Source organism: Yeosuana marina (assembly GCF_011762485.1).
Lineage (GTDB): Bacteria > Bacteroidota > Bacteroidia > Flavobacteriales > Flavobacteriaceae > Yeosuana > Yeosuana marina.
Map to the genome: position 1 here is coordinate 230,686 of NZ_JAAKGI010000005.1, position 57,671 is coordinate 288,356.

The 57,671-nt window shown below is 31.3% G+C and carries 41 protein-coding genes (2 of these 41 only partly in view); 16 read left to right on the plus strand and 25 right to left on the minus strand.

Annotated elements, in window-relative coordinates:
• The 3 genes from G5V56_RS08265 to G5V56_RS08275 form a co-directional block, all read right to left on the minus strand.
• A protein-coding gene (locus tag G5V56_RS08265) for a DUF3078 domain-containing protein (protein WP_240911253.1) crosses the window boundary here: on the minus strand, positions 1-444 show its 5' end (the start). Its footprint begins 453 nt before the window's first position; 444 of the gene's 897 nt are visible here — the first part of the coding sequence; it begins with the start codon at positions 442-444; its stop codon lies beyond the left edge, outside the window.
• A gap of 144 nt (positions 445-588) precedes the next feature.
• Positions 589-1,767 carry an AIR synthase related protein gene (locus G5V56_RS08270; protein WP_166963749.1) on the minus strand — a complete coding sequence of 393 codons (1,179 nt, stop codon included), beginning with the start codon at positions 1,765-1,767 and terminating at the stop codon, positions 589-591.
• A 122-nt stretch (positions 1,768-1,889) separates the two neighbouring features.
• Positions 1,890-4,076: a glutamine synthetase III family protein gene (locus tag G5V56_RS08275; protein WP_166963751.1), complete on the minus strand. Its 2,187-nt coding sequence runs from the start codon at positions 4,074-4,076 to the stop codon at positions 1,890-1,892.
• Between the two features lie 268 nt (positions 4,077-4,344).
• Here G5V56_RS08275 and G5V56_RS08280 point away from each other — a divergent pair, with 268 nt between their 5' ends.
• Positions 4,345-5,367, plus strand: coding sequence for a glutamine synthetase beta-grasp domain-containing protein (locus tag G5V56_RS08280; protein ID WP_166963753.1), 1,023 nt, complete (start codon positions 4,345-4,347; stop codon positions 5,365-5,367).
• A gap of 75 nt (positions 5,368-5,442) precedes the next feature.
• On the opposite strand, the gene G5V56_RS08285 is transcribed toward G5V56_RS08280, so the two are convergent.
• Positions 5,443-6,387, minus strand: coding sequence for a calcium/sodium antiporter (locus G5V56_RS08285; RefSeq protein WP_166963755.1), 945 nt, complete (start codon positions 6,385-6,387; stop codon positions 5,443-5,445).
• 160 nt (positions 6,388-6,547) lie between these two features.
• Here G5V56_RS08285 and G5V56_RS08290 point away from each other — a divergent pair, with 160 nt between their 5' ends.
• The 4 genes from G5V56_RS08290 to G5V56_RS08305 all read left to right on the plus strand — a co-directional run bounded on the left by G5V56_RS08290 (position 6,548) and on the right by G5V56_RS08305 (position 10,631).
• Positions 6,548-7,399, plus strand: coding sequence for a hypothetical protein (locus G5V56_RS08290; protein ID WP_166963757.1), 852 nt, complete (start codon positions 6,548-6,550; stop codon positions 7,397-7,399).
• Between the two features lie 324 nt (positions 7,400-7,723).
• On the plus strand, positions 7,724-8,083 hold the full coding sequence (locus tag G5V56_RS08295) for a BlaI/MecI/CopY family transcriptional regulator (RefSeq protein ID WP_166963759.1): 360 nt from the start codon (positions 7,724-7,726) through the stop codon (positions 8,081-8,083).
• A gap of 2 nt (positions 8,084-8,085) precedes the next feature.
• Positions 8,086-10,014 (plus strand): M56 family metallopeptidase, encoded by a 1,929-nt coding sequence (locus tag G5V56_RS08300; protein ID WP_166963761.1) that lies wholly within the window; start codon positions 8,086-8,088, stop codon positions 10,012-10,014.
• A gap of 464 nt (positions 10,015-10,478) precedes the next feature.
• Positions 10,479-10,631 carry an SsrA-binding protein gene (locus tag G5V56_RS08305; RefSeq protein WP_166963763.1) on the plus strand — a complete coding sequence of 51 codons (153 nt, stop codon included), beginning with the start codon at positions 10,479-10,481 and terminating at the stop codon, positions 10,629-10,631.
• Here the strand turns inward: G5V56_RS08305 and G5V56_RS08310 are convergent.
• The 4 genes from G5V56_RS08310 to G5V56_RS08325 all read right to left on the minus strand — a co-directional run bounded on the left by G5V56_RS08310 (position 10,628) and on the right by G5V56_RS08325 (position 19,211).
• Positions 10,628-12,640 (minus strand): T9SS type A sorting domain-containing protein, encoded by a 2,013-nt coding sequence (locus G5V56_RS08310; protein WP_240911254.1) that lies wholly within the window; start codon positions 12,638-12,640, stop codon positions 10,628-10,630. The genes G5V56_RS08305 and G5V56_RS08310 overlap by 4 nt on opposite strands.
• A 148-nt stretch (positions 12,641-12,788) precedes the next feature.
• A complete protein-coding gene (locus tag G5V56_RS08315; protein ID WP_166963765.1) occupies positions 12,789-14,738 on the minus strand; it encodes a PAS domain-containing hybrid sensor histidine kinase/response regulator in 1,950 nt (649 codons plus the stop codon).
• 33 nt (positions 14,739-14,771) lie between these two features.
• Positions 14,772-17,120: an ATP-binding protein gene (locus tag G5V56_RS08320; protein WP_166963767.1), complete on the minus strand. Its 2,349-nt coding sequence runs from the start codon at positions 17,118-17,120 to the stop codon at positions 14,772-14,774.
• Positions 17,121-17,522: 402 nt separating this feature from the next.
• A complete protein-coding gene (locus G5V56_RS08325) occupies positions 17,523-19,211 on the minus strand; it encodes a histidinol-phosphatase HisJ family protein (RefSeq protein WP_166963769.1) in 1,689 nt (562 codons plus the stop codon).
• Positions 19,212-19,584: 373 nt separating this feature from the next.
• Between G5V56_RS08325 and G5V56_RS08330 the strand changes: the two genes are divergently transcribed.
• Positions 19,585-22,290 carry a bifunctional YncE family protein/alkaline phosphatase family protein gene (locus G5V56_RS08330; RefSeq protein ID WP_166963771.1) on the plus strand — a complete coding sequence of 902 codons (2,706 nt, stop codon included), beginning with the start codon at positions 19,585-19,587 and terminating at the stop codon, positions 22,288-22,290.
• A gap of 46 nt (positions 22,291-22,336) precedes the next feature.
• Here G5V56_RS08330 and G5V56_RS08335 read toward each other — a convergent pair whose 3' ends face one another.
• Genes G5V56_RS08335 through G5V56_RS08350 form a run of 4 tightly spaced genes read right to left on the minus strand, consistent with a single transcriptional unit; the run spans position 22,337 to position 24,394 of the window.
• Complete coding sequence (locus G5V56_RS08335; RefSeq protein ID WP_166963773.1) at positions 22,337-22,633, minus strand: GIY-YIG nuclease family protein; 297 nt, start codon at positions 22,631-22,633, stop codon at positions 22,337-22,339.
• A gap of 40 nt (positions 22,634-22,673) precedes the next feature.
• On the minus strand, positions 22,674-23,090 hold the full coding sequence (locus G5V56_RS08340; protein WP_166963775.1) for an ester cyclase: 417 nt from the start codon (positions 23,088-23,090) through the stop codon (positions 22,674-22,676).
• Positions 23,087-24,010 (minus strand): DUF6624 domain-containing protein, encoded by a 924-nt coding sequence (locus G5V56_RS08345; RefSeq protein ID WP_166963777.1) that lies wholly within the window; start codon positions 24,008-24,010, stop codon positions 23,087-23,089. Before G5V56_RS08345 ends, G5V56_RS08340 begins: the two co-directional genes overlap by 4 nt.
• 3 nt (positions 24,011-24,013) lie before the next feature.
• Entirely contained in the window at positions 24,014-24,394 is a 381-nt protein-coding gene (locus tag G5V56_RS08350) for a MotA/TolQ/ExbB proton channel family protein (RefSeq protein ID WP_166963779.1), read from the minus strand.
• Between the two features lie 430 nt (positions 24,395-24,824).
• Here G5V56_RS08350 and G5V56_RS08355 point away from each other — a divergent pair, with 430 nt between their 5' ends.
• Positions 24,825-25,334: a GNAT family N-acetyltransferase gene (locus G5V56_RS08355; protein WP_166963781.1), complete on the plus strand. Its 510-nt coding sequence runs from the start codon at positions 24,825-24,827 to the stop codon at positions 25,332-25,334.
• Between the two features lie 7 nt (positions 25,335-25,341).
• Positions 25,342-26,781, plus strand: coding sequence for an amidohydrolase family protein (locus tag G5V56_RS08360; RefSeq protein ID WP_166963783.1), 1,440 nt, complete (start codon positions 25,342-25,344; stop codon positions 26,779-26,781).
• Positions 26,782-26,835: 54 nt separating this feature from the next.
• Here the strand turns inward: G5V56_RS08360 and G5V56_RS08365 are convergent, their stop codons facing one another.
• Complete coding sequence (locus G5V56_RS08365; protein ID WP_166963785.1) at positions 26,836-27,729, minus strand: mechanosensitive ion channel family protein; 894 nt, start codon at positions 27,727-27,729, stop codon at positions 26,836-26,838.
• A gap of 371 nt (positions 27,730-28,100) precedes the next feature.
• Here G5V56_RS08365 and G5V56_RS08370 point away from each other — a divergent pair, with 371 nt between their 5' ends.
• The 8 genes from G5V56_RS08370 (at position 28,101) to G5V56_RS08405 (ending at position 36,625) form a co-directional block, all read left to right on the plus strand.
• Positions 28,101-28,670, plus strand: coding sequence for a helix-turn-helix domain-containing protein (locus G5V56_RS08370; protein WP_166963787.1), 570 nt, complete (start codon positions 28,101-28,103; stop codon positions 28,668-28,670).
• A 235-nt stretch (positions 28,671-28,905) separates the two neighbouring features.
• On the plus strand, positions 28,906-29,649 hold the full coding sequence (locus G5V56_RS08375; protein WP_166963789.1) for a DUF2202 domain-containing protein: 744 nt from the start codon (positions 28,906-28,908) through the stop codon (positions 29,647-29,649).
• 110 nt (positions 29,650-29,759) lie between these two features.
• A complete protein-coding gene (locus G5V56_RS08380) occupies positions 29,760-30,005 on the plus strand; it encodes a PqqD family protein (protein WP_166963790.1) in 246 nt (81 codons plus the stop codon).
• Positions 29,998-31,044, plus strand: coding sequence for an ATP-grasp domain-containing protein (locus G5V56_RS08385; RefSeq protein WP_166963792.1), 1,047 nt, complete (start codon positions 29,998-30,000; stop codon positions 31,042-31,044). The genes G5V56_RS08380 and G5V56_RS08385 overlap by 8 nt, the downstream gene beginning before the upstream one ends.
• Before the next feature lie 16 nt (positions 31,045-31,060).
• Positions 31,061-32,410, plus strand: a complete 1,350-nt coding sequence (locus G5V56_RS08390) for a type III PLP-dependent enzyme domain-containing protein (protein ID WP_166963794.1) — start codon at positions 31,061-31,063, stop codon at positions 32,408-32,410.
• Positions 32,411-32,463: 53 nt separating this feature from the next.
• Positions 32,464-34,650, plus strand: coding sequence for an urea transporter (locus G5V56_RS08395; RefSeq protein WP_166963796.1), 2,187 nt, complete (start codon positions 32,464-32,466; stop codon positions 34,648-34,650).
• Entirely contained in the window at positions 34,631-35,965 is a 1,335-nt protein-coding gene (locus G5V56_RS08400) for a tetratricopeptide repeat protein (protein ID WP_166963798.1), read from the plus strand. The genes G5V56_RS08395 and G5V56_RS08400 overlap by 20 nt, the downstream gene beginning before the upstream one ends.
• A gap of 48 nt (positions 35,966-36,013) precedes the next feature.
• On the plus strand, positions 36,014-36,625 hold the full coding sequence (locus G5V56_RS08405) for a tetratricopeptide repeat protein (RefSeq protein WP_166963800.1): 612 nt from the start codon (positions 36,014-36,016) through the stop codon (positions 36,623-36,625).
• 663 nt (positions 36,626-37,288) lie between these two features.
• On the opposite strand, the gene G5V56_RS08410 is transcribed toward G5V56_RS08405, so the two are convergent.
• The 12 genes from G5V56_RS08410 to G5V56_RS08465 all read right to left on the minus strand — a co-directional run.
• Positions 37,289-38,953 carry a glycoside hydrolase family protein gene (locus G5V56_RS08410; protein WP_240911255.1) on the minus strand — a complete coding sequence of 555 codons (1,665 nt, stop codon included), beginning with the start codon at positions 38,951-38,953 and terminating at the stop codon, positions 37,289-37,291.
• 120 nt (positions 38,954-39,073) lie between these two features.
• Positions 39,074-39,865 (minus strand): gluconate 5-dehydrogenase, encoded by a 792-nt coding sequence (locus tag G5V56_RS08415; RefSeq protein ID WP_166963802.1) that lies wholly within the window; start codon positions 39,863-39,865, stop codon positions 39,074-39,076.
• Positions 39,866-39,879: 14 nt separating this feature from the next.
• The gene (gene kduI, locus G5V56_RS08420) at positions 39,880-40,710 is read right to left on the minus strand and encodes a 5-dehydro-4-deoxy-D-glucuronate isomerase (protein WP_166963804.1); all 831 of its coding nucleotides are present in this window, start codon (positions 40,708-40,710) and stop codon (positions 39,880-39,882) included.
• Between the two features lie 45 nt (positions 40,711-40,755).
• Positions 40,756-41,901, minus strand: coding sequence for a DUF4861 family protein (locus G5V56_RS08425; protein WP_240911256.1), 1,146 nt, complete (start codon positions 41,899-41,901; stop codon positions 40,756-40,758).
• A 173-nt stretch (positions 41,902-42,074) separates the two neighbouring features.
• Positions 42,075-44,510, minus strand: a complete 2,436-nt coding sequence (locus G5V56_RS08430) for a glycoside hydrolase family 2 protein (protein ID WP_166963806.1) — start codon at positions 44,508-44,510, stop codon at positions 42,075-42,077.
• Positions 44,511-44,520: 10 nt separating this feature from the next.
• The gene (locus tag G5V56_RS08435) at positions 44,521-45,702 is read right to left on the minus strand and encodes a glycoside hydrolase family 88 protein (RefSeq protein ID WP_166963810.1); all 1,182 of its coding nucleotides are present in this window, start codon (positions 45,700-45,702) and stop codon (positions 44,521-44,523) included.
• Positions 45,703-45,714: 12 nt separating this feature from the next.
• Positions 45,715-47,250, minus strand: coding sequence for a RagB/SusD family nutrient uptake outer membrane protein (locus tag G5V56_RS08440; RefSeq protein WP_166963811.1), 1,536 nt, complete (start codon positions 47,248-47,250; stop codon positions 45,715-45,717).
• Positions 47,251-47,329: 79 nt separating this feature from the next.
• Positions 47,330-50,344, minus strand: coding sequence for a SusC/RagA family TonB-linked outer membrane protein (locus G5V56_RS08445; protein ID WP_166963813.1), 3,015 nt, complete (start codon positions 50,342-50,344; stop codon positions 47,330-47,332).
• 218 nt (positions 50,345-50,562) lie between these two features.
• Complete coding sequence (locus G5V56_RS08450; protein ID WP_166963816.1) at positions 50,563-54,624, minus strand: hybrid sensor histidine kinase/response regulator transcription factor; 4,062 nt, start codon at positions 54,622-54,624, stop codon at positions 50,563-50,565.
• Between the two features lie 477 nt (positions 54,625-55,101).
• On the minus strand, positions 55,102-56,328 hold the full coding sequence (locus G5V56_RS08455; RefSeq protein WP_166963820.1) for a 6-phosphofructokinase: 1,227 nt from the start codon (positions 56,326-56,328) through the stop codon (positions 55,102-55,104).
• 42 nt (positions 56,329-56,370) lie between these two features.
• A complete protein-coding gene (locus tag G5V56_RS08460) occupies positions 56,371-57,375 on the minus strand; it encodes a sugar kinase (protein WP_166963823.1) in 1,005 nt (334 codons plus the stop codon).
• A 96-nt stretch (positions 57,376-57,471) separates the two neighbouring features.
• On the minus strand, positions 57,472-57,671 hold the 3' portion of the coding sequence (locus G5V56_RS08465; protein WP_166963826.1) for an SDR family NAD(P)-dependent oxidoreductase. The gene runs 565 nt beyond the window's last position; 200 of the gene's 765 nt are visible here — the last part of the coding sequence; its start codon lies beyond the right edge, outside the window — the gene reads right to left on this strand; the stop codon is at positions 57,472-57,474.

Consider the following 57,671-nt stretch of genomic DNA (forward strand, 5'->3'; position numbering starts at 1 on the left):
TCTATTTTTAGCGTATTCCATACCACCACCAAAAAACAAATAACCAGGAGCCATTAATTTTGAAATAGGATCATCTGTATTCGGATACTTATATCCATTAGTAAATTGCGTCTTAAAATTAAGTCTTGCTGAATAATACCAATTCGACAAACTATCTGGTTTATACCCCAGATTTGAATTAAATTCTATAACATCTTCTGTCTTTCTTAATTCTCTCGCTTGTTGTTTGTTAATACCGTATCTCGAGGTTAATCTGTTTTTCCAGGAAAAATATTTGTCTTTATAATTTATATTGGATTCTGAATTAAACAAGGCAGATACTGAATTACTACCACCAGAATTCCAATTTGAAAAAGTCACTTCACTTAAATTAACACCAATTTTGTTATTTTTATCCCACTCTGGTCGTAACTCTTTAACTTTATCATTCTTGTTGGTTTTCATAAACAATGATGAAGGTTGCGCACTTACAATTTGAATAAATAATATGCAAAAAAAGAGAACTAAAGGCTTTTTCATGAGTTGGCTATACTGATTTAAAAGTTAAAAGATTTATCAAAAATCATTCCATTTTAAAAAATTAAAATTTTAATACGTAAACTCTCCAAACTCACTTTTTATTGTAAGTTTTTTTTTATTTGATGCTGCTACTCTACCAATTATTTGGGCATCTACATTAAAAGATTTAGATATTTTTATAATGTCTTCGGCTATCTCAGAAGACACATACAACTCCATTCTATGTCCGCAATTAAAGACCTGATACATTTCTTTCCAATCTGTTTTTGATTGCTCCTGTATCAACTTAAACAAAGGCGGTACAGGAAACATATTGTCTTTTATAATATGAAGATTCTTTATAAAATGAAGGATTTTAGTTTGGGCCCCTCCAGAACAATGTACCATGCCGTGAATTGACTCACTAGTAAACTTTGATAAGATTTCTTTGATAATTGGTGCATAGGTTCTTGTTGGCGATAACACTAATTGTCCTGCATCAATTGGTGAGTCTTTTACGCTATCTGTTAATTTAACGTTGCCTGAGTATACCAAATCTGATGGCACAGCAGCATCAAAGCTTTCTGGATATTTTTTCGCTAAATACTTGTCAAACACATCATGCCTCGCTGATGTTAAGCCATTACTACCCATACCACCATTATATCCTTTCTCATAGCTTGCTTGACCTGAAGAAGACAAACCTACGATGACATCTCCTGCCTTAATATTAGCATTGTCAATAACATCACTACGTTTCATTCGAGCGGTCACGGTAGAATCTACAATAATGGTTCTTACTAAATCCCCCACATCGGCAGTTTCTCCGCCAGTTGAATGAATGGTTACACCAAATGATTTCAATTCTTGAATAAGTTCTTCGGCTCCATTTATTATTGCTGAAATAACATCACCAGGAATCACGTTTTTATTTCTTCCAATGGTTGAAGATAGCATGATATTATCTACCGCACCAACACATAACAAATCATCAATATTCATAATTAATGCGTCTTGAGCGATGCCTTTCCAAACAGAAATATTGCCTGTCTCTTTCCAATACATATACGCCAGCGATGATTTTGTACCGGCGCCATCAGCATGCATAATCAAGCAATAAGCATCATCACCTGTTAAATAGTCTGGGACAATTTTACAAAATGCTTGAGGAAACAATCCTTTATCAACATTTTTTATCGCATTATGAACATCTTCTTTGGATGCAGAAACTCCTCGTAGCGCATAGCGTTTACTTATCTCTTGACTCATTAATCTAAATTATTATTAAAATGCAAAAATAAACATTGTTTACTTTTTAGATGAACTTTTTATTACCGAATATTAACAAAAAAGACCTGATTAACAGGTCTTTTTCTTAATAAAATGAATTATTATCGCGTAAATAATAATTCTCTGTATTTTGTTAATGGCCAAATTTCATCATCAACAAGTAATTCAAGTTTATCACAATGATAACGTATATCATCAAATAAAGGTCTTACTTTAAAACAATACGCATGCGCTTTCTTTTCAATATCCTCTATAGCATTTGCCTTTCTGCGCTCATCAGTCATTTTTGTGACATTTGCATTAATACCCTCAATATGGTTTGATATTTCTTCTATTAAATTAATTTGTTCTTGTGACACACTCTTGTATTGTTCTTCAAAAATATCTTTAAGGCCTTTCACATTTTTAATTAAAACATTTTGGTACTTAACGGCTGTAGGCACTACATGATTTCTAGATATATCTGCTAAAACACGACCTTCAATTTGAATATGCATAATATATTCCTCAATTTCAATTTCATATCGCGCTTCAGTTTCAACCTTACTCATCACATTCATCTCTTCAAAAAGAGCAATGGCTTTTTTAGAAATTCTAGCTTTTAAAGCTTCTGGAGTTGTTTTGTTATTGCTTAAACCTCTCTTTTTCGCTTCAACGGTCCAAGCGTCTCCATAACCATTGCCTTCAAACAAAATGTTTCTAGATGCTTTAATATATTCTCTTAAAATATTGAATATAGCTTCGTCTTTCTTTAAATCTTTTTTATCAATTAAAGCATCTACTTCTACTTTAAAGTCTTTTAATTGTTTGGCTACAATGGTATTTAAAACAGTCATAGGGTTTCCACAGTTTGCCATAGAACCCACAGCTCTAAACTCAAATTTATTACCTGTAAAAGCGAAGGGTGACGTTCTATTTCTATCTGTATTATCCAACAGCACATCAGGTATTTTACCAACAACGTTTAATTTTAAATCTGTTTTCTCTTCAGGAGATAATTTACCATTGGTAACACCCTCTAACTCTTCCAATACTTTGGTTAGTTGTTCACCAATAAACACAGAAATTATAGCCGGTGGTGCTTCATTTGCACCAAGTCTGTGATCATTACTAGCAGAAGCAATGGCTGCTCTTAACAAATCTTCATTATCATGAACTGCTTTTATAGTATTAATGAAAAAGGTAAGGAACTGCAAATTACTCATAGGTGTTTTTCCTGGCCCTAACAGATTAACACCTGTATCTGTTGACAGCGACCAGTTATTATGCTTACCAGAACCATTGACTCCCGCAAATGGCTTTTCGTGCAACAATACTTTGAAATTATGACGAGATGCTACACGCCCCATAATATCCATTAACAATGAGTTATGATCAACTGCTAAATTTGCTTCCTCATAGATAGGAGCTAATTCAAACTGATTGGGAGCTACCTCATTATGACGCGTCTTAACAGGAATACCTACTAACATACATTCCGTTTCTAATTCACGCATAAAATTTAAGGCTCTTGTTGGTATAGATCCAAAATAGTGATCGTCTAGCTGCTGCCCTTTGGCTGAGGAATGTCCTAATAACGTTCTACCTGTCAACGTAATATCAGGACGAGAAGATGCTAAAGACTTATCTACTAAAAAATATTCTTGTTCCCACCCTAAAGATGATGATACTTTTTTTACATTTTTATCAAAATATTTACAAACCGCTGTCGCTGCATTATCAACTGCATGAAGCGCTCTTAACAACGGAGTTTTATAATCTAAAGCTTCTCCAGTATAAGCAACGAAAATAGTTGGGATACATAAGGTAGTTCCGTAAATAAATGCTGGTGATGTTGGATCCCAAGCTGTATATCCTCTGGCTTCGAACGTATTTCTGATACCGCCGTTAGGAAAACTTGAGGCATCGGGTTCTTGTTGTACTAATTGATCGCCACCAAATTTCTCAACAGACATACCCCCTCCTATAGTTTCAAAAAAAGCATCATGTTTTTCCGCCGTAATCCCTGTTAAAGGTTGAAACCAATGCGTATAATGAGTAACACCCTTTGACAAGGCCCAATCCTTCATTGAGGAAGCCACTTGATCTGCTATATTACGGTCTATTTTGGTACCGTGCTCTATAGCACTCATTACACCTTTGTAGGCATCTTTGGATAAATGCTGACGCATAGCATTCTCATTAAATACATTTTTTCCGAACAAATCAGAACGTCTTTCCTTCTCCTCTACAGGGATCGGTTTGTGAGACATTGATTCTTTAATAGCGTAAAATCTTAATGTTGACATCTTAATATGGATTATTTAAAGTTCAGTTTAAAATACAAAAATAAACATCACAAATGAATAAAGAGGAAAAAACAAAATATACTTATTAAGAATATTACAATTTTAGCATAAAAAAATATACTTTTTTTAATAGATACCGTAAAAAAATGGGGTATAAATAAAAATAACGATGTGTTTTATGAAAACACCCCTATAAATTTAAAGTATATTGATAAAAAATTATATTTGTGACATATATAAATATTAATGTCTTTTTAAAATATTCACTATGGCAAAAATTAAATTAGAATACATTTGGTTGGATGGTTATTTCCCAACTCAAAACATGAGAAGTAAGACAAAGGTTGAAGAGCATGAAAACTTTAAAGGAACTTTAGAAGAAATAGGAAACTGGTCTTTTGACGGATCGTCTACAAAACAAGCAGAAGGAGGTTCATCTGACTGTATACTAAAGCCTGTAGCCATTTACCCAGACCCTGAGCGCGTTAATGGTTACTTGGTTATGACTGAAGTTATGAGTGCTGATGGAACCCCTCATCCAACAAATGCGAGAGCAACCATTAGTGATGATGATGATGATGATTTCTGGTTTGGTTTTGAGCAAGAATATTTTATAATGGATGTAGCAACTGAATTGCCATTAGGATTTCCTAGAGGTGGATATCCTAAACCACAAGGTATGTACTATTGCTCTGTTGGAGGTTTAAATACTCACGGTAGAGATCTTGTTGAAGAGCATGCCGATTTATGTATTGCAGCTGGATTAAACTTTGAAGGGATTAATCAAGAAGTAGCTTGTGGACAATGGGAATTTCAATTGTTTGCCCAAGGTGCTAAAAAAGCAGGTGATGAAATTTGGGTTGCACGTTATTTATTGGACAGATTAACCGAAAAATATGGTTACTATATAGAATACCACCCAAAACCCCTAGGTGATACCGATTGGAATGGTTCTGGTATGCACGCCAACTTCTCAAATACTATTTTAAGAACTTGTGGAGACAAAAAAGTTTACGAAGCAATTTGCGAAGCATTCCGTCCAGTGGTTAAAGAACATATTGCTGTTTATGGCGAGTTTAATGAGCAACGCTTAACTGGTAAACACGAAACAGCTTCAATAAACGATTTCAGTTATGGTGTATCAGATAGAGGCGCTTCAATACGTATTCCTATTGCAACGGTAGAAAGAGGCTATAAAGGATGGTTAGAAGATAGAAGACCCGCTTCAAACGGAGATCCTTATAAAATTGCTGCTCGAATTATTAAAACAGTTAAGTCTGCCAAAATTTAATATTAAATAAATTGTTCATAATAAAAAGGAGCTGCCAAATTGGTGGCTCTTTTTTTATGTCAATACATTTTAATTTTATTTTGAGGTAAATATTAAGAACATAAAGATTCCGTATCCTAGAATCAATAAGAATCCTTTAATTCTTGTAATTTGAAACTTCTTTTTAATAAAAACCATAGGCAATAGAATAAAAGCAAATCCTAGCATCCAAAAAATATCATTAGAAAGAATTTGCGACTCAGTAACAGGAATTGGTTTAACGAGGGCTGTTAAACCCAAAACAGATCCTATATTAAAGATATTTGACCCTATTAAATTACCAAGTGAAATAGCTTTTTCTTGTTTCATTGCTGCAATTATAGACGCAGCCAATTCTGGGATACTGGTTCCTATTGCAATAACAGAAACACCAATAACACCTTCGCTAACACCGATATATTCAGCAAACTGTTTTGCGCCGTCAACTAGCCATTCACTTCCAAAATATAGTGAAACCGCACCAATAAGCAACCAAATAGTAATCTTAAAATTTGAAACTACGGCCAATGCTTCATCAACTTCTTCAGCAATAGTCGAGTTTTTTGATTTTTTAATCAGAATAACTAAAAATAGTATAATTCCTAAAAACAAAACAAGCCCTTCTAACGTACTGAGTAAATTGTCATTCCATAAAAAATAATAAAGCACTAAAGAAAATAGCATCATCACTGGCCAATTCATTTTGTAGAAAGACTTATCAACTACAATCGACCCAACCATAGCTATAATACCAAGAACCAAACCAATATTAGCAATGTTAGAGCCTACCACATTGTTTATGGCAATAGCTGGTGACCCTGTTAAAGCTGCCTGAAGGCTCACCAATAATTCTGGAGCTGACGTCGCAAAGGAAACGACCGTCATTCCTATGACCATTTTTGATATATTGAATTTAAATGATAAGGCTACCGATGAACGTACTAAATATTCGCCTCCTATAACTAACAAAAAAAAGCCAAGTACCAACCAAACTATACCCATAATCATATTTTTTACGAAGATAATACTTCAATAAATTTATTATTAAAATATTTCACATTTATTAACAAAACAATCCATTTTCATTTTAAAGTTTAGTTAAACTTTTTTGGTAAATCTTATTATGTAATAATTTTAAGTGAATATTTAAAAACACGTAATCATGAAATCTAAAAATGTTTTAAAAATCGGATTAGGTTTAATAATAGTCATTGCTATATGTACTGTTTCTTTTAAAAGCTTTGCACACAAAACCCCTAAGGTTTCTTTAATTCACAAGGTGGACAGCAAATCAAATGTTATTGTAACTATTGACAAATCGACAACATCAAAAGATTTTGATGATATAAAGAGTATGCTGAGTGAAAATGGAATTACAGCAACATTTAGCAATATTGAACGCAATGATTTAGGAGAATTAACCGGATTAAACATCGCCCTAGAAGATGGTAATAATAATAAAGCAGCAAGTAAAATATCGAGCAACATCCCTATTGCGCAAATAACGTTTGGAAGAAAAGATGGCTTACTATTTATATCTCAAAGCAATTCTGAAAATGGAACTCTAGGCTTTTTTAACCAACCAAATATGATGCCATTTGGAAGTGAAAATGACTCCATAGTTGGACAAAACTTTAGCGGATTTGGAAACTTTAATTTTGATGATTTTTTTAATGATGATGGTAATTCATTTTTCTTTAAAGGCCAAAATATGACGATAGACCAATTGAGAGAGCAAATGAAAAAACAATTTGAATCTAGTGGAATGAACTTAAATGGTATGTCTTCATTTTTCGAGTCGGAAAGTGATTCTCCCAATAAATTTAATTTTAAAGATGACCCTAACATCCATAAATTAATCATTATTGATGGCAAGGAGTCTGACTTTAAAACGCTTAGTAAATTGTCAGATGAAAACAAACTGGAAGCTATTGACGATTTAAAACCTAAAACAGCTATTAGCTTGTACGGTAATAAAGCAAAAGACGGTGCTATTATTGCAACGACAAAATAATTTAAACCTTTAATAACTGATAAAAAAGACGCTTAAAACGCGTCTTTTTCTTTACAAATTACTCGCTCCTTTTAAATAATTAAATACTACTCTACCTATAATAACTTAAAAAATAATTAAATAACTAATTTAATAGTTGTATAACTATAAAAATAGTTATATGTTTGTGATGCGTTAGGGATTGAACTATATGTTTGAGCTCGCCGACGAAGGAGGAAGCGAGTAGTGAAATATTTTTATTCATGAGTTCATTAATATAAAATAGTAACTAACAAATAAAGCCAACCCTTGTGGTAACGCCCAACTATATATTACAAAATACACATGGAAAAGTTAACAAATAAAGAAGAAGAAATTATGCATATTTTATGGAAGCTTGAAAAGGCTTTTGTTAAAGATGTATTAGCCGAAATAAAAGACGACAAACCTCATTACAATACCTTATCCACCATTATTAGAAATTTGGAAGACAAAGGCTATGTGAGTTATAATGCCTATGGAAAAACACACCAGTACTACCCTATTGTGAGCAAGGAGGAATACAGAAAAGGCTTTATGAGTACAGCAATAGACCATTATTTTAATAATTCGTACAAAAATATGGTATCGTTTTTTGCTAAGGAAGAAAAAATAAGTGTGGACGAGCTTAAGGAGATTATTGCCTTAATTGAAAAAAATAAATAATGATGGAATATTTACTGAAAGCAAGTGCTATTATTGTAATTTTTTATACCTGCTATAAAGTTTTTTTACATCGCGATACTTTTTTTGAACAGAATAGATGGTTTTTGATGGCTGGATTGGTTGTGTCGGTGCTTCTTCCGTTGATTGTAATTCCGATTTACATAGAAGCCCAACCTATAAATTTTGACAATCTGGTTTTTGTTGAAAATGCATCAACTACAAATGCTACGGAAACTTCATTTAATATTTCCCTTCTTTTAAATAGTGTTTATTTTATAGGCGTAGTTGTTTTTGTTATTAGGTTTATACTTCAAATAACGTCATTATTGCCGTTAATAATGAATGGTTCAAAGCAAAAGATGGGACGTTATCATTTTATAACAACAACTCAAGAGGTATCTCCTTTTTCGTTTTTCAATCTTATTGTTTTCAATCCAAAATCATTTAGCGATGTTGAATTAGAACAGATACTTACGCATGAAAAAGTACACGTACATCAATATCACACGCTCGATATAATCATATCTGAATTAGCTTGTATCGTATTTTGGTTTAATCCCTTTATTTGGTTGTATAATAAAGATTTAAAACAAAACTTAGAATTTATTGCAGACAAGAACGCAATCAATGATTCCAACTGCAAAAAAAGCTATCAATACACCTTATTAAAAACAATTATACCAACTCATCAATTGGCTTTAACCAATAATTTTTATACATCATTAATCAAAAAACGAATCGTTATGTTACACAAATCAAAATCAAAAAAAATCAATTTATTAAAGTACACGTTAGTTATTCCAATTTTAGCACTATTCTTAATGAGCTTTAATACGGAGGAAGTCATGATTGAAAAGACATTAACTCCAACAAATTCAAATTCTCACAAAAAGCTTCCAGTTATTAATAAGTTACCTAGTTCTTTTAAACCTAATACAGAAAGCCAGCCTATTAAAAAGTCGGTGTCAAACAACTTCGCATCAAAAACATCTGAAATATCATCTTCTAGTATAGAAGTTATCATTACTAAGGACTATACCGATAGTGATTTTGAAAATCTAAAAACAAAATTTAATAATGAAGGCTACACACTAAAAGTAAAAGGTATTAAACGCAATAAACAAAATGAAATAACATCTATTAAGATTGATGTAAGCTCAAAATCTTCAAATGCAAATTATAATATTGATACAGATGAAGCTATCAGTCCTATAAAAATTAGTATAGATGATAAGGGTGGAAATATATCTATAGGAAATAGTCATATAAAAAACGAAAAAAACACGGTTTTTGTTACTGGATATGGTAATAATAAAAAAAGAACACTCTCTGATACAGAAAATAATGTATATGTCATTTCATCAGATGATGAAAATGATGACAATGTACAAGTAAATGAGTTCATTATAAAAAATGGTGATTCCATGCACGTTAAAAAATTTCATAAGAAAATAAAATTAAATGATGATCATTCTAATTTATCGTGGACAACTGATAGTAGTGAGAATAAAAAAATAATCATCACAGGCAAAAGCACAGGTATAAAAATAGCATCAAAAGATGGCAAGGAACCTTTGTTTATAGTTGACGGGAAAGTAATCTCTAAAAAAGAAATGAATGATATCCACCCAAATAGTATTGAAAAAGTTGAAGTTCTCAAAGGAGATGGAGCGATTAAAAATTATGGAGAGGATGCAGCTAATGGTGTTATTTTAATCAAAAAAAAAGACACCGAAATTTCTAATCTTTTAAAATTAGAGAAAACATCTTTATATATCCTAGACGGAAAAGAAATAACCACAGACGAGATGAATGATATTAATCCAGATAAAATTGACGGCATCAATGTCCTAAAAGGAGAAAGCGCTACAAAAAAATACGGTGATAAAGGAAAGAATGGTGTGGTTATAATTACCCTAAAAAAGGAATAACTAAAAAATATATTTTATAAAAAAAGACATTCTTTACAGAGTGTCTTTTTTTTATGGACAAAGATGAAATCATAAAAAATTAATGATTTTTAAATGAAATGCCCCTACGTTTTTAAAAACTCGGACAAAATAGCCCTACAATTATTTCATATTTTCACTAAAAAAGATATTTTAAGTTAAAATTTAAAACTTATTTGAAGAATAAATGTAAAATATTGAAATAAAAATCATTTTTTTGATTACAAAAACATATTCAATTTCATAGATTTCCTTATAATCTCTTGGAAGTAATATTAGTAATTAAGTATCTTCATAAGGTAGTACTTTATTTAAACTAATTATTAACCAATAAACCCTTAAAATTATGATTACACTTGCTCTTATGCTAATTGAAATTATCTTTTCAATTAATTAAACCTAAAATGTAAAACTTAGTCTAGAATAAGTTTTACTATTTTTACAACATGCAAAAGCAAGTATTTAAATTTTTAGCAAAGGTTAATAAAATCATTCTTCCAAGTTTTACAAAAAAGGAATTAGATTTAGCAAAAGCGACTAAACTTCAATTACTGATTATTGGATGGCGGTATTATATTACTAAAAACGCTCTGGATTAGTTTATTATTTTAAACGTTTTGTTGCGTTGACCAGATTCAATTTTTACAACATACATTCCTTGTTGATACATAAACGGAATTGTAATTTTTTGTTGTTTTATATCGTTTTTATTTACTTCTGTTATTTTTTGTCCTACCGTATTAAATATTGATACATCGCTCAATTCTAAATTGCTATTATTATTGATAACTATTTTGTTATTTAAATAATGTACTCTTAAATTGTTGTCGGCAAAAACATCTTCAGTATCCAAAGTTGATTTTGAGGTGATATCGCTAAATACAATACTAAATCTATCTAAATACTCTCCTGGAGGTAAGTTTGGACTAAAATTAGATTCCGTTAAGTTATAACTAATATTTAAAACGTTATCTTTTATATAAATAACATCCTCAAAATTTTCTACAGCGTCAATCATGATCGTGTGAGTCCCTTCTTGTGATATTTTTATTCCAATAGGAAATTCATAAGATGAGTTATAGGCTCCAACACCTTGAATAACATACTTTCTTGTTAAATCATGCTCTATAATATAAAATAGTTCATCTTCTCTAGGGTCAAACATTACAGCATCATATCCCAAATTAAAATCTAAACTTGCTGGACAATTGGGCAAAAATCCCAAAACAATCTGCCTATGAAACATCTCTGGGTCTTCATATCCAATTCTAATAAATCGCTTGGGTTCTTCTTCTAACGCCGTCTTACTTTTAGTACCAGATGTTTTATAAAAAATTGAATTACCAGTATCTTCTTTTTCAAAAATACGTTGTGAGTTATTAAAAGTAATGGTTCCTCCATTAAGAGCTTCAACAAAAAAACCTTGTCCAACAGGTATATACTGTGTAGGCGCCAATACTGAATCAGCATTACCAAGCCCTGCTATTGAACTAATAACGACTGACGGAGCTACACCCGCTGTTTTGTTCCAAATGGCATATCCTCCAAGATAATTTGCTAAATAATGAGAGTTTGAACCACCGTCTACCCAAAATTCAATTTGATCAATAATAGTTGGATTATCATCAATAAATTTTCCTGCATCTAAGGCGGAAGGATATGGATTTCCTAATAAAACACTTTCTCCAGAATTTATTGAAAACGTATACTCTCCATCATTAGGCACACCTTTAAACACATAGTTTTGATTAGGGTTTGTAGTTGCTGTGCCTTTCATAGTAAAACCAATACCAGGATTTATTGATGAAGTTTCATCTATTTTATCCCAACCTGAATATCCAGAAGTATTTGGAGAATAGGTATACAACCAACGATCGCTAATTTCTAAAGGAGTAATTACCATACCATCAACATCAACACCAGCAGGAATACCGTTATATGGAGATCCCGTATTAAAACCTACCTGTTCTGGCTCAAATGAATTTATATCTGCATCTGTACCATCAAACAAACCTCCTGACAAAGTAAAGGCTTCTAAATTGTTTGTTACTGGAGATGACCAATAATTATAACCATAGGTATTCGACATACCTTGCTGGTCTCTTAATAGACTACCACCACTTGACGTATTGAGATTAGTACCTGTTGTATGCGTTTGAATTAATTGAGCTTCTCCAACTAAGCGTAAATCGCCACTTACTAAATTAACTCCGTTTTCTACAATAAGTCCAAAGCCATCGGCTACAGAAACTCCTTTTTTAGAAGAACTTGTTACATTAACTTCTAAATTAAAAAAATTAGCACTTCCTGCTGTTCCGGAAATGGTTAGAGTGTCATTTACTGCACTGGTAAAAAATGTGGTACCAGAAGTTGGTATTGATGTGGTTCCATCATTTATAAAATTACTGTTTAAATACAAATCACCCTCATTGTCATGAATTCCAGCATTTAAATATTCATTACCAAAATAAACGACGGTAGATTGTTCTATTTTTAAAGTTCCATTATTTACAATTTGAAATGGTAAATTACCAAATGGTATTTGAGACATAGAAATGGTTGGAACGATAAGACTTAAGCACCAAAGTATAAAATATTTTTGTTTCATGACTTAGAAGGTTTAGGGGCGTTAACCTATTAAAGATATGATACACAAATGTTTAAAAATATGACAAATGTTAGTTTAGACAATAAAAATAGGTTTTCAACCTAAATTTATGCACTTAATCGACTAAATATATTAAGTATAAATGAAATTAATCTAGAAATTTATAAATCAAAGTCAGGAGATCTTCCATTACAATTGGCTTTGTAATATAGTCGTCACAGCCTGCTTGTAGGGCTTTTTCTTTATCTCCAAAAATAGCATAAGCAGACTGTGCGATAATGGGTAGTTTTGGATTAACCGACTTGATTTGTTTTGAAGCTTCATACCCGTTCATAACAGGCATATTTATATCCATTAAAACTAAATCAATATCAGAATTATTATTACAATATTCAACCGCAATCTTACCGTTTTCAGCTCTTTTGTAATTGATGTTTTTTAGTTCTAAAACAGATTTTATAAACTCATAACTAGAATCGTCATCTTCAACAATTAAAATCGTTTTTAATTGTGTGTTTTTATTATCATTCTCAAGTTTGCTGTTTAGTTCAATCAAACTATTTTCTTGTTCGAATGGAATCGTAAAAAAGAATGAACTTCCATTTCCTTCTAAAGATTCAACCCAAATACTACCTCCTAAAAGAATTATTAATTTTTTTGCTGTTGAAAGACCTACACCCATACCTTCATGTTTTCTTCCAAAGGATCCATCTGCTTGTCTAAAAACTTCAAAAATAAGTTCCTGATGATCCTTATGAATACCTATACCTGTGTCTTCAATAAAAAACTTAACCATGGTTTTATCATCAACTTGGTAGATATTATAACCATAGTTTATATAGCCTTCTTCTGTGAATTTTAAAGCATTTTTTAACAAGTTCTTTAAAATCCTTTTAAGCTTTATGGCATCGGTGCTGATACTTATATTTTTATATTCTTTAGGAACTATTAAATTAAGTTCTAAATGATTCTTATCAAGTTTGTCTTGCTCAGTTTTCATTAATCTATCAACTTCTAGTAAAACTGATTGTAAATTAACTTGACGCTTAACAACCTCTATTTGTCCAGACTCTATTAACGAAATATCAAAAAGATCCTCAACAATATCAAGTAAATGCTCACCACTGGAATTGATAATTTTATTAAACTCAAGAACATCCTCTTTTGGAGTGCTTTCATCAATTAAACTAGACAAACCAATAATAGAGTTTAAAGGGGTTCTTAACTCGTGAGACATGGTTGCCAAAAACTCAGATTTTAAACAATCTGATTCTTTTGATTTTGCTAAAGCTTCTTTTAAATGATCTAAAACCTTAAGTCGTTCCGTAATATCTCTGTGCACTCCTAAAAACCATATAATTTCGCCTTCTTCATTGATAATAGGATCTGCTGAGCCTTCAATATTAATTATGGTTCCATCTTTTTTTATGTTAGTATACTGGGAGCTTGCAATGTTTTCTTTATTTAATAGTTTTTTCCAAAAAAGGTTAAAATCTCTTTTATTTTTAGGACTCTTAATAATTCTGGGGGTTTTTAACCCAATAACCTCATGAGGTTCGTACCCATACATCTTTGTAAATTGCGGGTTTATATACGTAAAGACGCCATCAGTATCTGTCATAAACACCACCTCCTTTGTAGTATTTAAAGCATGACTTAATTTTTGTAAACTAAAATCTGTTTGTTTACGTTCTGTAATATCTCTAAAAATACCTGTTATAAAAAACTGATTATTTGACTCCCAACTAGATGCAGACATTTCAACTAAAAATTCTGTACCATCTTTTCTTATGGCCGAAAGTTCTGTAATTTGACCAATTTTATTTCTAAGCCAAATCTTCACTAATCGTTTAATATCTATTTCAACTTTGGTATTTATGTACTTATTAGGGAAAATTTGCAGTATAGATTTATTGACTATTTCATTGGAATGATAGCCAAATATTCTTTGAGCAGCTTCATTCCAAGATCTAATAGAACCATCTTCCTCAATTGTTATTATAGCATCTACTGCTGTTTTAACGATGGATTCATTTAACCTTTCAGATTTTACAACTTTTTCTTTGAGGAATTCTACCTCTGCCAAAAGCTGTTCCATTGTTTTGTTTTCATTTTCCATCATGAACCTAACTTAAAAATCTAAATGCAGATATTTTTTTATGACGTTGTATAACAGCCCTTTTGAAACGGGTTTTGAAATATATTCATTACATCCTGCTTTCATAGCTAAAGCTTCATCTTCGGCCATAGCATAGGCTGTAATGGCAATAATAGGAACGGTTGTACTTGTTTTTCGTATTTCTAAAGTTGCTTCATAACCATTAAGAATAGGCATTTTAATATCCATTAATATTAAATTAATGTCCTTGTTCTCTTTAAATAAATCCACTGCTTCTTGTCCGTTTTCTGCTCTAATAATTTTAATATTGAAAACTTTTAAAACCTCTCTGATATAAATGAAATTGGTTAATTCGTCTTCCGCAACTAAAATTGTTTTCTCTTCGATATTATTTTTTATCATGTCTTCCTTAACTATAGACACATAGGTTTCTTTTTGATTATCAGAAACAAATGGTACTGTAAAAATAAATGTACTTCCTTCTGATAAAGTATTCTCTAACCATATATTACCTCCTAATAACTCCACTAAACCTTTTGCTATAGAAAGCCCTAAACCAGTGCCAGTTCCTGCTTTTGTATATTCATTATCAACTTGACTGAATCTATTAAAAATTATTTTTTTATCCTTTTCACTAATGCCTATACCCGTATCTTTTACATAAAATTTAATTTTATCCTTATCTATACCATATCCAAATGTTACAGACCCTTGTTTAGTAAACTTTAAAGCATTTTCAATTAAGTTTGATAAAATCTGTACCAGCCTATTTCTGTCTGTTTTAACAAAACAATCATTATCATCTAATGATTTATGAATTTCTATAGATACATCTTTTGTTTTATTTTGAATTGAAAATTGAAAATATAAGCTATCTATGATCTCATTTAAATTACAAGTGTCTAAATTTATTGACAATTGTTTTGCTTCTATTTTAGAGATATCTACAACATCAGATATTATTGCTAATAGGCGCTTTCCTGCTTCTTGAATTAATTCAATAAATTTTTTCTTTTTACTTTCATCTACAACATCATCATCTAATAAACTAGTAAACCCTAAAATAGCATTCATAGGCGTTCTAATTTCATGAGACATATTGGCTAGAAAAGCTGTTTTTAATTTTTCACTGTGCTCGGCTTTTTCTTTTGCTTTTTTGAGTTGAACCCTTTGGTTTTTGAGTTCGGTAATATCTGTTAAAACCCCAACTAAAAACCGCTTATCACTTTCATCAACATATCTTATTATTTTTGTTAATACCGTTCTTGAGTCTCCTTGACTTGTAGTTAAACTATCTTGCTTAATATGTTCTTCTCCATTTTCAAGTACTTTTTCATCAATGTTATTAATACGATTGAATTCATCTTTAGATAAACCCTCCGTAAACGTTTTTCCTAAAACCTCTTCTTGAGACACTCCAAAAATGTTGCAAAAAGCGTTGTTTACAATGATTAGCCTACTTTTTTCATCTTTAACAAAAACAGGATCAGCTAAATTATTTATAATATTATGGAGAAAGTCTTTACTTTTATGAAGTTCATGAGTACGTTCTTTAACTTTTTCGGAGAGTTGTGAGTTAAAGGTGTTTAGTTTAAAATACGCTGTTTTTAATTCTTCAATAGAACTTGCTAATAACCTTTCTTCATTTTCATTTAACAAAACGCTCTGAACGGTCTCTTCTTTTTTATACAACAGTTTTAACTCTTTTATAAAATGCCATATTGGTTTAGATATACTTTTAGAAACCGTAATAGCAATACTAATACTCGCTAAGATAAAAATAGCCATAACCACACAAAACAAAACTATATTCTGTTTTGTTTCTTCTATGCTATTTTGATAAATTTCATCTGCTTTATTTTGTGCAAAATCTGTTAACACCCTAGCCTTTTCATAAATATCATCTACTTTAATTTTCCCTCGCTTTTGATACAAACTATAAGCTCCAACAATGTCTTCCTTTTTCTTTAATTTTATAATATCATCAACTAGTACTGAGTAATTTTTATAAGCGTTGTGAAGACTATCAATACTGCTTGTTTCACCTAAAAACTTATTACTAATAATTTTAAACGAATTGTTAATTAATTTATCAGAGGTATTTATCGTTTTAAGATGCACTGCTGCCTCCAAACTATCTTCAGCCATTATAAAATGGTCTAGTTTATGGCTAATTAATTCTGTATTTGCTTCAATATCTCTAACAGCATTACTAACCACCAACGGTTGATTATACATTCTCTGCAAGTGCTTGTCAATAGTATTTAATTCATATAATGCAAAAAGGCCTAATACTAACATAAACGCTAGTATCGAGGAGAAAGCTATGATAAGTCGTGTACGAAATCTAAGTTTTTTCATTCAAAAATTAGTTTAATCCTAGTCAATATAGAAAAACGTTGTAAAATTCTTCAATAAAAACATTAAAATCTATGACTATTATCATCAAAAAAATGCACTTCGTTTAACGGTAACATTAACAACTGTAGTTTATAACTAAAAATTAGGTAATAAAAGGTAATACGAAATCTCGTGGTTTGAGGAAATTATAGGTATAAAAAAAGAGAACAACCCGTTTAAGAATTATCCTCTTGTTTTTGTTATCAACCAACCAATAAATAACAAGACAAATTAACAAATACTTTATTGTATAAAACATGACAAAAATCATGTTTTCAATATTTTTTTATTACGCTTAAATTATTGTGAAATTATCGGATGAGGTGTTTGAAAGATTAGTGAACAGAAAGTTCCTTTTTACAATTACATACTATGAAATTCGATTAAATTGGCTTCATAATATTGATCTCCCAGTTTAGACAATAAATTTTTAATAACACTACTGTCTCCATCTACGGCAATAGCAGAATATCCAATATTATTTAGTTTCCCTAATCTTAAATCAATAATATTAATATGTTTGGAAGCTAATGCAGATAGCAATATTAAAAGAACGCCAGGCGCGTTGTGGTGTTTAGTTAAAATCACCTTATCATTTAAAGCTAAATTTAACTTCACCCCATCCATTTCTAATAAATACACACCTTCGTGGTAATAATTTGGCAATTGGGCATTTTCTTTATAAATCAACTTACTAAAAACACCAGAATCTGTCCCCTTCATAAAGTCAATCGCACTTTTAACGTTTCCATTATCATTTTCAATGGATAAAAATGCAATAGCAGTCCCATCATTATTAGACTTTAATCGTGCGGTTTCAACATTAATCCCTTCTGAAGCCAACGTGTTAAACAATGATGAAATAACTCCTGGCTCATCCAAATGCTCAGAAAACAAACCATTCACTTTTTGGTTCGTCATTTTAGGAATCTCATTGGTAATCGTAATTGATTTTCCCCATTTTCTAATTCTAATGGCATTATACTCTCCCATACCTGTAGAATTTTTATAAATATCTACAAATTCTAAAAACGAACCTCCAAAAGAAAAATCAGGAATAATGCGTCTTTGATCATCATTTAATCGTTGGTTTAATAATTCAATACCTTTATTTAAAACGGTATACTTTACTTTTAAATCATGATCATCAAAAATGGTACGATTTTCGGGGATTAATTTTGAATAACTCACATAACTCTCATAACCAGCTTCTTGAATATATTCTAAACTTTCCTTAAAGTTTAAACCGTAATAACGGACATGATGCGTATCAGTCCCTACACACACCGGAATTTGAAGTTCATTAGCGCGCCTTAAAATACTCTGAATTGGGTACACACCAACTCCTTTAAATTTCCCTGCCATATTAACGTCTAATGACAAATTTCTGTCGGCAATAAGCTCTAAAAGTGTTCTGAATTTATTGGCTAACGGATGTGAACTGGTTTCAAAGTTGAGCAATGATTCAGGCATATCAACATTTAATTTTGGCAAATCAATATGTCCAATAATTTGAATCATATCACCAAAACATTCAATCATCTGAATCATTTCATTAAAATAACCATCCCAGTAAGCTTCTAAACTTCCTCTTATTTTTAATAATTCAAGAGCTTCTTCTTTAGAGCCGTCGTATGGCAAGCCTTCGGGAGCAAAATGAACAGACCCTATAACATAATCGGCATCTTCAGCCTGAAATATTTTCGATCGGCTCCACTGTAATCCCAAATCGGGTCCCATCCATTCTAATTCAACACCATATTTAATGTTTATTTGTCCTTCATATTTTTTACGAAGATTAGCAATGCGTTTAGGGTAATTTAAATACGATTTATTACCTCTTATAAACTTAACATTCGTATCTCTTTCTGCGGTATAACGAAAACTTGTTAATCTTGGCGAATGAATTATAAACGTAATACTTGGGTGATTTGCCTCAATAGCTTTATCTACAATATCTTCTAATTTATCAATACCATGTTTTACATGATCCCTTTCTGTACCTGCATGAATACCATGTGTTTCCCAAATAAATTCGTTAAGTTTTCTCATTAATGACTCTGCGTTAATTTGCTTTTAAAAATCCAAATTTAACCATTGAAATAGAATAAATAGCTAAATACTGATTGTTTTCAATAATTTTTAAAAAGAAATATTAATTGTCAATAAAAATATTCTAAATCAAATAAGTTATTGTGAATTTAATAAAATCAATATCTAAACCGTTTATCGTTAAACGTCCTACTCAAAACTTTACAAGCAAAAATTCCTGAAATTGAATAATAATTAAAAGACAAGATACTTGCCTTAATTTAATCTTTTTTTAAGGTTAAAAAATTAAGTTAATGCACTCATATATGCTAAATTTGTAATCTATTCTATTTTAGAAACCTTATTCTTATTTATCTATCTTAAGAAAAAAACTATGAAGCATTCAATTATAAAAACGCTTTTACTTTGTTTAGCATTATATTTTACTGCATGTCGCACTTATACAAAGCAAAATGTATTAGAAACAAGTGAAACTTCCAAACATTATAGCACGTACGATACGAGCAACTTAAACGGTACAACCCTACCCGTTTTGATGCCTTATAACCGTGTTATTGATCCTGCTGGCAAGGTTGTTTCTTATGGAAATCCAGATTTGGAAAATCATAGTTTAGATATTCAAGCAATCCCTAACACAAACTTTTTAGCCATTGAAGACAGATACGGTATTGCTATTTTGAACAGTAAAACCAATAAAATTGTAAGCAGATGGGCTTACCAAGACCATCCGGAATACAAAAATTTCATGAGTACCTATTCTGGGATTCAAGTTTTAAAAACAAATGATATAACGGAAATTTTTTGGAGTGCAGACGATAAAAAAAATAAAATAGCTAAAGTATTTAAAGCCATCTGGGATACTAAAACACTAAAAATTGAAACTACTTTTGATTTTAAACCTATAGACGATGCTCCTTTAGCCTTACCTAACGACTTGGCGATTCATACAGAAAACGGAAAACAATTTTTATATGTTGTATTGAATGGAAACAATACCTTAGAAAAAATTGATTTAGAAACCAAAGAAACGGTGTGGTCTGTCTACACAGGCGTTGCTCCTTATGGAATAACCATTAATAATGATAAAGCATTTGTTACTAATTGGGCTGGCGACATCCCAACTACAGATTCTAAAAAAGAAACTGCTGGTGTTCCTTACGGAAGTGCCTTTATAGATCCGCAAACGGGTTCTACACCTTTTGGTACCGTTTCTGTTATCTCAATTAATAACGGACAACTAATTAAATCTATTCCTGTTGGCAGCCACCCAAACGATATTATACAAAGCAATAACAAGCAGCATATATATGTAAGCAATGGCAATACGGATAATGTGTATGTTATCAACCCAAAAACATTAGAAACTGAAGAGATTATTTCTGTAAAAATTGATACAGGTGAAGAGGGCTTTTTAGGAAATTCACCTAATGCCCTAGCCATAAGTCCTAACGATGCCTATTTATATGTTGCCAACGGTATGGATAACGCATTGGCTGTAGTAAAATTAAGAAACCAAACTACAGAAAGTTTTATTGAGGGTTTTATTCCTACCGAAGCGTATCCCGGAGGTTTAACCATTTATAATAATACACTTTTTGTAACCAATTTAGAAGGTGAAGGTGCTCGTGTAAATAGTTTAGACATGAGTAATCCTATGAATATCACAAAACGTGTCAAAGAAGGTGCTTTTAACTCACATCATCAAAAGGCTACTGTTTCAATCATTCCAATTCCAGATTCTAAAAAATTAGCAATCTATACAGAACGCGTAAAAGCACAAATGCTTAATTTTAGAATTGAACTTGCTAAACTGTCACCACGTAAAAATCAGCCTGCAAGACCAATGCCTGAACGTATTGGCGAGCCTTCCTTGTTTAAACATGTTATTTACATTATTAAAGAAAATAGAACGTATGATCAAATTTTAGGGGATATGCAAGAAGGAAATGGTAGTAGTAATCTGTGCGTTTTTGGCGATAGCATTACCCCAAACCAACATAAACTTGCCAAAGATTTTCTTTTAATGGATAATTATTATGCGTCGGGTAAATGTTCTGCCGAAGGGCATCAATGGACGGATGCAGCTATGGTTTCAGATTATGTAGAAAAAAATGTAAGAGCATGGTTTAGAAGCTATCCTCATGTTCAAAACGACGCATTAGTATATAACGAAAAAGGATTTATTTGGAATAATGCTGCCGATCATGGCAAAACTGTTAGAATATATGGTGAAGCTTGCGAACCTAATATTGACCCCAATTTAAGTTGGACAGACATTTATGAAAATTACAAAGCAGGCAAACCATTAGAATTTCATAATACAACGACCATATCTAGAGTTGAGCCTTTTTTATCTCAAAATTACCCAGGATCTGATTATTTAAAAGTTCCAGACCAAATTAGAGCGTCCGCTTTTATAAAAGAATTAGAAGATTATGAAAACATGCCTGGAGATCAATTTCCAGAATTGTCTGTTATGGCATTATCTGTAGACCACACATCGGGCACAAGACCAGGAATGCCTACACCAAGATCCATGGTTGCAGATAACGATTTAGCATTGGGCCGTATTATTGAAGCCGTAAGCAAAAGTAAATTTTGGAAAAACACGGTTATTTTTGTGACCGAAGATGACTCACAAGCTGGATGGGATCATGTGTCTGCTTACAGAACTACAGGCTTTATAGTGAGCCCTTATAGTCGTTTAAAAAAGACGATAAAAACAAATTACAATCAAACATCGGTCGTTCGATCTATTGAACAAATTTTAGGAATTCCTCCTATGAATTTAATGGATGCTACTGCGTTACCTATGTTTGAATGTTTTCAAAGTACACCAAATATGGAGCCTTTCAATTTTGTTGAAAACAAAATTCCTTTAAATGAAATGAATCCCGATTTAAGTAAATTAAAAGGAAAAGCGTTATCGTATGCTAAAGAATCGATGCGACCAGAATATGATCATATCGATTCGGGTATTGATGATGTTTTAAACCGAATTATTTGGTTTAGCGTCAAAGGAAAAAAGAAATATCCAGCAGCTTTAGCAGGCCATGATACTGATGACGATGATGATTAACACATTCAAGAATCTACCAATTTTAACCCTTTAATTTCTGGTTTTATTAATATGAATTTTTAATATCCCGCTCTTCAATTACTAAAGATTGAAGAGCTTTTAATTCTTTATTATAATTACTATTCTCCTTATCATTGTTCTTAAGTTCTGCTAAAACTTCAAAAACAAAATTTTCTTCTCCGTATGTATTCCAATCTTTTTGAAAAGTTCTATTCCTATGATTTCCTAACTTAAGTTCCATTATATGCCTGTTCCATTTGGATTCCATATCAGCACTGTTATCTATTAAAACTTTATTAGTTATTACGTTTTTTATTTGAAAAACCCCTATTGGAAATTTCATTTGTTTGTAGATATCTTTCTGTTCTTTTTTTGTTTTCATATCATATAAAACCTAATTGTTTCATAACCGTTACTCTATTAAAAACTTGAGTGTGCCCATTAATTAAATTGTTTTTAAAATGATAAATTGTCGTTCCCTTTGTATTAATAGTCTTTTTGGTAGGTGGATATAGACCTATAAAACCAAGATTTGTTCCGGTTAAAATCCAAGTAATCGCAACATGATGTTCCTCAGGAATGACAGAAGTTATTTCGAAATTCATATCCGGAAATGAGTTGAATGAAAAATTTAATCGTTTTTTAAATTCAGAATGCGTTAATGTTTTTCCTTCCCAAGGGTCTGCTTCATCAAGATGAATAGTATATTCTTTGTGAACATATTTTGCAATTGAATCGACCTTCTTTTTATTCCAAATTTCGTTCATAAATTCCTTAATAAAAGATTCTTTATTCATCATCTTTTTTTTTGTTCAACATTCCAGTCGTAATTAATTTTTCTTTTTAAATAATCTTTTAAAGGCTCCAACCCAATTTTTTTTCTTCGTTGGTCTACATACTCTGGATCAACAATGGGAAATGGCTCTAAGGTTTGATCCAGTTTATAACGAAATTGCATACCGTAAATTTGTGGCTTGCCATCGTTAACTAATACTCTATCTTGTATTTTAGCGTATTCCATACAACTTCCTTCTCCTTCTAAACAAGACTGCTTTATTTGTTGCAGATACTTTTTTCTAACAGAATCATCCTCATGATGATTAATAACCAACAATGGAGCGTCTGCCGCCAACTTTCCAACGTTAGAATACTTTGGCCAGCCATATTTAGCAATTAATTGTTGAATTTTGCTATAATTGTCTTGTGCTTTATTCTTCTTCATATTTCCTAAAGGATAATACCATTGTGGGATATATCCGTTTTCCATGTAAAACTTTTTAGCTTGGTCAACATAAAAATCCAAAACCTGATCTTTTAAAATAATATTCAGTAATTGCTTTGTGTACTCGGGTTGTTTAAGCACCCCGTTTTTTTTCTGAAACTTCTTCATTTGTTCATTTTCAATAGTTGACCAACGCGAGTCATTTATCAAAGCATATAAATCTGTATCTGCTAAAGCCCACAGAGAGGAATCCGTTTTTAAGGCTTTTTTCAAATAATAAAAAGCGCTATCCTTTTGAAAGGTCAAGGCATATGCACAAGCAAGATTGTATGTGTTTTTTTGGTGATTAGGTGCTTTGTTATAAAGTTCCTTGTATGCCTTAATGGCGTCGTCTAATTTCCCTTCCTGTCTTAAACTATCTCCTTTAGAAACAGATTGTTGTGCAAGGCACAAATTACTCATTAAAATAAAAATAATAATGTTATATATAGGTTGCATGTTTTAAGCGTTTTGTTTTAAACTATTAAACGTTCCTTTAAGGATTTTACAAATCATAAATAAAGCAACTCCCAGAACTGGTGTAATCAAGGCTGTTGAAATTCCTTGAAATATTAAATTTGGAGCAATACCTCCCGCTTTTCCTATAAAATAGAAACTATGCATGAGCCCTAATAGCAATGATAGAATACCTGAAATAAGTATCCAAAATGCTGCTATGTCTATTTTTGAGTTATGATATTTTACTAATTTTTGGTACTCTGGACTATTTTTTGATTTTAATTTTTTAACAAAATGAACTATTGCTGTTGCACTAAAAATGACAAAAACAATAATAAATTTTACATCTCCGTTTGTAATAAATTCGGTAAAAGGCATTCTCATAATTAATTAGTTTTTAAATTGAGCACCAAAATTACCGTTAAAAAGACCTTGAAAATTTCTTTTGCGATGAATGAAAGAATTACATAAGGATTTAACAGCTTTTATTAGCTGATGGATTTTAGGGGTCTTTTTACGTTAAATCAATAACTAAATCAATCATTCGTCTCAATTTTTATTGGTCTTGATTTTTATTATCCACATTTACTATAATTTTTATCAAATCATCATTCATATAAAAAATGTCATTATAAAGTAGGAACCAAAAAAGATATTATTATGATTATGATTTAGTAAAAAATATTATTTGTAAACTTTCAACCTAAAATGGAGTATGTTAACGTCAAGTTCTATAACAAACTATATATGGAAAACTTAAATACTTAAATAAAAACTGACAATAAAACCTACTCATTTTTCAATATAAAATGAAATGAACGACTATATTTTACAATCAAAAAGAACCTTGCTCAGGCATCTTACACCTAAAGATGCAGAACATTTTTATAACCTAAATCTTGATCCTGAAGTCTTAAAATACACTGGAGATGTGCCATTTAAAAACATTGATGCCGCCAAAGAGTTTCTGAAGCAATACGATCAATATAAAAAATACGGTGTAGGTAGAATGGCTGTAATTGATAAAGAAACCCATAAATTCCTTGGTTGGTGTGGGCTTAAATACTCACCTGAACTTGACGAATATGATATCGGTTTTCGGTTCTTTAAAAAATATTGGAATAAAGGTTATGCCACAGAGACTTCACAAGCTTGTATTGATTTTTGTTTTCAAGAGCTTCAATTAAACCGAATAGTTGGTAGAGCTATGATTGATAATGTTGCTTCTGTTAGAGTATTACAAAAAATTGGCATGACTTACAGTAAAGAATTTGATTTTGATGGTCATAAAGGCGTTATCTACTCAATTACTAACTACCACTAAATTAGTTATGAAATACATTAGAATTTTTCTAAAATCCCTTACTCTTTTAGTCCTAATTTTAGCAGGTTATATACTGATTATTTTAGCTATAGATTATTATAAAACAGATTATCTAAAACTTAATAACTATCCAGACTCAATTAAAAACTCCTATGTTATAAACAATGTCAATATTGTGCCTATGACAAAAGACACAATATTGGAGCATAAATCAATTTTTATAAAAGAAGGTTTGATCAAAAAAATAGCAGAAGCCGATTCTTTATACATTGATGGTTACGATATCATTAATGGAAACAATATGTTCTTATCTCCAGGACTGATTGACATGCATATCCACTTATGGGATAGATATGAATTGGGACTTTATCTAGCTAATGGCATTACTGCAGTCAGAAATCTTTGGGGATATCCTATGCATTTAAGAATAAAAAAAGATATAGAAAATAAGAATATACTTGGTCCTATGTTTTTTACTTCAAGTCCGAAATTGACCAGTTCTGATGATTCTGGCGATGACAAAGTACAAATTAAAACGGCAGATGAAGCTAAAAAATTAGTAATTGAATACAAGAAAAGAGGATTTAATTTCATTAAAATATATGCAGGTTTAAATAAAGAACTTTTTAAAGCTATTACTGAACAAGCAAAAGTTTCTAACATTAAAATTGTTTCGCATCCTAACCGAAATATGCCTTACTTAAAACAGTTTAATTCTCAAGTTGTAAGCATGGAGCATATGGAAGAAATCGTTCAAGAAGGTTTGAATTTTAATCTTGACACCACTAAAGTTAAACCTATAATACAAAAATTTGTTGCTACAAAAACGTCATTTTCTCCAACATTAATAGGTTACTATAAAATTTATGAATTGTTGGAGCAAAACGGAAATGGCCTCAATCCTGACTTTTTGAAATACATCAATCCATTAATTCAAATAACGGATAGCAAAGTCCAATATAATAGATGGAAATCTGAAAAAACACTGAATCCCTCTATTACAGAGGCCATCTATAAACAGCATCAATTTCATTTATATTTATTAAAACAGATGCAAAAAAATGGTGTTAATATTATTTGTGGTACAGATGCTGGTATTGGTATTACTGCTCCAGGTTATTCTTTGCACGAAGAACTAAATCTTTACAAAGAAGCCGGTTTAAGTAATTATGAAACACTAAAAACAGCCACAATAAACCCATCTAAAACGCAAAAAGAGTTTAAAAATATGGGCACTGTTGAAGAAGGTAAAATTGCAAATCTATTATTAACAAAAACCAATCCTTTAAAAGATATAGAAACTTTAAAATTTCCTGAATTCGTCATGGTAAAGGGACATAGAATTAACCAGAACACTTTATCTTTATTTATTAATAAAGCAATAAACAGAAACGGCTTGGTAACAACAGCTATTCGTTATGCTGAATATTTGTTTGTTGAGAAATAATGCGATATTAAATTTTTAATTTATAATATCTGTTGTAATTATAGCTCATTTTTATTATTTCTCTTCTTTGTCAACATCTAACTGTAATCTGTTTTTACCGAAATCCAAAGTACGAATTGGGAAAGGGATATTAATACCTTCACTATCAAAGCTCATTTTAATAAGTTTGATGGCTTTATGCTTTGCTTCAAATTCTTGTTTTGTACTAATCATATCTACCCAAAAACGGGTTATAAAATTTATTGAGCTATCACCAAATTCGGTAAAGAAAAACTCTACATCTTCTCCCTTTTTCTGGTTAAAATTTTCAGAGATAACTCGCAACACTAAATCTTCAACTTTCTGCAAATTACTTTCATAACCTATACCACAACTCACTGAAATTCTACTGCGTTTACTCAGTGAATAATTTGTGAAGGTATTCTCTATAAATTTTGAATTAGGAATAACCACATAATTATTATCGGTTTTGCGTAATACTATGTTACGTAAACTTATTTCTGAAACAAAACCTTCTGTATCATTCGTTTCTATAAAATCATTAATCCTAATGTTAGGCATAAATGATAATATCACGCCACCAAACGTATTGCTTAATGTGCCTTGCAGTGCTAAACCAACTGCTAAACCTACTACTCCTGCACCAGCAAGAACACTTGTTAAAACTTTGTTGAGATTTAAAACTCCAAGAGCAATAAAAAAACCAACTAAAAATATGGAAACAAAAACAATCTTCGCAACGATATCTTGTATAGATTTCTGACTGATTCTGCCTAACAAAAATTTTCGTAATAAATTTCGAACACCTTTTGCAATAAAGTAAAACATTATCATAATGATAATAGCCAAAACAAAGTTTGGTAATTTTAAAATAATAGCATCAAGCCATCCGTCCAACTTATCCCAAAGTTTACTTAATGTATTTTCGAAGGAAAATTTATCATACATATTAAAAAAATTATAGTGTTGAAAATGATGTTTATTTAAATAAAAGTAACCTTATTTTTACAAACAATATTTGTTTGTATTCTTGATAAATGTCTTTTGTTAAAAGATACAATAATTTTTAAATTTATCAATAAGCTTAAGGCATAAGTTAGTAGAAACATGAATACGTAAAAAAAATAGATTGTGCGCATCTATTGTCCTTAGGGTTAACGTTAATTTAAACAACATCAAACTTAAAATATAAGCACCTAATTAGTATAGATTACTTAATAAAGTATAACAATCATTACTATAAAATTATTACAAAAAATTAATTAACTTTAGTCCACCATTTTATTCTTTATAATTCATAAATTCAAAGCATTAGAGATATGGAAAAATTGTATATTAAAAACATGATGTGCAAATGCTGTATCCCTATTGTTCGTAACCTATTAGAAAGTAATAATATAAAAGTATTATTCATTAAACTGGGATATGCCGAAGTTATTTTTTCAGAAAATAGTCCCTCATTTACAGAAATTGATAAAACTTTACAACAAGTAGGTTTTGGTCTTGTTATAAGTAGAGAAAAAAGAATTGTTGAGCAAACAAAACTTGCCGTTATTGAATTAATTCATTTCATGAATAATGTTAATTCAATAGTTCAAAAAACAGACTATTTAGTTGAAAAACTAAACCTAAGCTACCAACAATTATCAAAACTGTTTTCAAAATACGAGAATACTACCCTTGAAAAATTTATTATACAAAATAAAATTGAACGTATTAAAGAACTTATTGACAGTGATGAATTTACACTGTCTGAAATTGCTTACATGATGGACTACAGTAGTGTACAATACCTCTCTAGTCAATTTAAAAAAGAAACTGGTATAACGGTAAGCGAGTATAAAAAAGATGATAGAAGTGAAAGAATAGCACTTGAAGATTTGTTATAAATTGAACAATCAGTTTATAATTTATAATAAAAAATATTAATTAAACCATTGTTTAGCAACTCGGTATAATAAACTTAAAGAAAGAAATACAAACATTTTGTTTCATTGACATAGATTCTTCTAATTTCAATTTTAGTGGAGACCATTTGCCACTATAAAACTATTACCGAATTTCGTAACATATAAAAAGGCATGTATCTGTAATTTTGTTCTTGAATTAAAACAAAGAAACGATATGTATAAAATTTTTATAATTAGTGTTTTTGCATTTTTCCTGAGTTTATCATGTTCAAAAGATGATGAATCAGTAACTATAGCATATGAAACAGAGGAGTTAACAGACGCAATTCAAGATTCAGCAGATGTATCAGATATACCAGATGTTAATCAAGATTCGACAGATTTATCAGCTTTATATCAACAAATTCAAACTACTATTCTAAGCTTACCCACAGAAGAATTAAGCGAATTTGAACTATCTTCAATGATTCACATGCGAGAGGAGGAAAAATTAGCTAGAGATGTTTACCAGTATTTATATGCCAAATATGAAATGACAATTTTCACCAATATTATGAACAGTGAAGAAACCCATATGTTTGCCGTTGAAGTACTGCTTAACAAGTATAATATTGTTGATCCAGCAGTAACAACTGAACCCGGAGTATTTAAAGACGAATCTTTACAAAGTATCTATGATTCGCTCATAGCAAAAGGAAATGTTAGTTTAACTGAAGCCCTTATTGTAGGTGCAATTATAGAAGATTTAGATATTATGGATTTAAATCATTTGCTTGAAAACTCAGATAATCAAGACTTTAAATATGTTTTTGAAAATCTTAATCTGGGATCAAGAAATCATTTGCGTGGTTTTTATCCTCAAGTATTAAACAACAACGGAGAATATGCTGCAAGCTACATTTCACAAGAGGAATTTGATGCCGTAGTAACTTCTTCAAAAGAAATTGGAACTTGGTAATAATAATTAAAAAATTATAATATGAAATGAGCATGACCTAAAAAGCGGTCGTAAATACCGATAAAGATCTGCAAATTACATATAACAAAAAAATCAATAAATATCTACATATGAAATTAAAGAAAAACATTGCCATAAGTGAAACCGGTTTTGTATTCGATCCCAATTCAGGTGATTCATATTCACTAAACAGTATTGGTAAAGAAATACTAGAATTAGTGAAATTAGGAAAATCAAAAAGTGATATTTCATTTCATATACTTAATAAGTATGACGCTGATGAATTTACTTTCGAGCGAAATTATGACGACTTTATAGATATGCTTAAACATCATAAAATTTTGGAAAATGAATAAACCCAAATATACTATTGCAGTAACAGGGCTTAATAATACTGATAACCCAGGACCAGGTGTTCCGGTTATTAGAGCACTGCGAAGCGCAAAATCATTTGATGTTCGAATAATCGGTTTGGTTTATGAAAACCTTGAACCCGGTATTTATATGGAAAACGTCGCCGATAAAGTGTATCAAATTCCATATCCATCGGTTGGATCTGAGGCGCTTCTTAATAGAATCGAATATATTAACAGCATAGAAAACATAGATTTTCTAATTCCTAATTTTGATGCTGAACTTTTCACCTTTATAACCTCGCAAGCAAAGCTTGAATCTTTAAATATTAAATCATTTCTTCCAACAAAACTACAATTTGAAGAACGCGAAAAGGAAAAACTGGTTGAATTTGGTGAGAAATACAATATTAAAGTTCCCAAAAGCAAATCATTAACCAGTGTAAACGATATTTCAAAACTACGCGACGATTTTGATTATCCAGTTTTAGTAAAAGGCAAATTTTACGATGCTTACATTGCCTATAATTCTGAGCAAGTTATTGGGCATTTCAATAAAATTTCTTCAAAATGGGGCCTACCCGTTATTATACAAGAATTTATTAAAGGAACCGAGGTAAATGTTATAGCCCTTGGAGATGGCAGAGGAAATACCATTGCTGCTGTTCCTATGCGAAAGCAATACATTACCGACAAAGGAAAAGCATGGGGTGGAATAACTTTAGGCGATGAAACTATGCTAGATATTACATGCAAACTTATTAAAAACACCAAATGGCGCGGTGGTATGGAACTGGAGTTAATAAAAAATAACGAAGGCGATTACTATCTTATTGAGATTAATCCGCGTATTCCGGCATGGGTTTATTTAGCTGTTGAAGCCGGACAGAATATACCCGAAGCTCTTATAAAATTAGCTAATGATGAAGATGTTCCTCCGTTTACAAAATATGATATTGGTAAAATGTTCGTCCGTTATTCCTATGATTTAATAGCAGATATTTCCCAATTTGAGAAACTTAGCATTACAGGAGAATTATAATTTAAAAAATATTAAAATGACAAAGCTTAGATACGAAAGACCGATAATCAGCAAGATAAACGCTGGTGTCCCCGATAAATTTGGAATGAAAACATCGGTTGAGACACTTAATCAAATAGACACTGTTCCTGTTAAAGATATTCTAGAACAATACGGATCACCTGTATTTGTAGTTTCAGAGCCAACCATTAGGAAAACATACGAAGAAGCTACAAGTGCATTTACGTCAAGGTATCCAAAAGTACAATTTGCCTGGTCGTACAAAACAAATTATATCGATGCCGTTTGTAGAGCATTTCACAAATTGGGATCTTGGGCCGAAGTAGTTTCTGGATTTGAATATCAAAAAGCGTTGAATAATGGAGTTTCAGGAAATGAAATTATATTTAACGGCCCAGATAAAAGTGATGAAGACTTAAAATTGGCTATTGAAAATTTATCGCTTATCCATATAGACCATTTCGATGAGCTTTATACTATTTTAAAACTAGCTGAAACCACTGATAAAAGACCAAAAGTGGCCATTAGAGTAAATATGAATACGGGTATTTATCCGCAATGGGATAGATTTGGTTTTAACTATGAAAATGGTGAAGCTTGGCAAGCGCTTAACCGATTAATGTATAGCGAAAAGGTTGATGTTGTTGGATTACATACCCATATTGGCACCTATATTACAACACCAAATGCTTACTCTGTTGCGATATCAAAACTTGCAGAATTAGCCACGTCATTAAAGAAAAAATTTAATCATGCCATTCAATACATTGATATCGGAGGAGGTTTTGCGTCTAAAAATACTTTAAAAGGCGCGTATTTACCTGGTAAAGACACCTGCCCTACTTTTGATGCCTATGCAGATGCTATTACAGGAGCATTAATGAGTGCTAATTTTGCTCCAAACGAGTTACCAACACTTATTATAGAAAGCGGACGAGCTTTGATTGATGATGCTGGTTACCTATTAGGTACTGTACTAGCAAATAAGCGGTTGGCAGACGGTAGACGCTCTACCATTTTAGACATTGGTGTAAATAATCTTTTTACGTCTTTTTGGTATGAACATGAAGTTTTACCTGTGGAAACTACAACCCAACAAACAGAAGACACAACACTTTACGGTCCGTTATGCATGAATATCGATGTTGTGAGAGCAGCCGTTCAGTTTCCACTTTTACAAAAAGGTGATAAAGTTGCAATACGTCGTGTTGGTGCATATAATATGACTCAATGGATGCAATTTATAACTTTCAGACCCAATGTCATTATGATTGATGAAGAACATAACACACATATTATTCGAAAAGCTGAAACCAATGCAACATTCGAGGCTCAAGAAGTAATCCCTGAATATTTAAAAAGTTAAAGATAAAACCGCAGGTTGAATGCGAGATACAACAACATTAAATAGCCTAAACAATGGTTGATAAATATTTAAACATTATAGCTAACAGTTACTCTCAAATATTTTTCTCAAAAAATAAATTTCTTGGGTTTGCCATAATGTTAGTAAGTTTTTTTGACTTTTGGATAGGCTTTATGGGGTTATTATCAGTTGTCATTGCTGTTCAAACTGCACTTTGGTTTAAATTTGATAAACAAAAAATTATAGCAGGTCTTTACGGTTTCAACGCCCTTTTAGTCGGTCTAGGAACCGCAGTTTTTTTCGGGCCAAGTATCAGAGTTTTGGTTATTGTTGTAATATCGGCGGTTTTAACACTTTTATTGACATTGGCTATTGAAGGGATTCTAACCAAATACATGTTGCCTTTTCTAAGTATTCCATTTCTATTAGCAATATGGATTATCGATTTATCATATAACAACCTAATTGGTATTGGTGTAAGCGAACGAGGCATTTATCACTATAGCGAACTATATTCCTTAGGAGGTCAGCTACTAGTTGATTTACATATTTATTTAAGTAATGTTTCCTATCCGTTTTTTATTAAAGATTATTTCCTATCACTGTCAGCTATCGCCTTTCAGTATAATGAACTAGCTGGATTAATAATTGCTATAGGCTTACTTGTAAGTTCAAGAATTGCCTTTTCTCTTTCAATTATTGGTTTTTATATTGCCATTCTATTTTACAAATTTGTTGGTATTGATTATAGCGAACTCAGTTATACCTATATCGGATTCAATTATATCTTAACATCAATAGCCCTTGGAGGTATTTTTTTAATACCTAGTAAATGGTCGTATTCATGGATGTTGATTTTGTTACCCATCACGGTAATTCTAACCTTTGGCATGGGCCAACTGTTTTATAAATTTGATTTACCCATTTATTCGCTTCCTTTTAATGTGGTCGTATTAACATTTCTCTATGTGATGAAATTACGATTAGAACCAGGTGAAACCTTAGTTGAACCCATTTTTCAATATAATTCCCCAGAGAAAAACATTTATCAGCATGTTAATATTAAAGAACGATTTCCAATACCATATTACTTACCAGTATATTTACCTGTTTTAGGCGAATGGAATATCTCCCAAGGCCACCAAGGTGAACACACACATATTGGAGAGTGGTCTGATGCTTGGGATTTTATCATTTTAGATTCTAATAACTCACAATTTAAAAACTCAGGCGATTATCCTGAAGATTATTATTGTTATAACAAACCAGTAGTAGCATCAGCTGATGGTACCATTGTGGAAATGTATGATACCATTGAAGATAATATTATTGGAGAAGTAAATACCTTGCAAAATTGGGGAAATAGTATTGTTATTAAACACAGTGACTATCTGTTCTCACAATATAGCCATTTAAAAGCTGATTCTTTTAAAGTTAAAAAAGGCGATTTTGTAAAAAAAGGGCATTTATTAGCAACCGTTGGAAATTCTGGAAGATCACCTTATCCACATCTACATTTCCAGTTTCAACTTAGCCCATATATTGGTTCCAAAACATTTAAGTATCCATTTGAAGGCATTATAAAGAACTTTCAAAAATCAAAAGAGATTTTAAATTTTGCCATTCCAAATAAGAATGATAAAGTATCAAATATTGAAATTAATGCTTTAATACAAAATGCCTTTAACTTTATACCTGGCCAGCGATTAAAATTTTATGAAAAGGATAATATCTACACTCAAATATTTGATGATTCTGAGTACCAACACGAAATAGAGGTGTGGGTGGATGCGTTTAACAATTCCTATTTCAAATGTTTGAAAACTGATGCGGTGGCTTATTTCGACAATAACGGATCACTTTTTCAATTTATAAGTTATATAGGCAACAAAAATTCTTTCTTATATATTTTATACCTCAGCTTATATAAACTAGAACAAGGTTTTTATAAAGATTTAGAAATTACCGATAATTTACCTATTGATAATGTATTCTCAGTAAGAAAAAGGTTTCTACAAGATTTTATTGCCCCCTTTAAAATTTATCTAAAAGCTAAATTTAAATTAAGATACGTAAGCATTGATAACGATTTTATGCCTTCTGAAATAAGGCTTGAAAGTATATTCTCATTGAATTCAAAGCGTAAATTAATTGAAGAAAGCAAATACACAATAAAAATTGAAAAGAGGGGCCTTTTATCTATCGAAAAATTCAATAAAAATGAAACATTTAAAATTTAATATCATTTTTCTTCTGTTAATAATTACAAGCGGTTGGAATAGTACTCGTCTGCTAGCTCAAGAAAACTTAAGTATTATTGAAATAGACAAACTAACTTATGACTATTTTAACCAAAAAAAGTGGGATGAACTGATTGATTTAGGCAAACAGTCGTTAAAAAACAATATTGATTTTTACTATTTACAATACCGAATGGGTATTGCCTATTACAATAAACGTAATTATAGAAAAGCAATCCCATATTTTGAAAATGTAGTTAGCATAACTCCTGAAGATGCCATCGCAAAAGAATACTTATATTATTCCTATTTGTTTGGGTTGCAAGTTGAAGACGCAAGAAACGTACTTGTATCTTTTAACACTGCTGAGCACCGTGAAAAGATAAGCTTCTATAACCAGGAAAAAACAATTAACGGTGTATCGTTAAATTATAAAAACATTCTATTTGATGATTATGCCATAAACAATACAGTTGTAGATAACCTTACCCAAAGAACAAGAAATTCTTTGAGTTATTACTCTGTTAATTTGTTTAATTATGCAGCAAATTCATCCATTTTCGATTTCAATTTATCACTTTTAAGCGGTAAAAATTCTATATACGATATCGCTTATTCTCCTAAAATTATTGAAGAAAAAATGAAGCAATATCAGTTGTATTTTTCTTGGAATAAACATATCGGTAAAGGCACAAACCTAAAGTTTGGTTTAACTTATATGAACGAAACGCTAGATTGGAACGAATTACAGCAAACTACAACAGGCAACGTTAATAGTCCTAATCAAACACTTATTTACAACGGAAGTTTTAGCAATTTTGCATCATATTTCTCTTTTTCAAAAACTATGAAGAATGTAGATTTTACCTTAGCAAGTAGCTTTTCAAGAATTAACTCAAATAGTTTGATACAACCATCGATATCAATAAGCTATTTTCCTTTAGGAAATGCATCATTATACACAAAAACAGATGTATTTTATCAACATAATTTCACTTACCAAAGCAATAAAAATATTGTTTTAAAGCAAAGTATTAATAGCACTATTAGTCCTAATTTCGGTTTGAATATTTTCGGGTTGTACGGTAAAATATTCAACTTTGTCGATGATGAAGGCATGACTATGTATAATAATTTGGATGCATTAAATTATTGGTACGGAGCAAGTGCTAATTACTATTTTAGTAACAAAGTTCAGTTCTACATTATTTTAAAAAACGAAGGACTCATAAACCAATATACTCAGGATGAGATTATTATAGACAATCCTTATAATTCCAGGTCTATATTAATGGGTATGCAGTTCAATTTTTAATACTTAAAATTCGTTAATATTTTAATAAATAATATAAAAGTTTAAATCATGAAATATATCATTTTATTAACATCGATAATTTTTGTTGTCATACAAGGGCAAGCTCAAGATGTAAAAAAAATTCAAACTGCTTTTGAAAATAGCTATACGTTTGAAAACGACAATAATATTGAAAATTCTATTCGTGTTTTAAAAGACGTATACCTTGATGATTCTTATGAAATTAATCTTCGTCTAGGATGGTTATATTATCAGAAAGGTGATTTTTATGAATCTCAAAAATATTATACCAAAGCCATTACAATACTACCCTATTCTGAGGAGGCTAAATTTGGTTTAATATTACCTAAGGCAGCCACAGCGAAATGGGATGATGTGATTGATATTTACAAACAAATCCTTATTATTTCACCTAATAACACTACTGCCAATTATAGATTAGGATTGATTTTTTACAATAAAAAAATGTTTAGCGATGCCTATGTATTATTTGAAAAAGTTGTAAACTTATATCCTTTTGACTTTGATGGTTTACTTATGTATGCTTGGAGTTCATTACAAATTGGCAAGTCAAAAGAGGCACGCATCTTATTCAATAAAGTACTTATGAATACCCCTAATAATGCCTCTGCACTTGAAGGGCTTGCTCTTCTAAAATAATTGAAGTCTTTTTTTGTTATCCAAAGAAAATCATCATATAATGTGGTTTATATTATAAAATAAATTTAATTCTTAACCTATATTTGATTATCTATAATTTGGATATGGAAAATCTAATATATTTAATATTTGTACTAATTAGAAAAAGATGACATTTCTACAAAAGGAATACAGGAATCATTAGTTGATGCTACAAGTCATCACTCTTCATACTAAAATTCTCTAAATCTAGCAGATACTTTAAAAGAAATTGGGTTTAATATTCCTAACATTAAATTTATTAATCATGAGGTTAGATAAATTAAAAAAAGATAAATGATGGCACAAATTGGGCACAAAAGAAAATAAAAAATCCTAACGCATTATATAGTAACTTGTTAGGATTTGCTCTAGTGACCACGAAGGGATTCGAACTTTTTGCTCTAACCCTTATGTTTATTACCTTACCAGCTTATGTTTATATTTTGGTGAAACAATAGTGAAACATCAATTTTTCATTACCTAGTCAAATATAATTCTTTTAAATTATTAACAAATTAATTTTTGTAAACAATTATTTCTAATTCTTTAGAAAACAAATAAGATATGTTCATTCAATTTCTATGAAAAAGACTTTTCTCAAATATTAATATGGATTACTTTATTTGTATTCATTCATACACTCTATTTATTTCTAATTCTTTTATTTAACTGATAGTAATATAATGAAGGAATGTCTTTTAATGTTTTGTTTAAATATTCAATGTAAGCCATGGGTTCATAAGATATAGTGAAATTATGGTTTCCATGTACGCCTATAATTCTAGCAAATGGTCCGTCTTTCATTCCATTCAATAGAATAGGATCATCATAATCTAAACCGCCCAATACATCGACCTGGATATTCCAAAAAGTACTGTAGGCTCCATGAGAGGGTTTCCAGTAACCAGCACCTCCTCCTTCAAACAATGGATAGCTTCTATCTTCATTTGGTGTAAAGTGTACCTTAATGTTATCAAATAGGTTTTGATTATTTGCGCCTGAATGTTGATCTAAAATGGGATCTACAAATACTTCACAATCTGTATAAACACTTTTAGTAGCAAATGTATTAAAACTTAAAGGGTGTACTGCCTTATTATAAACTTTTATTCCTTCAGCCAAAACATTATATGTGCCTTGCATCATAACCGTATAATGAGCAAAAGTTTTTCCTTTTGTAGTCACATTTTTAATAGTAATATTGGCAATTTCTTCACTTAAAATACCACTGTCTGCATTTTCTATAACAACATTTTTTACCCAACTATTATAAAGGCGGGTTAAATAAATACCATTAAAACCGGGCTCAACATGATGTGCAACTCTTGGTGATTCTGGAAACATAATTTTTATATTTTCCACACCTACTTCTTCAAGGTGTTGCCATACAACTAATTGTGCCTCATAACTGGGTTTTATATCTATTGTTAAAGGACTATTAATTGTTAATGTGTTTCCTGAAATAGCAATTATACGAACTTGCTGTTTTACAAGAGGCAAATCTGGAAAATTCCAATGATGAGAGCCTACTTTAACTTTTTGGTTCTTATATAAATCATTAATAATTTCACCATTTTCACTATCCTTATTAAAAAGCTGTAATTCTACAACATCCCCTACATTCAAATTATTTATTTCAGATGTTTTAAAACTGAATTCACCGCGCTTTCCTGAAGATACTTTAGCAACTACCTCATATGGCTTTTCGTATTTCTGAAGATATGACTTAACGCGAACACCAGGTAATTTAGTCCAAATAAAACCTCCAGACCAGGCATATTGTGAAAATGGTAAATCTATATTGTTTTCTTTTTCTATTTGGCGTTTGTCAAATTCTATTAAATACTCCCTAAGCTCTTGCAGAGCCTTTGGATTATTATTATACATTAAAGGTCTAGGGCAATAAATCTCGGTTCCGTTTAATCCAGTTCCAGCTCCCCGTAACACAAAATTACTTCGTTCTATATAAAGAATATCACTTAAAATAAGTCGTCCTTCTGGCAATTGTAAGACAACTTTACCATTATATTTTGAAGACTCCTCTATGGCGTATTTCAAAGCTTTGGAGTCATCAAGTCCATCATTAGGAATCACACCAAAATCCGACGCATTAAAAATTTTTCCTGAGGACTTTGGTATATCTATTTCACCATTATGATACCCAGCAAAGCTAAAATCTGGCAAATAATTATTCTCTTTTACATATTTATTTGTAAGTATAACAGGTAGTTCTTGAGCTAAAGTTTTAAAACTGAAACTAATTACTAAAATTAATGCAGTTAGAAAATTAAAAAGGTAATATTTCATTTTAATTATTTTTTTAAGGTATAATAACTAAGCTATAAAAAAAACAGCATGAAGATATTTTTATAAATCAACATGCTGTTACTAACAACTAAACTAACTCATATAAACAATATTCTATTTTTAATCTTCATTTAATGGTTTTCCTATGGTTGCTAAAATACCACCATCAACATACACAACATGTCCATTAACAAAATCGCTTGCTTTTGAACTTAAAAAAATGGCTGTTCCTTGCAAATCATCTGGATTGCCCCATCGACCTGCTGGTGTTCTACTTATTATAAAGTCATTAAACGGATGTCCATCTACTCTTATTGGTGCTGTTTGACTTGTTGCAAAATACCCAGGACCAATGCCATTGGTTTGAATATTATATTTAGCCCATTCTGTAGCCATACTTTTTGTAAGCATTTTTAAACCACCTTTTGCAGCTGCATAGGCACTCACAGAATCTCTACCCAATTCACTCATCATGGAGCATATATTTATGATTTTTCCGCCACCACGTTTTATCATACTTTTTGCAACATGCTTTGAGACTATAAATGGACCTACTAAATCGATTTTAACAACCAATTCAAAATCTGCTACTTCCATATCTACAATAGATGTTCGTTTTATAATGCCCGCATTATTTATCAAAATATCTATGGGACCTACTTCAGATTCTATTTTTGCAATAGATTCAGCAACAGCTTTTTCATCAGTAACATCAAATACATAACCATAGGCTTTTAAACCTGATGCTTTGTATTCTTCTACCGCTGACTCTAATGAATCTGTACTGTTGTTATTAACAACAATTGTAGCGCCTGCATTTCCTAATCCTTTTGCCATAGACATTCCAAGCCCATGAACAGCTCCAGTTACTAAAGCTACTTTTCCTGTTAAATCAAATAAGTTTATTGACATATATCTTTTAAATTTTATCTTAATTCATTTATTTTACAAACGTCCATATCACCATAGTCGAGATTTTCTCCCGCCATACCCCATATAAATGTATAATTACTTGTTCCGGAACCTGAATGAATAGACCAAGGAGGTGAAATAACGGCTTGATCATTTTGAACCCAAATATGACGTGTTTCTTGAGGTTGCCCCATAAAATGGCATACCGCTTGATCTTTTGGAACATCTAAATAATAATAAACTTCCATCCTTCTATCATGCACATGTGCAGGCATGGTATTCCAAACACTTCCTGTTTTTAGTTCTGTCATACCCATTTGAAGCTGACACGTCTCTACAATCCCACCAATAATCATTTGGTTTACGATTCTATGATTTGCAGTTTCTAATGACCCTAACTCTATTTTATTAGCTTCAATTTTACTTACTTTTTTAGTTAGAAAATTTCTATGCGCAGGAGCCGAATTAATATAAAATTTCGCAGGATTTGCTATGTCTTCACTATTAAAATGAACCTCTTTATTTCCTTTTCCTATGTACAATGCTTCTTTTGACTCTAAATGATACAATTTACCATCAACCTCAATACTTCCTTTTCCTCCAACATTAATAATTCCCATTTCTCTTCTTTCCAAAAAATATTCTGATTTTAATGGGTCAATGGTTTCTAGTGTTAAGGATTTTAATGGAACAGCAGAGCCTGCTATATATCTATCGTAATGTGAATATGTAAGAACAACTTTATCTTCTTGCATCAAATTATCTATTAAAAACTCATCTCTTAACTGTTTGGTATTATAGTTTTTTACAGCTTCTGGACTTGAAGCATATCTGGTATCGTACATTATTTTATTTTTTTATGATTCTAATTATATCCATTTAATATTTTGTTATAAACCAATCACAAGACCATCGTCTGATAATTGCTGTCTTTCATTTTCGAGATAATCAAACCATTGGTTTTTATTAGTGATAACACCTGCCCTATCCCATACAGCACCAGCATAATAGATAAACGATTTATTTTTAGGCACCTCTATTGTGGCTATAAATTGATTACCTCTAGTTTTCATATTATTAATCTTGGAAGGGATAACAACTCCTACACCCGTTGTCCCATCATCACCGTGTTTTGGTTCCCAATATCCTAAAACACCCTTTTCTTTATCTAATAGTTCAAATCCATCTTCTGGGCGCTTAACAATTCCTATAGCTATTGGAAGGCTATCTAGTCCTTCATTATATGTGTACTGAACTTTAATTTTATTTAACTGTGAACCTGCGTCTAAACTGATTGTTTTGGTTGCTTTTACTTTCATTCCGGCTACATCCCAAGTATCAAAATCTAATTTAAACGTTGTTCTTAATGGCCCGTTATCTAAAATCTTCCACTTTGTATAGTTTTTTGAATACCAAATACTATCATTTACATAAGGCGCGCAATTTCCTGCTCCTAGCGTAAACCCTACATGGTAATAATCCATTCCATCTCCGTGATCTATATGATATTCGCCACGTTTATAGCGCTCATTAATAATCATCTTATTAGTGCGTTTAACCCAAACATCGGTCCCATAAGCATTTTGATTGGGAACAAGTTCCAAAGCCTTTCCGTACATTCTAAACGCTATTTTATCGTTCTCCCAAGCAAAATCATCATATCGTTCTGGAACATAACGTGCATAAGTTTTAGTTGCAAATTCACTATGCTTCTCTTTAAGAAAGGATAATTCAATTTTTTCATTACTTTTTAAAGAAACTTGGAGCAATAGATTAACTGGTTTTTCTCCTGCCAAATTCTCTAGTTGATAAACTATTTCTCCATTTGTCTTTGAATTAATTATCTTAAAGTTGTCTCCATTTATCCATGGATAATTTTCAATCACTTTATCCCAAGAAATCGAAATAACTTTATCCTTACAGTCAACGTTACTTGTGTTCTCTATGGTAATACTTTTTTCTCGATTGGCGCAACCAATGGTTAAAAGCATAAAAACAAAAAACAATACTATTCTATTTATCCTTTTTGTTATCATAATTTCAAATTTCGTTACTTACAAATTTAAAAAAGTTTAAGTCAACAAAAATCCTAAAAACATAGCAGAAAAGTCCGAAACATGATAAATTGTCAACTTTTGAAAAACAAACCAACACTAAACTCTGTATATAGAAATTAAAGGCACAAATAATCTAGAAACCTCAACAAGATTTATTGTAAAGGAATCTTTAAATAGGTTCCTTTAAAACTTTGATTTAAAACACTCATTTCTACGAAAGAAGCTGTTTCGTCAGGAACAACTTCAATAGCAGCTTTTCCATTGGACATTGCTATAATTTCGCTTCCTGTCATGGTGCCTTGATTTTTAATTGTTTGCCCTCCCTCTAAACATTGAAAATAAACTTTATCTTCATAATCCAAACATCGAAGTCCATTTTGATCAACGGCAATTGCCGAAACTAAATAATTACCATTTTCAAGTTTTTTTGCTGACAACTTTAGAGCCTCAGCAGAGCCATTTTTAACATACCTATAATTAACAGATAACGTATCAATCACTTCTTCGCCCTCATCAGTTTTACCTATAGATTTCATTGTATTATGACCTTCTTTAAAGGTTACTTCCCAAGTCAAACCTGAAGCAGGAAATTTATAAATATCCTTTTGTTTTGTTCCCATATTCTTTCCGTTGAAGAAAAATTCAACTTCAGAACAATTACTAAATACACTTATGATTCTTGGTAAATTACTTGGACCTTGACGTTCTGTCCAAGTGTGCGATTCTATATAAGTAAACGGGTCTTTGCTCCAATAACTTTTGAAAACATAAAAGGCATCTTTAGGGTTACCCGCTCGATCCATAACGCCTTTTTGATTAATGTAAGGAATATCATTTTCTGGTCTTAATGGTGTAGCAAAATCTTTCAATGCCCATTGTGCGTTACCAACAAAAGTCGAATCAGTTTCTGAAATACGCAAATACCAATCAAACAGGTTAACAATATAGTTCTCACTCCAATCTCCAATTTGGGCTATATTTTTCACTTTAGTTTGAACAATTTCCTCTTCCCAACCATCAGATTTTATAACGCCTTCACCTGTAATTGGATTTTCCTTATGTCTACCTAAATTACTTGCTCCTCCATATTCTGCATGTAAAAAATGTGGATATTCTTTTTTGTACTTATCGAGTGCTTTCTGATAACTTTTATAACTACCTGAATACCAACCAGACCAAATGGATGGTGAAAAAACATCGACGATATTAGCCCCTTCATAATATTTTCTGATGGCTGTTTTTCGTGATGGATCCAATTGATGTGCTTCATCATTCAACTCTTTAAGAAAAGTATTGATCTTGTTGGGGTTATCGCCATCTTCAAAATCTGGCAACCAATAAATTTCATTTCCAAGTGACCATATAATTATACTGGGATGATTTTGGTTTTGTGTAATCATCTCCTTCAACAAACGTTTTGTGTTTTTCTTCCACAAATCATTACCAACCCCACCGCGGCTCCACGGTAGTTCATCCCAAACCAAAATACCTAAACTATCACACATTTCATAAACTTCTGGATCTTGAGGATAATGTGCTAACCTTACAAAGTTAGCTCCCATTTCTTTAATTGTTTTTATATCTGTTCGTTGTTGGTCATTACTCATTGCAGCTCCAAAACCAGGAGCTTCTTCATGACGATGGGTGCCACGTAACAAGAGTCTCTTACCGTTTAAATAAAATGGTCCATAATCTTTAAACTCAAACCAGCGGAAACCTACTTTATCATTCACTTCATCTAGCACATCTCCTTGTTCATTAACTAAAGACACGCACAAGATATAGCGGTTAGGATTTTCTGTGTCCCACAATTCTGGGTTTTCAATCGCGTTAAATTTAAGTGTGGTTTCAGGTTTGTTTAAACTTATTATTTTTGTTGAAACAATTTGTCCTTTAGGATCTTTTAAAACTCCTTTTAATTGTAAATTAGATTTTTTATCGTTGAAATTTTGAAGAGCTACATCAACTTCTAAAGACGCCTCCGTTTCTGATACTAAAGGTGTTTTTATGTGAAGCCCTTCTATATGTGTTTTTGGTAGTTTTAAAAGCCAAACATCTCTAGTAATTCCTCCATAGATAAAAAAATCATTTTTTTGTGAAGGAATAATTTCAGGATTATAACTATTATCTACTCTCACAAGTATTTCATTCTTACCTTTTTTGAGATCTTTTGAAATATCAAATTTAAAACCTACATAACCACCAACATGATTACCTACTTCTTTACCATTTACATAAGCGGTTGTTGTTACATTAGATCCTTCAAAATACAACTGATAATCTATTGCAGGAGAAACCTCTTGAATATCCAGCTCCTTTTTATACCAACTTCCACTTCTACGATACCCTGGTTCTGCATCAACCACATCTTCACCATTCCAAGAATAAGGCAAATCAATTTGTTTCCAATTGGTAGCTTTTTGTGCTTCTTTTATTTCTTTTGTATTGTTCTCTAAATAGGTCCAATCTTTATTAATATTGGTCTTGGTTCTTGTAACTGCTTTTTCTGTACTTTCTTTACATGATACAACGCAAGTAGCTAATACGGCAACTAATACAATTGAAATGATTGATGTAATTACTTTCATTAAAGTAGAGTTATTTTTGTGAGTTTAGCATTCTTAATACACTTTCTAAATAATAATAATCAGCATAAACTATGGGTTCATCTATCTCAGAATTTGCAGGTAAATTACCTGTACTATGCATAAAAATAAATGGGGCTTTAACTTTTTCTGGTATAATATATTCTCTTGATTTTAAACTTTCTATGACTTTCTTAGAATAGTTTAAAAACTGGTCGTCTCTGGTATATGAATATAGTTCAATCAATGCCGAGGCCATTATAGTTGCTGCCGAAACATCTTTTGGTACATTAGGAATAGAAGGATCATTAAAATCCCAATAAGGAATACCATCTTCAGGCAAATTTTTATTATTAATAAAGTATAAAGCTGTTGCTTTAGCTTGATCTAAATAACTACTATTTTTTGTGAAACGATACGCCATTGTATACCCATAAACCGCCCAAGATTGTCCTCTTGCCCAGGCCGATTCATCACTATAACCCTGATGGGTAATTTTTTTATAAGGTTTACCTGAAATTGTATCATATACAATTACGTGATACGAACTATTATCCTTTCTAAAATGATTTTTAAGTGTTGTATTTGCATGTTGAACTGCTATATTATAGTATATACTGTCTTGAGATAATTGAGTTGCTTTAAAAAGTAGTTCTAAATTCATCATATTATCAATTATCACCGGGTATTGCCATTCATCACTGTTAAAATCCCATGATTTTATGGCACCAACATTTGGATTATATCGACTAATTAATGTTTTAGCTGCTTCTATAATAACATCCTTATAATGTTGATTATCTGTAATTTCAAAAGCATTTCCTACACTACAATATACTTTAAAACCTGCATCATGTGAAGCTTTATTAAGTTTTTCCTTTTCTGAAAAAGCAGTCCATTGTTCCGCTTTTATCTTATAGGCTTCGTTTCCAGTGATTTTATAGAGTTGCCAAAGATTGCCTGGAAAAAAGCCACTTGTCCAATCTTTGGATGGAACTCCATTAATATCTCCCGTTTTTATATCCATGCTTCGCGGAAAGGCCATAGAATCCAAAGGATATTCTAAAATATCAGAATATCTTTTATCTAAAATAGAACTGACACTTTTTGTGTCAGTTCTATTTTCTTTATTATTGGGTTTACAAGCACATAAAAGTAGCATAAACCCAATTATAAAATGACTAAATTTAATCATAAACTACAATAATTAGTAACCAGAATTATTAGGCATTAGGTTAGGGTTTCTTTGCAGCTCGTCTGATGGTAATGGTAATAAATAATCTCTTGATGGATCAAAATTAGGTTGATTTTCTAGTCCCGATGGTCCAAAAACTTGAGGCCCTAATTGTCTTCTTTTAATATCATACCATCTTTTAAATTCAAATGCTAATTCCCATTTACGCTCTTCTAAGACCATAGTTCTAAAGTCGTCTTGTGACATCCCAGAAGCAACGTCAGCAGGGAAATTTGTCATTACACCAGCTCTATTTCTAGCTCTTGCTCTAACCCTATTTACATAACCATCTGCTTCAGTAGTTCCTGGAGTAATTTCATTTAAAGCTTCGGCTGCTATTAATAAAACCTCGGCATAACGCATTTGTGAATAATTAGTTTCAGAACCTCTTCCATTTCCTTGAGATGTTATCCCAATGAATCTGTCATATTTCGCAATATAGGCAGTTGCTTTATTTAAAGGACTCGCTGTTGGAAAATAAGAGAATGGCTGCACTACACCTCCAAAAACCCCGATTGTATCTAAACTTACACGTTTTCTGTAATCTCTTCCATCCCAAGTATTATAAACTTCGATTGTAGGAACTGCTACCGACCATCCTTCTCCAATGTCTGAACGACCGTCGGTTCTTTCATTTGCTCTAATTCCTGTTAATGCTGCTTGATAATCTCTACCGGTATCACCATCTGAAAAGCCATTAAAATCTATGGAAAATAAAGATTCTTTTTGACCTTGCTGTTTTGTTGCATCAAATAAATCTTGAAAATCTGCAACCAACGCTAAATCAAATTTACCCTCATTTGTAATAACATATTTTGCTTCATCATACGCTTTTTGAAAATTTCCCATTGTTAAATATACCGAAGCTAAATAACCTGCTGCTGATGCTTTTGATGGCAATGCTCTTGTAGGCTGTGTATCTGGCAACCATTGTTTTGCAAACTCTAAATCGGCAATTATTTTAGCATAAACTTCTGCTTCAGGAGTTTTTGAAATTTTATTTGCTTCATCAATATTATCTACAGGAGCGTCCAAATAAGGTATTCCTCCAAATAATCTAACTAAATGGAAATACGTATACGCACGAACAAAATAGGCTTGTGCAACAGTAGGATTAATTGCTTCATCAGATAAACCTAAGCTTTCAGCTCCTGCTATAGCCTCATTAGCACCAGCTATTATTTGATACGATTTTGGCCAAAATGCTGTAATCATACCGTTATCAGCAGCCACGGTAAACCTATCATGGTCTATACGTCTTGAAGCTGTACCTACATCTCCAATACTAACCATATCACTTCTAAGCATTAAGGGCAAGGATAACTTACGACCCCAGAAAGCTTCTGTAGCCATATTTCCATAAGCTCCATTAACAGCGGTTTGAACATCTTGAGGTGATTTAAAAAATCCCTCAGGTGATAATAATCCTATAGGCTCTTCTTGTAAATCTGAGCAAGCTACAAATGGAATTGTAAGGATTAAGAATAAAAAATATTTTAATTTTTTCATGTTTTTAAGTTTTATTATAACATTAATTTTTCTAAAACTGCTATTATAAACAGTTTACATACACATTAAGTTTTTATACTTAAAATTTTAAGTTTATACTAAATGTTACAGATTTTATGTTTGGATAATTACCATAATCAAATCCTTGATTTACATTACTGTTTTGATTTCCAGAAGCTTTATAACTAACTTCAGGATCAGTACCAGGATAATCTGTAAACGTTAATAAATTTTGACCGCTTATTGATAAGCGAATTTTATCCATTCCCATTTTTTCTGCAATATTTGTAGGTACAGTATAACCTAAAGCTAAGTTTTTAAGGCGCACATAGCTACCATCATAAACAAATCTGGACGTTATTCTTTTTCCACGAACCGCAGCAGATGGTACATTAGTATCTGTATTTGTTGGTGTCCACGCTCTTAAAGCTTCTGTTGATGCATTTGAACCTCCTGAAGCTAATTCTAAAGCTGTAAAACTAAAAATATCTCCTCCATAGGCTGCTTGGAAAAACACGCCTAAATCAAAGTCTTTATAACGAAACGTATTGTTTAAACCTGCTGTCCAATCTTGATTAGGGTCTCCTATAATTTTACGGTCGGCAGTTGTTATTGTTCCGTTACCATCAAGATCTGCAAACAATTCTTCTCCTGGTGTATTTGTAAAACTTGCTGTTCCAGCGGGTAATGTTCCTCCTTGGTTTACACCCATGTACTCGTATCCATAAAACAATCCAACAGCCTCACCCTCTCTTAAAATATGTGTTTGATCTTGAAGGAAGTGACCTGGTGCTGCATCTAAAAATATATCATCTCCATTAATGAGACTAACCACTTTATTTCTATTTCTGGACCAGTTAAAATCTGTTGTCCATGTAAAATTATCGTTTGAGATATTTCTAGTTGTTAATGTAATTTCAAAACCTTTATTATTAATCTCTCCAATATTTTTTAAAGTTGTTTGATTTAAGAATCCAACGTATTCAGGAACAGACGTGTCTCCTAGAATCACATCTTTAGTATCAATATTATAATAATCTAAAGTCAAAGAAATGCGATTTTTAAGTAACCCAAAATCTAAACCAACATTTGTTTGATAAGATGATTCCCATTTTAAATCTGGGTTTGATAATTGATTTGGTACAATAGCACTTACCGTTTTGTCTCCTACAACTGCATAGATACTTCGAAAACTTGCTAATGACTGATAAGGCTGAATGGCCTGATTTCCAGTAACACCATAACTTGCTCTTAATTTTAAATTGGAGATGCTTGTATTATCTTTAAGAAAATCTTCATTTGAAATTTTCCAACCTAAAGCTCCAGAAGGGAAAAATGCATATTTTTCATTTTTTGCGAAATTTGAAGAACCATCTCGTCTGGCAGTAAACGTAAGCAAATATTTATCGTCATAATCATAATTCAATCTACCAAATACTGACTTTATTTCTGTTTCAGTTAATGAAGATGTTGGAATTAAAGGCGTTGATCCTCCTGCAAGATTGTAATAAGATACACTATTACTAATAAATCCTTGAGCTCCTGCCGAATAACGTTCTGTTTTTGATTTTTGATACGAATAACCCGCAAGTAATGTTAAATTACCTTTGCCAATCTCTTTATTATACGTTAAATAGTTTTCGCTTAATATGTCTGATTCTTTAGAACTTAGTACCCCTGCAATTCCTCCAACACCACCCGCAGTAGTTACTAAAGTTGATGGTTTAAATGTACCTCTTGTACCATTTAAAGTGCTAAAACCAAAGGTTGTTTTAAATGATAAACCTTCAATCAACTCATAATCTGCATAAAAGTTAGCTCTGTAATTATCTGTTGTAGTTTCGTCTATACTTTCTGTTGCTATAGCATAGGGATTGTCTACATCATCTCCAACAGAATTTGATGTATTCTGGCCTGCATCATTTAATATTCCTAAATCTGGAGCAAAACGGTAAGCTATTGAAATAACATCTCCACTTCCGCGACCACCAGTATCAGCTTGTGTTGATACGCCTTTTTTATTACTTCTGCTTCCAAAGGCATTAAAACCAAGTTTTAATTTATCTGTAATTTGAGCATCTATATTACTTAAAAATGAAAAGCGCTCAAAACCTGAATTAATCACCACACCTTTTTGGTCAAAATAATTTCCTGACACATAAAAATTCATAGTATCTGTACCACCTGAGAAAGATATTTGATGATTAGCTGTATTACCAGATCTGTAGATAAGGTCTTGCCAATTTGTATTAGCTGGTCCTTGAACATAACCAGGGTTAATTCCTTGCTGGTAATTGGCAAATTGGTCTGCATTTAATAAATCTAATTCTTTAGAAATTGATTGACTTGCGTATGAACTGTTAATTTCAACAGTCATTTTTCCCTTTTTCCCTTTTTTAGTTGTAACCAATATTACACCATTAGCACCTCTTGATCCGTAAATAGCTGTTGCTGATGCATCTTTAAGGACTTCCATAGATTCGATATCTGAAGCTTGCGGCATCGTTCCTCCAACAAAACCATCTACTACTAATAATGCAGCACTACTAGCATTAATAGAGGTATTACCTCTAATTTTAACTGCTATAGGCGCTCCTGGTTCTGCACCATTATTAGATTGGACTGCAACACCTGCAGCACGACCTTGTAATGCTTGTTCTGCGCTAAGTACTGGAAAAGCTGTTAGTTCTTCTGATTTAACTGAAGAGACAGAACCTGTAATATCGCTTTTCTTTGTAGTTCCATACCCTACAACTACGACTTCATCTAAGGCACTTGCATCAACTTCTAGTATAACGTTAATGACGCTTTGAGATTCTACTGAAATTTCTTTAGTTATGTAGCCTACATAACTGAATACCAGTACAGCACTATTATTGTTTACTTTAATTGAATAATTGCCGTCAAAATCTGTTGATGTACCATTACTAGTACCTTTAACAACAATATTAACTCCTGGCAAACCCATACCATCTTCATTAGTTGTTACGAGTCCAGTTATAGTTTTTTCTTGGGCATTTACAATACCGCCAATAAGAATAAATATTCCTATTAAATACCATTTAACTGATTTGATTGTTTTTTTTGTTAACATGCATTTAGTTTTTAAGTTATAGAATAAAATAAATCAGCAACAAACTCAAAATGATTATTATAATCACCAAGAAAATTTGAATCGATTTAATTTTAATTCTGTTTAGTTTCATATAGACAAATATATCTCTGATAAACGACATAAAAATCCAAAAAAGGGTAGGCAAAAATCCAGAAACACCCATTTTATCTATACTTTTATTGAATCAGTTAACGAAACTATTTATCCTCGGAAAATTTATTAGCATATTGGGTTGGTGTAATCCCATATTTATTTTGAAAGCATTTACTAAAATACTTGGGGTTATTGAAACCTACTTTGTAACTAACCTGAGAGACATTAATTTTATTCTGTTCTAATAATTGGGCAGCACCTTTCAATCTTATTTCAAGAATAAATTTATTAGGAGTAAAATTAGTCCAAGCTTTAATTTTTGCAAATAATATAGACCGGCTTACTCCAAGTTCTGAACAAAAGGTTGGAATATCAAAATCTACATTAGAAATGTTTTGCTCAACAATTTCGAATGCCTTTTTAAGAAGTTCTTCATCTAGAGAAGTTACTGCAATATCACTTGGCACCAAAACATTTTGATTTGAAAACTTCTCTTTTAATCGTTCCTTAGATTCTAATAAATTATATATTCTAAGTTTAAATTCTTTTAAATTGAAAGGTTTACTTATATAATCATCTGCACCACTTTCCAATCCTTCAAACTTATAAATTAATGAGGTTCTAGAAGTTAATAATATGACTGGAATATGACTTGTTTTTAAGTTACTTTTAATTAAAGAACACAACTCTGTGCCAACCATTTCAGGCATTATTACATCACTAACTATTAAATCTGGAACATGTTTAAGAGCTTTTTTCATGGCCGCTTTACCGTTTTCAGCTTGTAATATATTATAATCCTTTTTCAATAAATTCTTTAAAAAAGAACGTAGTTCCTTATTATCTTCAACCAAAAGTATTGTATGCTTTTTTTCTTCTCTTATAAGATCATTTAAATCTTCTTCTAAAACTTCGGGTTGACTACTAAGTTGTGATATATATTGAGATACGTCGTCACTAAGTACAAAGTCTTTTATAATTTCTTTTTCTGAAAGATGACTATTTCCTAGCGGTAATGTTACTTTGAAAACAACCCCTTGGCTTGTTTTGTTTTTAACTGAAATAGTTCCTTTATGCAGATTTACAATATTTTTAGCTATCGATAAACCTATGCCTGTTCCTTTATTATAACTTTTTTGATCCCCTTTATGAATGGAAACTTCGAAAAACCGATCAAAAACTTTATCTATATACTCTTCAGATATACCTACTCCTGAGTCTTCAATTTCAATACTAATTTGATTATCTTCTTTTATAACATCTATAGAAATTTGACCTCCTTTTGGTGTATATCTAAAAGCATTTGATATTAAATTATAAAAAACACGCTCAAACTTATATCGATCATAATATACCAGTATTTCCTCGTTTGTTGTATTAAAGGTATACGTATACCCTCCATCTTTTGCGAATTCAGAAAAAGATAAAAATATTTCTCTAAGAAACTTAACTATATTCCCTTCTGCTGCTTCTAACTTAAATTGATTGTCTTCTAGTTTTCTAAAATCCATTAATCTATTAATAAGTTGCAACAAATGATTGGCACTACTTTCTATAACCAACAGTTTTTTATACAAAATATTGCTACCATTATAATTTGAAAGAATTTGTTGTAAAGGCCCTAGAATTAAGGTTAAAGGCGTTCTAAATTCATGTGAAATATTAGTAAAAAATTGTAGCTTGGCAGAATGTATTTCCTTGTTTCGTTCTGCTTCAATATGTTCTAATTGAAGTTCGTGTTTTAATTTAGCTTTAGATTTCATAATCCAAATCAAACCGTAAAGTGCTAAACCAATTAATAAAGCATACATTGTGAATGCCCAAACACTTTTCCATGGGGCTGGCTTTACTATAATTGTTAGTGTTGTAGGAGTCGTATTCCAAACACCATCATTATTTGCTCCCTTTACTTCAAATAAATAGGTTCCAGCATTTTGAATGGTATAAGCTGCTTCTGTATTTTTGGTAGTAGTCCATTCATTTTCCAAACCTACTAATCTATATGAATATTGGTTATTGCTAGAATTTATAAAATTTGGAATTGAAAAATTTATTGAAAAATTTGCCCTATCATAACTTAATGTTACCGATTTTGTATAAGCAATACTTTGTTTTAAAACACCTTCATCGCTATTTACTTTTACAGTATTATTTTTAATTTTAAAATCTGTAAGTAAAACTTGAGGAGCGTAATTATTGATGGAAATATTATTAGGGTTAAAATAAGAAACACCAGCTGGTCCTCCAAAATAAAATTGATTGTCATTAAACTTTAAATTAGAGTTATCATTAAACTCATTACTAATTAAACCGTCCGTCTGACTATAAACAATGGATGTTTTACTGTTTGGATTATACTTAACAATTCCTGAATTTGAACTTAACCATAAGTTTCCTCGTTTATCTTCAATAACAGAGTGAACAGATGTTATTTCTAATCCTCGATAATTAATTTTTATTTTATTAAACTGTTTCCCATCAAATAAATAAAATCCCTTTGCCTTAATTCCTACCCATATATTTTTATTTGAATCTTCAAAAATTGTTAAAATATCCTTACCAGATTGTGTTTCTTGATCATAAAAAAATCGCTCTATTCTTTCTTTACCATTTTCAAATTTAATTACGTTTAATCCGCTTTGCGTTCCAACCCAAATCTTTTTTTTATCATCAATTAAAACAGAACGAATTCTATTACTTGAAATAGAATTAGCACTTTCTTCATTTTTAAATACTTTAAATGTTTTGTTTTTAAGGTTATAACGTATTAACCCAATACTAAAAGTTCCTAACCAAACTACATCATCACTTTCTTTTTTAATCACATAGACACTTTGTTTATCTAATAAATTATTTAATGAACTACTTATTTTTTTATTTTCTATTCTGTTATCCTTTAAGTTATATACTGATAGACCTTTGCCAAAAGTTCCAATCCATAAATCTTGATTATCTAAAAAAAGTGTTTTAATATTATCAGAAGAAAGTCCTTTTGTATTATTAACATTAATATAGTTTGTAGTATTTAGTGTTGTATTGAGTACTGTCACCCCTCCTCCTTCAGTACCAAAACATATAGTTTCTTTGAAATCTGATACAATAGAACCAACCACATTATAACTTAGAACATTTTTACCTTTACTCTCTGTTAAATTTGTAAAGTTTGAATTGGTTTCATCCCAAAGATTTACACCATTATAATATGTTCCAACCCAAACTGATCCTTTTTTGTCTAAATAAATACATTTTATTTTACTGAAATTTTTATCATCAACAGTGTTTTCAAACACAGCTTGAGAAATTTTTTTATCCTTTAATATATACACACCACTATAAGTACCCAACCATAAATTACCTTGTTTATCAATACCTATAGCCCTAAAATCAAAATCAAAATCTGGATTATCTTTTTTATTAATAAACGGAATTAGCTTATCAGATGCTTCATCATATTTAAAGAGTCCATTTGTTTTTGTTGCAATCCAAATATTATTTTCATTATCTTCTAGAATATCCTGGACATACAAATTATTAGCGCTATTTAATGCTTCAATTGGCATTGCATAGTTTTTAAAATAAAAGCTATTATTAACTCGCTTTATTAATTTACATAAACCATTAGCTGTACCAATCCAAATATCTCCATTTTTTGATTGTAATATCTTAAGAATAAAATTATCGGGTAAACTTTCTGAATTTTCATTATTCATAAAAGCCGAAATAAATTTTCCTGTTTTTTTATTGAAAACAGAAAGCCCATTGGATGTGCCTATCCAAATCTCATCTTTAATTACCTTTATACACCACACAGTGTTGTTATTTAAGGAAAAATCAGAATTAGAATGGAAAAAATTTTTAAACGTATTACTAACTGGATCATAGCAATTAAGTCCGTTATACGTACCTATCCATATATTTCCAGAAGTGTCCTCATCAATCGCTAAAATATCGTTATTACTAATTGACAGAGAATCAGACGGATTATTTTTATACACTGTAAATTTACTGCCATCATACTTATTAAGTCCATCTCTTGTGCCCAACCACATTTGTCCTAAATAATCTTGATGTATTGCAATAACTGAACTTTGAGAAAGTCCATCAGAAGTTGTTAAGTTTTTAAAATGGTATTCATTAGGCTGTGAAAAACCTTTAAAACAAACCATTATTAAATAAAAAATCAAGCTAAAGCTAAAACGCATAAAGTCTTTTATTTACTAAATATTCCTGAAAAATATTTATTATTTTTTATGAAAGTACGTAAAACTTATCATTTTTTTTATAAATAATCTTTGGAATTCAAAGCAAAAAACACACTAAATCACCTATAAATAATCACAGATAAAAATAAGATTTCTTTAGGTCACAAAAGTCCAGAAAAGGTCATAAAATTGTTTAAAAAATCAAGTCTAATATAAATGAATAAAATTATAGAATTCATTAAAAAAGTGGAGTTGTGCTCCACTTTTCAAAAATTGAATAACTTATAAATTAGTATAATTAATAAAAGTTGTAAATCGTATAATTAATTTTCTCTTCTTTCAGAGATATTTATTAATATCTCACTGTCTTTATAACATCTAAAGCTTCTTTCACTTTCAGCTCTAGCTTTGCATAATCCTACTCCTGCAAATTGTGATATTCTATTTTTCTATTAATATTTTATCAAAATCATATGCTTCAGGATTAATATTGTAATCCTTTAAATCTTTATAATCGCTTTCTTTTATATAGTGAAGGTTCTGAAAGCATAAATGCGCAAACTCAGAATCTATTTCTACTAATCGTGGTTGAATCTTTCCGTTTTCATCTTGCAAATCTGTTAAATATAAAGGTAGTATCTCACCTCTTGAGTTGGCAGACACTAAACAGCCACTCTTACCTTCATCAAACAGCTTTTTGACACCAATTCCTAAAAGGGTACATAGGGTTAAATCAAAACCAATAGGTCTGCAACACCGTAATTCATATCCAATTTCAATAGGACGTGTTTTTACATCTAAGCCTATCTCTTTCATCTTATCTTGAACCAGCACATTTAAAATATGGGATTTACTCACGTTTCCTAGTTCTGGATGTCCATGAGAATCATAAGTGAAGTTGATGCCTATCTTATCGACTTCAGATTTCTTTAAATTATGAAAGATACCCTCGCTCACCATAGCAACGCCATAATGAATGTTTTTTAACTGTCTTTTGATAATTGATGAAATCACCAAGCGCACTACTTTATCTAAGGTGATTTCAGTTTTGTTGAACATCTCTGGGATAATCATCATTGGGAAATGGCAGCTTGCTGCTATTCCAAAGGCTAAATGTCCTGCCGAACGCCCCATGGCAGACATCACAAACCAGTTTTGACTTGTTCGTGCGTCTTCATAAACGGTGTTTCCTATTTTAACGCCTTCGTCTTTAGCCGAATGAAATCCAAAGGTTGGGTTTCTATCGGGTAAAGGCAAATCATTATCTATCGTTTTAGGAACATGGATATTAGAAATAACTATATCTTCTTTCCTTAAATATTGGGTGATTCTATTAGCTGAAGAAGCGGTATCATCGCCTCCAATAGTAACTAGTAACTTGACATTGTTATCTTTGAAAATCGAGGTATTCAATGCTTCATTACTTGGCTTAAAGCGACTCATAATTAAAGTTGAACCACCTCTGCTGAATATTCTATCGGCATGGAAAAAATCAAATTCCTTTAATTCTGGTTCTTCAGAAAAAAGTCCCTTAAAACCTTCGTGGATTCCTATAACTCGATAGTCATCTTTTAAAAAGACTTTAGCCACCGTGCTGATAACGGAATTTATCCCCGGTGCGGGACCTCCTCCACATAAGATTAAAACGGACTTTTTACGTTCTGACATTTTTTATTCTTCTTTTAGAATAGTATTATTGTTTGTTTAAATTTATCTTGATACTCTTCCTCCTCCAAAACCATTCATTAATGCTTCTATTTCCTTTACTGTTGATAGATTAATATCTCCAGATATAGAATGTTTTAAGCATGTGGCTGCAACCGCAAATTCTAGTGCCTTTTGATGGTCTTCTTTCCAAGTAATAAGACCATAAATAATACCTGCCATAAAAGCATCGCCTGCGCCAATTCTGTCTATAATATGTGATACATTGTATTTACTAGAATGCAGCAATTTTTTGCCATTCCAAAAAGAAGCACTTAATCCGTTTGAAGAGGCATTGGCTTGAATCCTATGCGTGGTAACTATATTTTTAATTTTAGGGTACGTTTTAATCCACTTCGTAAAAATCTCTTCCTCTGTGTCGCTTTCATTACAATCTATTCCTAAAACAACTTTAGTTTCATCTATTCCTCCTAATAATAAATCACAATATTTTACCAGGTTTGGCATGACTTCATTTGCTTTCTTACCATATTTCCAAAGGGTAGGCCTGTAATTGAGGTCTGCAGAAATTGTCAATCCCATTTTTGAGGCCACGATTAATGCTTCTTCACATAATTCTGCCAATTCATTTGAAAGAGATGGCGTAATTCCTGACCAATGAAACCAATTGGCATCTTTAAATATGGTTTCCCAATCTATCATCCCTTTTCTTAAGAGCGAAAACGAAGAATCTTCTCTATCGTAAACTACTTTACCGGGTCTTTCTGAAGCGCCTTGTTCAAAATAATAAATCCCAAGCCTTTTGCCCTGAATCTTTGCTATAGTTTCTACACCAAAAGATTGTAACATTCTTAATGAAGATTCACCTAACTCATTTGGCGGAACCGCTGTTACAAATTTAACAGGCAATCCGAATTTTGACAAAGAAGCTGCTACATTGGCTTCTGCACAGCCGTAATAGATATCAAAAGAGGCCGCCTGAGTCAATCTTAAATGACTTGGTGGCGATAATCTTAATAATATCTCTCCGAATGTGACGACTTTGTTCATTTTTTTAACTTTAAAATTAAAAAACAGGGAGTGTATTTATATTAAAAAATAATACACTCCCTATTAATAAAAACTAACTCAAATTACATACTTTGTCTATATTCCTAATCCTTGTCCGCCTCCAACTTGTATAGTTTCAGCTGTTAAGAAAGCAGCATCATCACTCGCTAAGAATGACACAACAGATGCTACATCTTCAGGCTGTCCTAGTCTTCCTAATAAAATATTATTCTTCCAGGAAGCAAATACTTCTGGCTTAGTAGCTTTAATTTGTGCATGGAATGGTGTATCAATAG

Excerpts from the sequence above, each read along its gene's own strand:
- G5V56_RS08270 (WP_166963749.1), bottom strand. The coding sequence starts at position 1,767 with ATGAGTCAAGAGATAAGTAAACGCTATGCGCTACGAGGAGTTTCTGCA.
- G5V56_RS08275 (WP_166963751.1), bottom strand. The coding sequence starts at position 4,076 with ATGTCAACATTAAGATTTTACGCTATTAAAGAATCAATGTCTCACAAA.
- G5V56_RS08280 (WP_166963753.1), top strand. The coding sequence starts at position 4,345 with ATGGCAAAAATTAAATTAGAATACATTTGGTTGGATGGTTATTTCCCA.
- G5V56_RS08285 (WP_166963755.1), bottom strand. The coding sequence starts at position 6,387 with ATGGGTATAGTTTGGTTGGTACTTGGCTTTTTTTTGTTAGTTATAGGA.
- G5V56_RS08290 (WP_166963757.1), top strand. The coding sequence starts at position 6,548 with ATGAAATCTAAAAATGTTTTAAAAATCGGATTAGGTTTAATAATAGTC.
- G5V56_RS08295 (WP_166963759.1), top strand. The coding sequence starts at position 7,724 with ATGGAAAAGTTAACAAATAAAGAAGAAGAAATTATGCATATTTTATGG.
- G5V56_RS08300 (WP_166963761.1), top strand. The coding sequence starts at position 8,086 with ATGGAATATTTACTGAAAGCAAGTGCTATTATTGTAATTTTTTATACC.
- G5V56_RS08305 (WP_166963763.1), top strand. The coding sequence starts at position 10,479 with ATGCAAAAGCAAGTATTTAAATTTTTAGCAAAGGTTAATAAAATCATT.
- G5V56_RS08310 (WP_240911254.1), bottom strand. The coding sequence starts at position 12,640 with ATGAAACAAAAATATTTTATACTTTGGTGCTTAAGTCTTATCGTTCCA.
- G5V56_RS08315 (WP_166963765.1), bottom strand. The coding sequence starts at position 14,738 with ATGGAACAGCTTTTGGCAGAGGTAGAATTCCTCAAAGAAAAAGTTGTA.
- G5V56_RS08320 (WP_166963767.1), bottom strand. The coding sequence starts at position 17,120 with ATGAAAAAACTTAGATTTCGTACACGACTTATCATAGCTTTCTCCTCG.
- G5V56_RS08325 (WP_166963769.1), bottom strand. The coding sequence starts at position 19,211 with ATGAGAAAACTTAACGAATTTATTTGGGAAACACATGGTATTCATGCA.
- G5V56_RS08330 (WP_166963771.1), top strand. The coding sequence starts at position 19,585 with ATGAAGCATTCAATTATAAAAACGCTTTTACTTTGTTTAGCATTATAT.
- G5V56_RS08335 (WP_166963773.1), bottom strand. The coding sequence starts at position 22,633 with ATGAAATTTCCAATAGGGGTTTTTCAAATAAAAAACGTAATAACTAAT.
- G5V56_RS08340 (WP_166963775.1), bottom strand. The coding sequence starts at position 23,090 with ATGATGAATAAAGAATCTTTTATTAAGGAATTTATGAACGAAATTTGG.
- G5V56_RS08345 (WP_166963777.1), bottom strand. The coding sequence starts at position 24,010 with ATGCAACCTATATATAACATTATTATTTTTATTTTAATGAGTAATTTG.
- G5V56_RS08350 (WP_166963779.1), bottom strand. The coding sequence starts at position 24,394 with ATGAGAATGCCTTTTACCGAATTTATTACAAACGGAGATGTAAAATTT.
- G5V56_RS08355 (WP_166963781.1), top strand. The coding sequence starts at position 24,825 with ATGAACGACTATATTTTACAATCAAAAAGAACCTTGCTCAGGCATCTT.
- G5V56_RS08360 (WP_166963783.1), top strand. The coding sequence starts at position 25,342 with ATGAAATACATTAGAATTTTTCTAAAATCCCTTACTCTTTTAGTCCTA.
- G5V56_RS08365 (WP_166963785.1), bottom strand. The coding sequence starts at position 27,729 with ATGTATGATAAATTTTCCTTCGAAAATACATTAAGTAAACTTTGGGAT.
- G5V56_RS08370 (WP_166963787.1), top strand. The coding sequence starts at position 28,101 with ATGGAAAAATTGTATATTAAAAACATGATGTGCAAATGCTGTATCCCT.
- G5V56_RS08375 (WP_166963789.1), top strand. The coding sequence starts at position 28,906 with ATGTATAAAATTTTTATAATTAGTGTTTTTGCATTTTTCCTGAGTTTA.
- G5V56_RS08380 (WP_166963790.1), top strand. The coding sequence starts at position 29,760 with ATGAAATTAAAGAAAAACATTGCCATAAGTGAAACCGGTTTTGTATTC.
- G5V56_RS08385 (WP_166963792.1), top strand. The coding sequence starts at position 29,998 with ATGAATAAACCCAAATATACTATTGCAGTAACAGGGCTTAATAATACT.
- G5V56_RS08390 (WP_166963794.1), top strand. The coding sequence starts at position 31,061 with ATGACAAAGCTTAGATACGAAAGACCGATAATCAGCAAGATAAACGCT.
- G5V56_RS08395 (WP_166963796.1), top strand. The coding sequence starts at position 32,464 with ATGGTTGATAAATATTTAAACATTATAGCTAACAGTTACTCTCAAATA.
- G5V56_RS08400 (WP_166963798.1), top strand. The coding sequence starts at position 34,631 with ATGAAACATTTAAAATTTAATATCATTTTTCTTCTGTTAATAATTACA.
- G5V56_RS08405 (WP_166963800.1), top strand. The coding sequence starts at position 36,014 with ATGAAATATATCATTTTATTAACATCGATAATTTTTGTTGTCATACAA.
- G5V56_RS08410 (WP_240911255.1), bottom strand. The coding sequence starts at position 38,953 with ATGAAATATTACCTTTTTAATTTTCTAACTGCATTAATTTTAGTAATT.
- G5V56_RS08415 (WP_166963802.1), bottom strand. The coding sequence starts at position 39,865 with ATGTCAATAAACTTATTTGATTTAACAGGAAAAGTAGCTTTAGTAACT.
- kduI (WP_166963804.1), bottom strand. The coding sequence starts at position 40,710 with ATGTACGATACCAGATATGCTTCAAGTCCAGAAGCTGTAAAAAACTAT.
- G5V56_RS08425 (WP_240911256.1), bottom strand. The coding sequence starts at position 41,901 with ATGATAACAAAAAGGATAAATAGAATAGTATTGTTTTTTGTTTTTATG.
- G5V56_RS08430 (WP_166963806.1), bottom strand. The coding sequence starts at position 44,510 with ATGAAAGTAATTACATCAATCATTTCAATTGTATTAGTTGCCGTATTA.
- G5V56_RS08435 (WP_166963810.1), bottom strand. The coding sequence starts at position 45,702 with ATGATTAAATTTAGTCATTTTATAATTGGGTTTATGCTACTTTTATGT.
- G5V56_RS08440 (WP_166963811.1), bottom strand. The coding sequence starts at position 47,250 with ATGAAAAAATTAAAATATTTTTTATTCTTAATCCTTACAATTCCATTT.
- G5V56_RS08445 (WP_166963813.1), bottom strand. The coding sequence starts at position 50,344 with ATGTTAACAAAAAAAACAATCAAATCAGTTAAATGGTATTTAATAGGA.
- G5V56_RS08450 (WP_166963816.1), bottom strand. The coding sequence starts at position 54,624 with ATGGTTTGTTTTAAAGGTTTTTCACAGCCTAATGAATACCATTTTAAA.
- G5V56_RS08455 (WP_166963820.1), bottom strand. The coding sequence starts at position 56,328 with ATGTCAGAACGTAAAAAGTCCGTTTTAATCTTATGTGGAGGAGGTCCC.
- G5V56_RS08460 (WP_166963823.1), bottom strand. The coding sequence starts at position 57,375 with ATGAACAAAGTCGTCACATTCGGAGAGATATTATTAAGATTATCGCCA.